At 60.8% G+C, this 56611-nt stretch carries 55 protein-coding genes, 1 pseudogene and 1 riboswitch (2 of these 57 running past the window's edge); of the genes and pseudogenes, 23 read left to right on the forward strand and 33 right to left on the reverse strand.

Translation table 11 applies throughout. The features are described from left to right. Nucleotides 1–290, reverse strand: partial view of a nicotinate-nucleotide--dimethylbenzimidazole phosphoribosyltransferase gene (cobT, locus tag CCGE531_RS11245; protein WP_120664231.1) — the beginning only. Its footprint begins 727 nt before the window's first position; the window shows 290 of its 1017 coding nt (coding positions 1–290); it begins with the start codon at nucleotides 288–290; the stop codon falls past the left edge of the window. A 127-nt stretch (nucleotides 291–417) separates the two neighbouring features. On the opposite strand from cobT, the gene CCGE531_RS11250 reads away from it, so the two are divergent. From CCGE531_RS11250 to CCGE531_RS11265, 4 genes are all read left to right on the forward strand, one after another. After that, nucleotides 418–1194 (forward strand): adenosylcobinamide-GDP ribazoletransferase, encoded by a 777-nt coding sequence (locus CCGE531_RS11250; protein ID WP_120664232.1) that lies wholly within the window; start codon nucleotides 418–420, stop codon nucleotides 1192–1194. A 19-nt stretch (nucleotides 1195–1213) separates the two neighbouring features. Further along, on the forward strand, nucleotides 1214–1435 hold the full coding sequence (locus tag CCGE531_RS11255) for a DUF1289 domain-containing protein (protein WP_120664233.1): 222 nt from the start codon (nucleotides 1214–1216) through the stop codon (nucleotides 1433–1435). After that, nucleotides 1432–2133, forward strand: a complete 702-nt coding sequence (locus CCGE531_RS11260) for a TIGR02281 family clan AA aspartic protease (protein ID WP_120664234.1) — start codon at nucleotides 1432–1434, stop codon at nucleotides 2131–2133. The genes CCGE531_RS11255 and CCGE531_RS11260 overlap by 4 nt, the downstream gene beginning before the upstream one ends. Nucleotides 2134–2240: 107 nt before the next feature. Continuing rightward, a complete protein-coding gene (locus CCGE531_RS11265) occupies nucleotides 2241–3146 on the forward strand; it encodes an EamA family transporter (RefSeq protein ID WP_120664235.1) in 906 nt (301 codons plus the stop codon). Between the two features lie 30 nt (nucleotides 3147–3176). Here CCGE531_RS11265 and CCGE531_RS11270 read toward each other — a convergent pair whose 3' ends face one another. From CCGE531_RS11270 to CCGE531_RS11295, 6 genes are all read right to left on the reverse strand, one after another. Then, nucleotides 3177–3707: a GNAT family N-acetyltransferase gene (locus CCGE531_RS11270; protein ID WP_245458835.1), complete on the reverse strand. Its 531-nt coding sequence runs from the start codon at nucleotides 3705–3707 to the stop codon at nucleotides 3177–3179. Beyond that, the gene (locus tag CCGE531_RS11275; RefSeq protein WP_120664236.1) at nucleotides 3704–5035 is read right to left on the reverse strand and encodes a Mur ligase family protein; all 1332 of its coding nucleotides are present in this window, start codon (nucleotides 5033–5035) and stop codon (nucleotides 3704–3706) included. Before CCGE531_RS11275 ends, CCGE531_RS11270 begins: the two co-directional genes overlap by 4 nt. Nucleotides 5036–5160: 125 nt before the next feature. Continuing rightward, nucleotides 5161–5922, reverse strand: coding sequence for an ABC transporter permease (locus CCGE531_RS11280; RefSeq protein ID WP_120664237.1), 762 nt, complete (start codon nucleotides 5920–5922; stop codon nucleotides 5161–5163). After that, nucleotides 5919–6845, reverse strand: coding sequence for an ABC transporter ATP-binding protein (locus CCGE531_RS11285; RefSeq protein ID WP_120664238.1), 927 nt, complete (start codon nucleotides 6843–6845; stop codon nucleotides 5919–5921). The genes CCGE531_RS11280 and CCGE531_RS11285 overlap by 4 nt, the downstream gene beginning before the upstream one ends. Before the next feature lie 382 nt (nucleotides 6846–7227). Further along, nucleotides 7228–7482: a hypothetical protein gene (locus CCGE531_RS11290; protein WP_120664239.1), complete on the reverse strand. Its 255-nt coding sequence runs from the start codon at nucleotides 7480–7482 to the stop codon at nucleotides 7228–7230. 106 nt (nucleotides 7483–7588) lie between these two features. After that, the gene (locus CCGE531_RS11295) at nucleotides 7589–8782 is read right to left on the reverse strand and encodes an extensin family protein (RefSeq protein WP_120664240.1); all 1194 of its coding nucleotides are present in this window, start codon (nucleotides 8780–8782) and stop codon (nucleotides 7589–7591) included. A 245-nt stretch (nucleotides 8783–9027) separates the two neighbouring features. Here CCGE531_RS11295 and CCGE531_RS11300 point away from each other — a divergent pair, with 245 nt between their 5' ends. The 6 genes from CCGE531_RS11300 to CCGE531_RS11325 all read left to right on the forward strand — a co-directional run bounded on the left by CCGE531_RS11300 (nucleotide 9028) and on the right by CCGE531_RS11325 (nucleotide 14434). Next, nucleotides 9028–9417 (forward strand): acyl-CoA thioesterase, encoded by a 390-nt coding sequence (locus CCGE531_RS11300; protein ID WP_120664241.1) that lies wholly within the window; start codon nucleotides 9028–9030, stop codon nucleotides 9415–9417. A 4-nt stretch (nucleotides 9418–9421) separates the two neighbouring features. After that, on the forward strand, nucleotides 9422–10012 hold the full coding sequence (locus tag CCGE531_RS11305; protein WP_120664242.1) for a hypothetical protein: 591 nt from the start codon (nucleotides 9422–9424) through the stop codon (nucleotides 10010–10012). A gap of 120 nt (nucleotides 10013–10132) precedes the next feature. After that, nucleotides 10133–11725: a tetratricopeptide repeat protein gene (locus CCGE531_RS11310; protein WP_120664243.1), complete on the forward strand. Its 1593-nt coding sequence runs from the start codon at nucleotides 10133–10135 to the stop codon at nucleotides 11723–11725. A gap of 55 nt (nucleotides 11726–11780) precedes the next feature. Next, entirely contained in the window at nucleotides 11781–12845 is a 1065-nt protein-coding gene (locus CCGE531_RS11315; protein ID WP_120664244.1) for an SEL1-like repeat protein, read from the forward strand. Nucleotides 12846–12982: 137 nt separating this feature from the next. Further along, a complete protein-coding gene (locus tag CCGE531_RS11320) occupies nucleotides 12983–13819 on the forward strand; it encodes an RDD family protein (RefSeq protein ID WP_120664245.1) in 837 nt (278 codons plus the stop codon). Between the two features lie 99 nt (nucleotides 13820–13918). Next, nucleotides 13919–14434: a hypothetical protein gene (locus tag CCGE531_RS11325; protein ID WP_120664246.1), complete on the forward strand. Its 516-nt coding sequence runs from the start codon at nucleotides 13919–13921 to the stop codon at nucleotides 14432–14434. Nucleotides 14435–14487: 53 nt separating this feature from the next. Here the strand turns inward: CCGE531_RS11325 and CCGE531_RS11330 are convergent. Further along, nucleotides 14488–15737: pseudogene (locus CCGE531_RS11330) on the reverse strand (MFS transporter). Between the two features lie 285 nt (nucleotides 15738–16022). Here CCGE531_RS11330 and uvrB point away from each other — a divergent pair. The 3 genes from uvrB (at nucleotide 16023) to CCGE531_RS11345 (ending at nucleotide 20816) form a co-directional block, all read left to right on the forward strand. Further along, on the forward strand, nucleotides 16023–18938 hold the full coding sequence (gene uvrB / locus CCGE531_RS11335; protein WP_120664247.1) for an excinuclease ABC subunit UvrB: 2916 nt from the start codon (nucleotides 16023–16025) through the stop codon (nucleotides 18936–18938). A 199-nt stretch (nucleotides 18939–19137) separates the two neighbouring features. Beyond that, nucleotides 19138–19596: an SRPBCC family protein gene (locus CCGE531_RS11340; protein WP_120664248.1), complete on the forward strand. Its 459-nt coding sequence runs from the start codon at nucleotides 19138–19140 to the stop codon at nucleotides 19594–19596. Between the two features lie 161 nt (nucleotides 19597–19757). After that, nucleotides 19758–20816 (forward strand): adenylate/guanylate cyclase domain-containing protein, encoded by a 1059-nt coding sequence (locus tag CCGE531_RS11345; protein ID WP_120666734.1) that lies wholly within the window; start codon nucleotides 19758–19760, stop codon nucleotides 20814–20816. Nucleotides 20817–20849: 33 nt separating this feature from the next. Here the strand turns inward: CCGE531_RS11345 and CCGE531_RS11350 are convergent, their stop codons facing one another. Next, nucleotides 20850–21383: a nucleoside deaminase gene (locus CCGE531_RS11350; protein ID WP_120664249.1), complete on the reverse strand. Its 534-nt coding sequence runs from the start codon at nucleotides 21381–21383 to the stop codon at nucleotides 20850–20852. Nucleotides 21384–21826: 443 nt separating this feature from the next. On the opposite strand from CCGE531_RS11350, the gene CCGE531_RS11355 reads away from it, so the two are divergent. Then, a complete protein-coding gene (locus CCGE531_RS11355) occupies nucleotides 21827–22039 on the forward strand; it encodes a cold-shock protein (protein ID WP_004109325.1) in 213 nt (70 codons plus the stop codon). Nucleotides 22040–22478: 439 nt separating this feature from the next. On the opposite strand, the gene dusA is transcribed toward CCGE531_RS11355, so the two are convergent. Then, nucleotides 22479–23492 (reverse strand): tRNA dihydrouridine(20/20a) synthase DusA, encoded by a 1014-nt coding sequence (gene dusA, locus CCGE531_RS11360; RefSeq protein ID WP_120664250.1) that lies wholly within the window; start codon nucleotides 23490–23492, stop codon nucleotides 22479–22481. 138 nt (nucleotides 23493–23630) lie between these two features. On the opposite strand from dusA, the gene CCGE531_RS11365 reads away from it, so the two are divergent. Then, entirely contained in the window at nucleotides 23631–24326 is a 696-nt protein-coding gene (locus CCGE531_RS11365) for a fumarylacetoacetate hydrolase family protein (RefSeq protein WP_120664251.1), read from the forward strand. A gap of 16 nt (nucleotides 24327–24342) precedes the next feature. Continuing rightward, nucleotides 24343–24873, forward strand: a complete 531-nt coding sequence (locus CCGE531_RS11370) for a gamma carbonic anhydrase family protein (protein ID WP_120664252.1) — start codon at nucleotides 24343–24345, stop codon at nucleotides 24871–24873. A gap of 50 nt (nucleotides 24874–24923) precedes the next feature. On the opposite strand, the gene CCGE531_RS11375 is transcribed toward CCGE531_RS11370, so the two are convergent. From CCGE531_RS11375 to CCGE531_RS11385, 3 genes are read right to left on the reverse strand one after another with little or no spacing between them, the layout of a single operon-like run. Next, nucleotides 24924–25322 (reverse strand): Fur family transcriptional regulator, encoded by a 399-nt coding sequence (locus CCGE531_RS11375; protein WP_120664253.1) that lies wholly within the window; start codon nucleotides 25320–25322, stop codon nucleotides 24924–24926. Continuing rightward, the gene (gene znuB, locus CCGE531_RS11380; RefSeq protein WP_120664254.1) at nucleotides 25319–26146 is read right to left on the reverse strand and encodes a zinc ABC transporter permease subunit ZnuB; all 828 of its coding nucleotides are present in this window, start codon (nucleotides 26144–26146) and stop codon (nucleotides 25319–25321) included. The genes CCGE531_RS11375 and znuB overlap by 4 nt, the downstream gene beginning before the upstream one ends. Next, nucleotides 26139–27023, reverse strand: a complete 885-nt coding sequence (locus tag CCGE531_RS11385; RefSeq protein ID WP_162943890.1) for a metal ABC transporter ATP-binding protein — start codon at nucleotides 27021–27023, stop codon at nucleotides 26139–26141. The genes znuB and CCGE531_RS11385 overlap by 8 nt, the downstream gene beginning before the upstream one ends. Before the next feature lie 100 nt (nucleotides 27024–27123). Here CCGE531_RS11385 and znuA point away from each other — a divergent pair, with 100 nt between their 5' ends. The 3 genes from znuA (at nucleotide 27124) to CCGE531_RS11400 (ending at nucleotide 29569) form a co-directional block, all read left to right on the forward strand. Next, nucleotides 27124–28092: a zinc ABC transporter substrate-binding protein ZnuA gene (gene znuA / locus CCGE531_RS11390; RefSeq protein WP_120664256.1), complete on the forward strand. Its 969-nt coding sequence runs from the start codon at nucleotides 27124–27126 to the stop codon at nucleotides 28090–28092. A 92-nt stretch (nucleotides 28093–28184) separates the two neighbouring features. Then, nucleotides 28185–29390, forward strand: a complete 1206-nt coding sequence (locus CCGE531_RS11395; protein ID WP_120664257.1) for a GTP-binding protein — start codon at nucleotides 28185–28187, stop codon at nucleotides 29388–29390. Further along, the gene (locus CCGE531_RS11400) at nucleotides 29387–29569 is read left to right on the forward strand and encodes a hypothetical protein (RefSeq protein ID WP_120664258.1); all 183 of its coding nucleotides are present in this window, start codon (nucleotides 29387–29389) and stop codon (nucleotides 29567–29569) included. The genes CCGE531_RS11395 and CCGE531_RS11400 overlap by 4 nt, the downstream gene beginning before the upstream one ends. Before the next feature lie 8 nt (nucleotides 29570–29577). On the opposite strand, the gene CCGE531_RS11405 is transcribed toward CCGE531_RS11400, so the two are convergent. The 14 genes from CCGE531_RS11405 to CCGE531_RS11470 form a co-directional block, all read right to left on the reverse strand. Then, on the reverse strand, nucleotides 29578–30300 hold the full coding sequence (locus CCGE531_RS11405) for a PAS domain-containing protein (RefSeq protein WP_120664259.1): 723 nt from the start codon (nucleotides 30298–30300) through the stop codon (nucleotides 29578–29580). Nucleotides 30301–30572: 272 nt separating this feature from the next. Then, entirely contained in the window at nucleotides 30573–31505 is a 933-nt protein-coding gene (locus CCGE531_RS11410; protein WP_120664260.1) for a lipid A biosynthesis lauroyl acyltransferase, read from the reverse strand. A gap of 5 nt (nucleotides 31506–31510) precedes the next feature. Beyond that, nucleotides 31511–32539, reverse strand: a complete 1029-nt coding sequence (locus CCGE531_RS11415; protein WP_120664261.1) for a zinc-binding dehydrogenase — start codon at nucleotides 32537–32539, stop codon at nucleotides 31511–31513. Nucleotides 32540–32593: 54 nt separating this feature from the next. Then, the gene (locus tag CCGE531_RS11420; RefSeq protein ID WP_120664262.1) at nucleotides 32594–33874 is read right to left on the reverse strand and encodes a beta-ketoacyl-ACP synthase; all 1281 of its coding nucleotides are present in this window, start codon (nucleotides 33872–33874) and stop codon (nucleotides 32594–32596) included. Nucleotides 33875–33884: 10 nt separating this feature from the next. Further along, nucleotides 33885–35087, reverse strand: a complete 1203-nt coding sequence (locus CCGE531_RS11425; protein ID WP_120664263.1) for a beta-ketoacyl-ACP synthase — start codon at nucleotides 35085–35087, stop codon at nucleotides 33885–33887. 46 nt (nucleotides 35088–35133) lie between these two features. Beyond that, nucleotides 35134–35607: a 3-hydroxyacyl-ACP dehydratase FabZ family protein gene (locus tag CCGE531_RS11430; protein WP_120664264.1), complete on the reverse strand. Its 474-nt coding sequence runs from the start codon at nucleotides 35605–35607 to the stop codon at nucleotides 35134–35136. A gap of 123 nt (nucleotides 35608–35730) precedes the next feature. Then, on the reverse strand, nucleotides 35731–36009 hold the full coding sequence (locus CCGE531_RS11435) for an acyl carrier protein (RefSeq protein WP_120664265.1): 279 nt from the start codon (nucleotides 36007–36009) through the stop codon (nucleotides 35731–35733). A 215-nt stretch (nucleotides 36010–36224) separates the two neighbouring features. Next, nucleotides 36225–36653: a L,D-transpeptidase gene (locus CCGE531_RS11440; RefSeq protein ID WP_120664266.1), complete on the reverse strand. Its 429-nt coding sequence runs from the start codon at nucleotides 36651–36653 to the stop codon at nucleotides 36225–36227. Between the two features lie 119 nt (nucleotides 36654–36772). Further along, nucleotides 36773–37753, reverse strand: coding sequence for an adenosylcobinamide-phosphate synthase CbiB (gene cbiB / locus CCGE531_RS11445; protein WP_120664267.1), 981 nt, complete (start codon nucleotides 37751–37753; stop codon nucleotides 36773–36775). Beyond that, a complete protein-coding gene (cobD, locus tag CCGE531_RS11450) occupies nucleotides 37750–38748 on the reverse strand; it encodes a threonine-phosphate decarboxylase CobD (protein WP_120664268.1) in 999 nt (332 codons plus the stop codon). Before cobD ends, cbiB begins: the two co-directional genes overlap by 4 nt. After that, the gene (locus tag CCGE531_RS11455; protein WP_120664269.1) at nucleotides 38745–40052 is read right to left on the reverse strand and encodes a cobyrinate a,c-diamide synthase; all 1308 of its coding nucleotides are present in this window, start codon (nucleotides 40050–40052) and stop codon (nucleotides 38745–38747) included. Before CCGE531_RS11455 ends, cobD begins: the two co-directional genes overlap by 4 nt. Next, entirely contained in the window at nucleotides 40049–40897 is an 849-nt protein-coding gene (cobA, locus tag CCGE531_RS11460; protein WP_120664270.1) for a uroporphyrinogen-III C-methyltransferase, read from the reverse strand. The genes CCGE531_RS11455 and cobA overlap by 4 nt, the downstream gene beginning before the upstream one ends. Nucleotides 40898–41192: 295 nt before the next feature. After that, nucleotides 41193–42152: a nucleoside hydrolase gene (locus tag CCGE531_RS11465; protein ID WP_120664271.1), complete on the reverse strand. Its 960-nt coding sequence runs from the start codon at nucleotides 42150–42152 to the stop codon at nucleotides 41193–41195. Between the two features lie 161 nt (nucleotides 42153–42313). Further along, nucleotides 42314–42718, reverse strand: coding sequence for a cobalamin biosynthesis protein (locus tag CCGE531_RS11470; RefSeq protein ID WP_120664272.1), 405 nt, complete (start codon nucleotides 42716–42718; stop codon nucleotides 42314–42316). Between the two features lie 160 nt (nucleotides 42719–42878). On the opposite strand from CCGE531_RS11470, the gene CCGE531_RS11475 reads away from it, so the two are divergent. Further along, the gene (locus tag CCGE531_RS11475) at nucleotides 42879–43664 is read left to right on the forward strand and encodes a TSUP family transporter (protein ID WP_120664273.1); all 786 of its coding nucleotides are present in this window, start codon (nucleotides 42879–42881) and stop codon (nucleotides 43662–43664) included. A gap of 119 nt (nucleotides 43665–43783) precedes the next feature. Here the strand turns inward: CCGE531_RS11475 and cobO are convergent, their stop codons facing one another. The 5 genes from cobO to cobU are packed head-to-tail and all read right to left on the reverse strand — an operon-like array spanning nucleotide 43784 to nucleotide 50608. Further along, nucleotides 43784–44428 carry a cob(I)yrinic acid a,c-diamide adenosyltransferase gene (gene cobO, locus CCGE531_RS11485; protein WP_120664274.1) on the reverse strand — a complete coding sequence of 215 codons (645 nt, stop codon included), beginning with the start codon at nucleotides 44426–44428 and terminating at the stop codon, nucleotides 43784–43786. Then, nucleotides 44425–45024 (reverse strand): dimethylsulfonioproprionate lyase family protein, encoded by a 600-nt coding sequence (locus tag CCGE531_RS11490; protein WP_120664275.1) that lies wholly within the window; start codon nucleotides 45022–45024, stop codon nucleotides 44425–44427. The genes cobO and CCGE531_RS11490 overlap by 4 nt, the downstream gene beginning before the upstream one ends. Continuing rightward, on the reverse strand, nucleotides 45021–49019 hold the full coding sequence (gene cobN / locus CCGE531_RS11495; protein ID WP_120664276.1) for a cobaltochelatase subunit CobN: 3999 nt from the start codon (nucleotides 49017–49019) through the stop codon (nucleotides 45021–45023). Before cobN ends, CCGE531_RS11490 begins: the two co-directional genes overlap by 4 nt. A gap of 9 nt (nucleotides 49020–49028) precedes the next feature. Further along, nucleotides 49029–50078 (reverse strand): cobalamin biosynthesis protein CobW, encoded by a 1050-nt coding sequence (cobW, locus tag CCGE531_RS11500; protein ID WP_120664277.1) that lies wholly within the window; start codon nucleotides 50076–50078, stop codon nucleotides 49029–49031. A gap of 5 nt (nucleotides 50079–50083) precedes the next feature. Then, a complete protein-coding gene (gene cobU, locus CCGE531_RS11505) occupies nucleotides 50084–50608 on the reverse strand; it encodes a bifunctional adenosylcobinamide kinase/adenosylcobinamide-phosphate guanylyltransferase (RefSeq protein WP_120664278.1) in 525 nt (174 codons plus the stop codon). A gap of 140 nt (nucleotides 50609–50748) precedes the next feature. After that, nucleotides 50749–51148: riboswitch (cobalamin riboswitch) on the reverse strand. Between the two features lie 180 nt (nucleotides 51149–51328). Between cobU and CCGE531_RS11510 the strand changes: the two genes are divergently transcribed. After that, nucleotides 51329–53125, forward strand: a complete 1797-nt coding sequence (locus tag CCGE531_RS11510; protein ID WP_120664279.1) for a chloride channel protein — start codon at nucleotides 51329–51331, stop codon at nucleotides 53123–53125. Here the strand turns inward: CCGE531_RS11510 and CCGE531_RS11515 are convergent. Beyond that, nucleotides 53122–54576: a cobyric acid synthase gene (locus CCGE531_RS11515; protein WP_120666736.1), complete on the reverse strand. Its 1455-nt coding sequence runs from the start codon at nucleotides 54574–54576 to the stop codon at nucleotides 53122–53124. The genes CCGE531_RS11510 and CCGE531_RS11515 overlap by 4 nt on opposite strands. A 235-nt stretch (nucleotides 54577–54811) precedes the next feature. Here CCGE531_RS11515 and CCGE531_RS34230 point away from each other — a divergent pair, with 235 nt between their 5' ends. Next, on the forward strand, nucleotides 54812–54955 hold the full coding sequence (locus CCGE531_RS34230; protein ID WP_162943891.1) for a hypothetical protein: 144 nt from the start codon (nucleotides 54812–54814) through the stop codon (nucleotides 54953–54955). Between the two features lie 912 nt (nucleotides 54956–55867). After that, on the forward strand, nucleotides 55868–56611 hold the 5' portion of the coding sequence (locus tag CCGE531_RS11520; protein ID WP_120664280.1) for an ABC transporter substrate-binding protein. Its footprint extends 255 nt past the window's final position; 744 of the gene's 999 nt are visible here — the first part of the coding sequence; it begins with the start codon at nucleotides 55868–55870; the stop codon falls past the right edge of the window.

The following is a 56611-nucleotide window of genomic DNA, read 5'->3' on the forward strand; positions in this document are numbered from 1 at the left end:
AAATTTTCCACCATCTGCTGGGTCACCGAAGACGGGAACGGCGTAATTCCCTGTTTGGTGACACCATGATTGCCGGCAAAGATCGCAACCAGGGGCCGGCTCACGGCCGGGGGACGGCCGGTCCAGGCAGCCAGCCAGAAGGCGATTTCCTCAAGCCGACCAAGCGCGCCCGGCGGCTTGGTGAGTTGCGCATCACGCTCGCGCGCTGCCACGAGTGCCCGGGCATCCGGCCCCGGAAGGTCGCGCAGCAATGCGCGGAAATCGTCGAATGGGAGGCCGCTGACGCTCATGAATGCGTTCCTTGTCTTTTCGTCTCAAATCGGGTTCTTTGCGTGCGACTCTATTAGTCTTCGGAATCGGCGTGAACAACTCCAAAAGCGCCCGATGCCGTCGCGCGTATGGCGGGGAGAGAAAGAAATGCGGGAATATTTGCGCGACATCGCGCGCGCCGTCGCTTTCTTGAGCCGCGTTCCCATGCCGACATCCTTCTTCGAGGGCTACGACGGCAAGCTTGCACGCGTTTCCCGTACCTTTCCCCTCGCCGGCCTATTGGTCGTCCTGCCTGCCGCTCTGATCTTCGCTACGCTGCTTGCCGTTAATGCCGATCCGTTGATGGCGGCGCTGCTGGCGCTCACCGTGCAGACGATCACAACAGGCGCTCTCCATGAGGATGGGCTCAGCGACACCGCGGACGGAGTTGGAGGCGGCAAGGACCGCGAACGCGCGCTCGAAATCATGAAGGATAGCCGCATCGGCACCTATGGCGCGGCGGCGCTGATCCTGTCTTTCGGACTTCGCGCTGCAGCTCTTGCCGCTCTCGCCCGCCATCTGCCGCCTTCGGAATCCGCCATCGCCATTCTCGCAAGCGCCACCTTGAGCCGCGGCGCGATGGTTTGGCACTGGTATGCCCTGCCGCCGGCCAAACCGGATGGAATAGCAGCTTCGGCAGGCAAGCCGGATGGCGATGCCATGCAACTGGCATTGATTGCTGCACTCGGCCTCGCCGCGCTCCTCATCGGCCCGGCGCTTGGTGTTCCCGCACTCGTTGCCTGCCTTCTCGCGACGAGCGCCGCGACATTTTTTGTCACCGGATACATGCGGCAAAAATTGTCCGGCCACACCGGCGACACGATCGGCGCAACGCAGCAAATTTGCGAGATCGCCTCCCTCTGTACTCTTGCTATGTGCGTTTGAAGCATCGATATATGATCTCATGCTGACACCTTGCATCCTTGTCTGCTCCATCGACCAAATGACCGGCTATTGCTTCGGTTGCGGCCGCACATCGGCGGAAATCGGCGCATGGATGAATTATAGCGAGGACGAACGTCGCCAGATCATGGAGGCGCTTCCCGAGCGCCTGACGCAGGTCGAGCGCAAGCCGCGCAGGGAAACCCGCCGCCAAAGGATGGCACGGGAGCGCAGTGCCGTATGAACCGCCTGAACATCGTTCTCGCCATTCTCGGCATCGGCCTCGCCCTGCTCATCTTCAACAGCAATACCGGCACGACCTTCGGCATGCGCAATGACGACTTCGCCCGCGTCGTCTATCTCCTGCCGATTGCCCTGATGATGAGTGCCGCCGTCTGGGCGAGCCGCCATACCGTCAGCCAATCCGTCCGCAATCTCCTGATCTGGCTCGTCATCATCATGGCGCTCGCGACCGCCTACATCTATCGCCGCGATGCCGAACAGGTCGGAAATCGCGTCTTCGCCGGTCTGATGCCCGGCCATGCCGTCGTCGTCACGACAAGCGAAGGGGGCCAAGAGGTGATCCTCCACAAGCGCGCGAACGGGCATTTCGAAGCCCAGGTCATGATCAACGGCCAGCCGATCGACATGCTGATCGACACGGGCGCCAGCACCATCGCGCTATCGCAGGAAGACGCCGAGCGCGTCGGCATCATTCCGGAAAATCTCACCTATTCCATGACTGTATTGACGGCCAACGGTCGCGCCATGGCCGCACCCGTGGAGCTCGGCTCCGTGGCCATCGGCCCGATCAAGCGCAGTGATGTCGAAGCGAGCGTCGCCGAAGCGGGCAAGCTGGACCAGAGCCTGCTCGGCATGAGCTTTCTCGAGACTTTGGGATCGATGCAGATGCAGACCGACGAACTTCGGCTTCGCGACTGAACCAAACGAACGATCGAATACGATAGTTCGGCGGGGGCCGAAGCATTCATTGGTCTCTTCACTCTAAAAGACGGCAGATCGAACCCCGCATGAAGAGTGAAACACCCATGACATCCGCAAGGTCAAACATAACGACGGAACTGCTGCTTCTGCTTGCTCTCGCGACCTGCTGGGGTGCCTCCTACACTTTCATTCGTGTCGGCGTGGCAACCATTCCGCCAATCACGCTGATCGCCGCCCGCACCTTGATAGCCGGTCTCGTTCTGCTTGCGATCATTCGCTGGCGCGGCCTGAGCCTGCCGAAAGACGCAGCCACCTGGAAGCGCTTTCTCATTCAATCCTGCCTCAACAGCGCCATCCCCTTCACGCTGATCGCCTGGGCGGAACAGACCGTCGATGCCGGCCTCGCGACCATACTGAATTCCACGACGCCCATTTTCGCCTTCCTGATCGCAGCTTTCCTGCTGCGCAGCGAGCCACCGACCGGACGCAAGCTTTTCGGTGTGATTGCCGGCATGGCGGGCATTTGCCTGATCATCGGCCTCGATGCGCTGCATGGCATGGGCCGCCAGTTGCCGGCACAGCTCGCCGTCGTCGCGGCATCGGTCTTCTATGGCTGCGCGGCCCTGTTCGGCCGCAATTTCAAGGGGCTGGATCCGATGATGCCGGCCGCCGGCTCATTGCTCTGCGGCGCCGCTCTTCTCATTCCCGCCAGCCTGATTGTCGAGCACCCCTGGCAGATCGCGCCATCGACGGCTTCGATCCTGGCACTGCTCGGCCTTTCGGTCGTCTCGACCGCGCTGGCCTTCAGCATCTATTTCCGGCTCATCCAGACCCTCGGCTCGGTCGGCACGACGGCACAGGCCTATCTGCGCGTCCCGATCGGCGTCGGCATCGGCGTGGCCTTCCTCGGCGAGCCTCTGTCGCCGACGGCAGCCATCGGTCTCGTCTGTGTCGTCGCAGGCGTCATGGCCATGACCATCGCGCCGCGCAAGCGGGTCGCAGCCGGATGAAATCCATCCCAATCGGCTCGCATGGGACAATCACATCAGAACGGACAAGTCGTCCCACGCGAAAATGAAATTGTTGGAACGCCAGACAGGTCCCGGATCGGTGTACTGACCGATCAATCGCCCTTCGAGCGCGCGATAGAAGGCGATCGCCGGTTCGTTGCCGACCACGACGCCAAGCGCCGCGCCCGAATAGCCCATGGAAAGAAGTTCTCGCGCCAGTTCCCGCATCAGCCGCCGGCCGAGCCCCTGGCACTTGATGGAGGCATCGATATAGAGCGACTTTATCTCGCCTCGCCCCTCGAATACGGCATCGGACGGCGCATTGATCGCGCCGATGCCGACAAGCCGCTCGCCCTGTTCAGCCAGAAGCACGCGCTGATCCCTCCGGGGATTTGCGAGCATATCAGCCCATCGCACACGGCGGAAATCCTCATCGAGCACCCGATACGCATCGGCAGGCGCCAGATCGCGATAGGTGTCGCACCAGATCGCGCGATGCAGCCTCGCCATGTCGGCGACATCATCGGCAAGTGCAGGCCTGATCGCAATGTCCATCATCATCCGACATTCCCCAGGACGGTGCCGCGCAACGCGCCGACAAGGTAGAGCGAGCCGGTCACGAGTATCCAGCCGCGGCGTTCCGCAGCTTTCGCGACGGCGCGATTGAGCGCCTTTAGCGGGTCCGGCTCGGCTTCGCAAGCCATGCCCATGGATGTCCCGAGTGCTTCCAGTTCGTTTGCCGCATGAGCACGGCCGGATCCGGAGGCTTCCGTAAAGATTACATAGGCGGCATAACGGGAAACTACCTCCACGAAGCCGAGTGCATCCTTGTCGGACGCCAGCGCGACAATGGCAATGCACTCGCCGCCAACGCTGGACGAACGCGCGATATCGCGCAGCACGGCCTCGACATTGAACGGCACATGCGCGCCATCCATGATTATGGGCAGGGTTTGCCGTCCCTTTGCCAATACAGGCGGCAGCGCAAAGTCGAAGCGCTCCATCCGGCCCGGCAGACGTGCCTTTTCGACAACCGCAGGTTCGAGCAGCCATGCACCGATGGGCTGGCCCTTTGCGCTTCCCTCCCGCACGCTCTCGCCTTGCCGCCCCAAGTGATCGAATACCAGGCCGACCAGCGCGAGATTGGTTTCCGCGATCGTCGCATCGTCGGGAATTTCGGTCCGAAGCACTTCGCAGCCAAGTTCATCGGCGCGCTGCTGCAAGACCTGCCCTGCGGCATCATCGGCGGCAAGCGTGGTGACGAGTATCGCACCAGGCTTCAATATGCCGATCTTCTCCCGCGCGATCGCCTCGCGCGTGACCCCAAGAATTTCCGTATGCTCGAGCCCGATATTGGTGACGACGGCAACTTCGCCGAAGACCACATTCGTCGAATCCAGCCTGCCGCCGAGCCCGACCTCGACAACGACCCAGTTCAAGCCGGCATCTCTGAACACGACGAAGGCGGCAGCCGTTATCACATCGAACCAAGTGGCATCTTCGCCAGCCGTCGCTGCCTGCTTCGCGCGCTCATAGCCATCGAGAACCTGCATGATCGCCCTTGCCAGCGCATCATCCTCGACCTCCTGGCCCAGAACGCTGATGCGCTCGTTCACACGGTCGACATGCGGTGAGGCATAGCGGCCGACCTGCCACCCGGCCCGCAACAATCCGGCCTCGATAAGCGCTGAGACCGACCCCTTGCCCTTGGTGCCCGCGACATGGATGGCACGAAAGCTATGATGAGGATTACCCAGTCGCTGCATCAGATCGAGCATGGGCTCAAGACCGACGCGCATCTCCCCACGCGGTTTGCGCTCCCAATTGGTCAGTTGGTCGAGCCGGGAGAGTGCTTGGGATAGCGAGTGGCTCGGATGGGGTTGCGGCATGGTATACCTTCGGCAGGATCTCAGACTAATGTCAGACTATGGACACCTGACCGCCTCGCTACGTCAAGTCAGGACCAATGGACTCCATGAGGCCACGCGCGCGGTAAAGCTGAAAGGCTCCGCCGTCAGTTCCGCAACCGGTAGCCCGTCCGGAAAATCCATCCGAGGATCACCAGACAGATGACAAGGAAAAGCGTGATCATCGCGAGGCTCAGCACCGGATTGACGTCGGCAATGCCATAGAAGCTCCAGCGGAAGCCGCTGACGAGATAGAGAACCGGATTGAGATGGCTGGCCGCCTGCCAGAAGGGCGGCAGCATGTTGATCGAATAGAAGCTGCCGCCGAGGAAGGTGAGCGGCGGCACGACCAGCATCGGGATGAGGTTCAACTGCTCGAAATTCCCGGCCCAAATACCGATCATGAACCCGAACAGGCTGAAGGTCACGGCCGTCAACACGAAGAACAGGATCATCATGAAGGGATGCTCGATCCTGATATCGACGAAGAAACTTGCCGTGGCAAGGATAATCAGACCGATCAGCATGCCCTTGGTCGCCGCCGCGCCGACATATCCGAGAACGATCTCTGTCATGGCGACGGGCGCCGACAGCACCTCATAGATCGTGCCCGTGAACTTCGGGAAATAGATGCCGAAGGAGCCGTTGCTGATGCATTGGCCGAGCAAGGTCAGCATGATCAGGCCGGGTGTGATGAACGCCCCATAGGAAACGCCCTCGACGAGATTGATGCGCGATCCGATCGCGGCGCCGAAGACGATGAAATAGAGTGACGTGGAAATGACCGGTGAGACGACGCTCTGCAACAGCGTGCGGCGCGTGCGGGCCATTTCGAAAGAGTAGATGGACTTGACCGCTTCGAAGTTCATTTGCCTGCTCCCACCAGCGATACGAAAATATCCTCGAGCGAGCTCTGGCGCGTCGAGAGGTCCTTGAAATGAATTCCCTCAGTGGCCAGCTTGGATAGAAGAGCCGCGATGCTGGATTGTTCGTGCTGCGCATCGAAGTCATAGACCAGCGTCAGGCCATTCGGCCCAAGCGAAAGCCCGTTGCCGTCGAGACGGTCAGGGACGGCATCCAGCGGCTCGTTGAGATCAAGGATGAGCTGCTTGCGGCCGAGCTTGGCCATGAGCGCCTTCTTCTCCTCCACCAGCAGCAATTCGCCGCCATTGATGACGCCGACACGATCCGCCGCCTCTTCGGCTTCCTCGATGTAATGCGTCGTCAGAATGATCGTGACGCCCGAAGTACGCAGGCGCTCGACCACATGCCACATGTCCTTTCGCAGCGTCACGTCGACGCCGGCCGTCGGCTCGTCGAGGAAAAGGATCTCCGGTTCATGCGAAAGCGCCTTGGCGATCAGCACGCGCCGCTTCATGCCGCCGGAAAGCTGGCGAAGCGTGTTGTCCTTCTTCTCCCAGAGTGAAAGATCCCGCAATATCTTCTCGATATATTCAGGATTCGGCTTCTTGCCGTGCAGCCCGCGCGAAAAGCTCACGGTATTCCAGACCGTTTCGAACTGATCGGTCGTCAGCTCCTGCGGCACGAGGCCGATCATGCTGCGCGTGGCGCGGAAATCGCGCACGACGTCCTGACCGCCGACCGTTACCGTACCGCCGCTCGGATTGGCGATCCCGCAGACGATGGAAATCAGCGTCGTCTTGCCCGCGCCGTTCGGCCCGAGCAAGGCCAGGATTTCACCTCGTTCGATATCGAGGTTGACGCCTTTCAGCGCCTGGAACCCGTTGGAGTATGTTTTGGTAAGATTGCGGATGGAAATGATCGGAGCCATAGCGAGGCAAAGTCCGGCTTTTGTGATGAATTTCGCAGCGTTTGCCCGCTATATAGCCGGTTCTGAGCTTTTACCACCCCACGGTAGTGAACACAGCGTTCGTCTAAGCCAAATAAGCTGTCATTAAATCGTGACCTTCGTCGGGCATATAGCTCCTTAGGTGAGCAACGTTTGTCGCAACTCCGCCCAATGCCTCTTGGCGACACGTCAGCGCCTGATGTACTGGCCTATTCATTGCTCTAGTAGTCATATTGCATGCATCATTGCAACATGAAGTTCTTTTCTGGAGCAGGCAAGGATCCCCGTCGTTGCCATGCACCGCTCAAGCCGGCACCAGCCGGCTTTTTTCTTTTTTGCCGGCTTATGATCGGGAAACCCGATATCACCAGCTGCCGTTGACGCCGCAGCCGGCCGGCGGCAGCGTCTTGTGCTCGAAGCGAGCTTTCAGCATCTCGCAGCCCTTGTCGCGGATGGGTCCGGGCATCATTAAATTAAGGCCGATGCCGACTTCGTCGAATGGATCGTCGGCATAAGCGACGTAAGCGTACCAGCGGCCGCCGATAACGAGAACGATGGCAATCAGTGCGGCAACGAGCGCCCATCCCAGGCTTCTCTTTCGTCTTGGTGCTTCTTCCATGAAACCCTCTCCTACCCTCGGCTCTCGCAACTAAGCGCGATTCCCCCGATAGGTAAATCAGCTTCCCTGTTCGGCAAGTGCAGATGCTGCCCCGGCGAAACGCCTATCAGAGGCTGCAATAGCGCCGGCCGCCGTTTCGGTCTCGGAGATCGAAGTGGAAATGGTTCCAGTGCTCCGGATTGCTGCCGGGGCCGAGCACCGTATCGAAGTAGCGGCAGCTATCGGTACGCACGGCTTTCAGCAGCCGCCCTTCCCGGAAGGAGAACAGCCCCTTCTTGCGAACGTCGATCACATGGCCGTTCTTCAGGACGAAGGTGCCGACATCGATCGCGTTGCCATGGGCATGTTCCGACATCGGATTGTAGCGTTGCCGGCTATTGTTCATCCGCCGGCAGGAATAGCCGCCGAGCGGCACGATCGTGCCGATACCGGTCCAATAACGCGTGCGCGCCGCCGGCGCGAGTTCGTTCTTCACCCATTTGGCGAAAGCGAGCGTCACCTGGCAATTCAATGTAACGGCCGGCCTGACTGCGATGTTGCCTGAGAGACCACTGAGCGAGACCGGATAGGGAACCTGGCATGACGGACCGTTCGAAATTGCCGGCTTGTCCGTATAGACGACGCCCATGCGGCGGAGTTCCTGGCGGCAGGCAATTTCGGAGGGCGGCATCATGCCGGGTGTCGATTGCGGCGCTTCGAATTCCTGATCGAGACGCGGCACCGGATTTTCGATACGCGGCAGCATGGCGACCTGCGTTCCCCGCTGCTGCCTCGGCATCCGCGATTGGTTGAGTTCGGCCTGCGCGGCCGGCCGCTGAAGGACGGAGCGGTTGGTCTGCACCGGCGCGTCGGTGCCGATGCCGTCGACGACAGGCTGATCGGACTCGCCTTCGGCGATATTTTGCTGCTCTTCCTGCGCCAGCCCGACCACCGACGGAGACTGCGCCTCCTCGCTTGGTCCAACGCCGAGCTCGGCATCCATATTGACGCCCTGCGGCGGAACATTCGATTGCTGCGCCAGACCGACTTCGACATCGGACGTGCTCACAGCCTCACCGGTTCCGGTGGAACGAACGGGACCACCATTCTTATAGTTGTTCGAGGTGGAAACGACAGGATCCTGCATACCTTGATAAGCGAACTGCCGCTGCGGCACGCTCTTATGCGGCTTGATGGAGCCAACGCGCGAGGAGCTGTCGATGCCGGAAGGCGGCACGAGGCTGTCTGCCGTGCAGGCGACAAGCGCCGACGACAATAGCAATGGCAGCGCGACCCGCCGTAGAATGGGTAAAATGGTCATACTCCTGATCCGCTGCCCCAGCCACGGTCGGTAACGATTACAAATCCTAAATGGGAAGGGTGAACGAAAGCTTACCGCCGCCGATCGGCATGTTTCAGCCTGGCGCGACAAGGTAGCGAAACAGCACGGAACGCACCTTTCGCCTCACAGAAGTTCGAAGCGGAAACGTCAACATTGTCTTTTCCATCGCTCCTGGATTGCATAGGTTGAAAAGTGGAATCGAGCCGAGAAACAGGAGCAGATGAATGAACGACAGCGTCAAACCGAGAGGCGAGCTGACATTGCGCACGCTTGCCATGCCCGCCGACGCCAATCCTGCCGGCGATATCTTTGGCGGCTGGGTCATGGCGCAGATGGACTTGGCGAGCGGCATCCGAGCGGCCGAACGCGCGCGTGGCCGCGTGGTCACGGCAGCCGTGAAGGAGATGGCTTTCGAGCTGCCGGTCAAGATCGGCGATACGCTGAGCGTCTTCACCGACATCGACCGCGTCGGCCGCACCTCGATCACGCTGAATGTCGAAGCCTGGGCGCACCGGGCGCGCTTCAACACCTTGGAAAAAGTCACTGCCGCAACATTTATCATGGTCGCGCTTGACGAGAATGGAGCGCCGAAGGCCGTACCAGAGGAGAGCTGACGTAATGGGCTCAGCACATACGCCAGAAGTCTACGTCTATATCCGGACGGTCATGAGCATGGTGATCGGCCTCTCGCTCGCTCAGCTTCTGACGAGGCTTGCCGGCTTCGTGCAGGCGCCAGGCAAGAACAAGATCTACCTCGTCCATATCGGCTGGGTATTGTCGATGTTCCTGTTCATCATCCATTTCTGGTGGTGGGAATATCGGCTGCAATCCGTTGCGCAGATCAATTTCGGCGTCTACCTCTTCCTCATCTGCTTCTGCTGCCTCTTCTATTTCCTCTGCGTCTTGCTGAATCCGCCAACCGTCGAGGATTACGGTGGCTTCGAGGAATATTTCATCTCCCGCCGCCGCTGGTTTTTCGGCCTGCTTGCCGTAACCTATGCGGTCGATCTCATCGACACATTGCTGAAGGGCGAAACCTATTTCCACTCACTCGGCTGGGAATATCCGATACGCAATGTCGTCTACGTCGTCCTGTGCATCGTCGCCGCGATAACCGCGAACCGGCGTTTCCAGGCAGCGTTCGTAATCGTCGGGCTGATCTATCAGATCACGTGGATCTTTCGTCTCTACGACGTGCTGCCGGGATAGGGTTTGCATTCCGCTCGGCAGAAAAACGACTACCGTGTCGATGCTCCACAATCCTTGACCAAGACATCGCCATATTGTTCAGATCGATTGCCGTCTGAGACGCAGGTGGGGACTCAAGCCTTGAAGACAAAGAGCTATGCATTGGGATTGGCGCTTGCTCTTTCGTTGCCTTGGCTTGCTTATGCCGAAGACCCCGCTCCTGGGCCGGCCAATACCACCATCGACCTGAAATACTGGGTGGAATTCGCAAACCAGGGCAATCCAGCCGCGCAATACGGTCTCGGCTATCGCTATGCCAACGGCCAGGGCGTGGAAAGGGACGATGCCCAAGCGGTCGATTGGTATCGGAAATCGGCCGACCAGGGCAATGTGCAGGCGCAGTACGCGCTAGCCTATATGTATGCAACCGGTCGCGGCGTCGATGTCGATCTGAAACAGGCGAACGACTGGTATCTGATGGCGGCGCAGCGGGGCAATGCCGACGCTCAATATGTCATCGGCTACTCCCACGCCAATGGCCAGGGCATGGATGTCGATAACGAAGGCGCCGTCACCTGGTACCAGAAATCCGCTGCCCAAAGCCAGGCGCAGGCCCAATATGCACTCGGTTACATGTATGCCAACGGCCTCGGTGTCCATGAAGACAAAGCCATCGCGCTGGGCTGGTATCGCAAGGCGGCCGATCAGGGCCGTTCCGACGCTCAATACGCTGTCGGCTACATGTACGACAATGGCCAAGGAACGGAAGAAGATCAGAAACAGGCCGTTGCCTGGTATAAAAGAGCGGGCGATCAGGGGAGCGTGGAGGGCCAGTATGCCGTCGGCTATTGCTATGCCAATGGCAGGGGTGTCGAGCAGGACGATGCCGAAGCCTATTCCTGGTACATGAAAGCAGCCGAAGGGGGCCGCGCCGATGCGCAATATGCCGTCGGCTATAGCCTTGCGAACGGAACGGGTGTCGCCCGGGACTATAGAGAGGCGCTTCAATGGTATCGCAAGGCTGCCGATCAGGGGCGCCCCGACGCCCAATATGCCATCGGCTATCTCTACGCCAACGGCCAGGGCGTAAAGGTCGACGACGGAACTGCGGTGAAGTGGTACCGCAGGGCCGCCGCACAGGGCGGCGCGCAGGGCGAATACGCTCTTGCCTACATGTACGCGGGCGGTCGCGGCGTCGCGAAGGACAACGGCAAGGCGTTCGAATGGTACGGGAAGGCTGCCGGTCAAGGGCATGCGGACGCGCAATACGCCCTGGGCTACCTGTATGACAACGGCCAGGGGACAAAGCCGGACAAGGCGGCGGCGGCAAGCTGGTATCGCAAGGCGGCTGACCAGAACAATGCACAGGGTCAGTACGCCCTCGCCTATCTTTATTATCAGGGCGCCGGCGTAACCAAGGACTACGGACAGGCCGCCAACCTGTTTCGCAAGGCCGCCGGTCAGGGCGACGCCCGTGCGCAATATGGTCTTGGATATATGTACTATAACGGCTATGGCGTACCGAAGGACTCCAAAATTGCCGCCGATTGGTTCAACAAGGCGGCGGCGAAAGGATTGCCGGAAGCGCAGCACGGCCTCGGCTACATGGAAGCCAATGGCGAGGGCCCGATCAAGGACCTCGGGCCATTGGGACAGGGAGCCGCCGGAAAGAAGGGCGCCGGCGACATGACGGGCTGGATCATATTTCACTTGCTGATGGCGCTCTTGCCCTGACGGTCGCGGGAGCTTGCCATCTTGACGGAACGGATTTTCGACTGAGGGGTAGATCGTGAATTGGAAGCAGGGGGCCGCGGGTTTGCTCTTCGCGCTGGCGTCGATGGGGACGGCGCATGCCGATGTCGGGCGGAACAGCTATGATCGTGGAGACTTCAAGACCGGCGCGGACTACTGGCGCCCCTTGGCAAACAAGGGCAACGTCGCGGCCCAGCTGAAACTCGGGCAAATGTACGAGCAAGGCAGCGGCGTCGAGAAAAACTACACATTGGCGCTCAGCTGGTACAAGAAGGCCGCCGATCAGGGCAATGCCGAAGCGCAGTTCAACGTCGGCACCATGTACGATCAGGGCGAAGGCGTCGCCGCTGACAAGGGCCAGGCCGTTCTCTGGTACAAGAAGGCGGCTGCGCAGGGCTACCTCAATGCGCAATATAATCTCGGCGTCGTCTACGACACGGGCGAAGGCCTTCTCAAGGATAAGCCGCAGGCTTTTGCCTGGTACGGCAAGGCCGCCGAACAGGGCGACAAGGATGCGCAATTCAATGTCGGCACCATGTACGACCAGGGCGACGGCACCGACAAGGACAAGCGCAAGGCCGCAATGTGGTATCTCAAGGCCGCCGAACAGGGTAAGGTCGAGGCGCAGTACAATCTCGGCATCATGTATCGCGACGGCGAGGGTGTCGCAAAGGACGGCGCGACGGCCCTCTCCTGGTTCAAAAAGGCGGCCGATCAGGGAGATCCCAGCGCCCAGTTCAACGTCGGCGCGATGTACGCCGATGGCGACGGGGTGAAACAGGACGACGGCCAGGCCATCGCATGGTTCCTCAAGGCCGCGGCGCAGAACGATGTCGAAGCCGAATACAATCTCGGCGTCATGTTCCGCGACGGCGAAGGCGCCGCCAAGAACGGCCCTCAGGCGATCTATTGGTTCGAGCGGGCGGCGGCGCATCGCTATGCCGATGCCGCCCACAATCTCGGCATGATGTACCGCGACGGCGACGGCGTAGCGTCGGATTCCGCCAAGGCGCTGGAATGGTTCCGCAAGGCAAAGCGGCTGGGCTATGAGGGCAACCCCGACGAGAATGAACGCTCGAGCGAGCAAAGCATCCCAATATGAGCTGACCGGACAGGTCGAGCGCTACTCACAGCTTGCCGCTCTCCAGCGAATCGCCGCAAAGCGTGCTAATTCCTGCAACTTGAAGTGCGTAAGGCCTATGCCTGATTGCCGCAAAGCGCATTGAACTGGGGGAATTTATGAGTTTTGCCGCTTCCGACCGCCAGATGGCCTCCCTTCCGCCTCGCCATTTCTGGAGGAGGCTCGGTGCCTATGCGATCGATATCATCATCTTCCAGATCGCTTTCGCGCTCCTGTTTCTCGTAATATCGGCGGTGACCCCATGGGACCTGACCTTGCCGTTTCTTTTGAAGCAACAATGCGAGGAGACCACGGCGGGACCACTCATTCCGAAAGTCGAGGCCGAATGGCCCCTGCAGCCCGGCGAGACGAGAAGTAATCAACAGTGCCGCATATCCTGGCTGGGCAGCAAGGGATACACCGTCTTCGTTTCAGCCGTTGTCTCGCAGCATGGATCGACCACGGTGAAGCGTGCCTTTTCCGTGCCGGTCGACGGCAACGGCAATCCGATCGATCCGAATATAACCGTGAGGCCGAGTTCCAGCATCGTGCTGCTGCTCCTTCCGTTCGCCTTCGCCTATTGCTCAACCCGCGGCAGGCGGACGCCAGGCAAGCGGGTGACATCGCTGCGGGTAACGACGGTTGAAAACGGCGCCCTGCCCTTCGGGCTCGCCGCCAAGCGCGAAATGCTCAAGTTTCTGCCATTGATCCTGCTGGCAGTCTTCAATCTGGCCAGCCTGTTCCTGTCGCGCCTGTATTTGCCTCCGATCGAAGAGATGATCCAGCAGGCGCGAGACATCAACCTCCTCAGCGCCAGCGGCTTCCTGGCCGTGACCGCGGCTTTGGCGCCGCTTCTGTTGGTGTTCGCGTTCATCTGGTGGCTCTTTCCGTTGATCATATGGCGCGGCCAGACTTTCTATGACCGCTTCTGCGACACAATGGTCGTCAAGGATTGAACGTCACAAAGTGGGGATTGCCTTGGCGCAGGAAGAGATGGAAGAGTAACGCCACGCCGGGCCTCAATTGCCGCTTCTTCTCTTCGAGGATAGATCGCCGTGAACCTGAAATATCCCATGTCCCCCTTACCGCTCCTGCTGCCGCTTCGCATGGCTTTGCTTGCCGCGGCCGTCGTCCTGCCGCTTTCGCCACTACCCATGACCGCAACGCCGGCCGAAGCCGCGCCCGGCTCGTGCTGGTCGCTGCTGCAGAGCAAGTTCGGCCCGCAGATCGAGAAATCGGTGAACGAGGCCGATCCGTGCAAGAAGCTGCCGGGTGTCGATCACAAGGACAAGTTCGAGGTGAAGTCGCTCGACGTCTGCGACGCTCCGAACGGCGGCGTCCAGATCAACGCCACCGCCGAAATGGCCTGCAAGTCGCATGGGGTCATCAAGACGACGATCAAAGGTGAGCTGGACGCCTCCATGACGGTCGATGTCGGCGCCTGCCACATCACCGACCTGCGCGTCGGCGTCAACGGACCCATCGGCGAGTTGATATCCTCCGTCGGCGGCCTGCAGGATCTGGCGCGCGGCTTTGCCCAGGCCAAGATTTCGGAAATCTGCGGAAAGTAACAGAAGGGCCGACCGCTTTCGTCGGCCCTTGCCAGCAAGAATAGCGAGTCTGTTCAGGTTTGCATCACGCTATCGGCCTGCCCGGCGTCCTTGCCGCCAAACCGAATTCCCTTTTTCTCGAAGCCGAAGCCGGCAAACAGCGCCACGACGATGGCCACGATGCAAGCGACGATCAGCAGCGCCAGGGCATAGTCGCCGTTCCACTGCTTCGCCAATCCCGCCTGGATCGAGGCATTGCCCGACGCCAGCAGATTGCCGAGCTGATAGGCAAATCCCGGGAACGTGCCGCGTACCTCGTCGGGCGACAATTCGTTGAGATGCACGGGGACGATGCCCCAGGCGCCCTGCACGAAAAGCTGCATCAGGAAAGCACCGATCGCGAGCATGACCGGTCCGTGCCCATAGACCCAGAGCGGTGCAACGGGGATCGCCAGAAGCGCGGCGATGACGATGGCGCGCCGACGGCCGATACGCTGCGACAACACGCCAAACGACAAACCGCCGACGATGGCGCCGATATTGTAGACGATGGCGATGGCGCCGACCGTATAGGAATCATATTGCCGCTGGCTTTCGAGGAAGGTTGGATAGAGATCCTGTGTGCCGTGGCTGAAGAAGTTGAATGCGGTCATCAGAAGCACCGCCCAGATGAAGAGTGGAATATTCTCGCGCAACACGGTGAGGAATGGCCGCCGGGGTTTGGATTGTCGCTGCAGGAAGGCGGGTGATTCCTGCACGTTGCGCCTGATGTAGAGTACCAGCAGCGCTGGCACTGCTCCCACCATGAACATGCCGCGCCAGCCGATGATCGGAAACAGCAGGAAGAAAACAATCGAGGCGAGCAGATAGCCGGAAGGATAACCGGCCTGCAGGATGCCGGACACGAGGCCGCGTGAATCCTCCGGTATGGTCTCCATGACCAGCGATGCGCCGACGCCCCATTCACCGCCCATGGCGATGCCGAAAAGGGCGCGCAGGACCAGGAACATCGTCAATCCGGTCGAAAAGCCGGTCAGGAACTCGAACACCGAATAAAGCAGCACGTCCACCATAAGGGTGGTACGCCGGCCGTAACGATCCGCCGCAAGGCCGAAGATCAACGCGCCGAGCGGCCGCATGGCAAGCGTGAGAAAGATGGCGACGGCAACCGCCGGAACGTCCGTGTGAAATTCTTCGGCTATGTGCTTGAGAACGAAAACCAATATGAAGAAATCGAAAGCATCCAGCGTCCAGCCAAGATAGGCTGCGATGACGGTGTTTCGTTGCTGGGGGACAAGGAACGTAAGCTATCCAATGCGGTCATCATGATCCTCCGACCGGATGGCGGCGGCGAGGCGGGTAATACCGGATGCCGTCGAAGCTAGGGGAACCCGGCGCTGGCCGGGCATGTCGACGTTTGCTGTGGTTCCTCCTTTGGCGCCAGTGAGGATTGCGCTGCGCGGACTTCAGGATCGGCGATAACGCACCGGCCGCCCTTGGGTTGTAACATATTTGACATCTCCGGCGAATGGAAAAATCCGTCATTCTGTTTCCCTTTTGTACTCTTTGCCCCTTCACAACAGTGCGATCTCTCGCCATATTCGCCCCCATGGCCAAATCACCGAAAAAATCCCCCGCCCCGACCGGTTTCGAAGAGGCGCCGCAGGCACCGTTCGAAGGTGCGCCGCTCAGCGGCAGCGTCGCGGACTGGGTGAAGCAGCTCGAAGCGGATGCGGAATCCTCGGCCGTCGAGACCCAACGCGAGATTGCTTCGAAGGCCGGCAAGCACCGCAAGAAGGTGGAAATCGCCGCTTCGAAATCGGCGCGCGGCACCTCGATGGGTGGCTCGACCGACCCGAAGACTCGCGCCGCCGCCGGTCTCAACCCGGTGTCGGGCATGGATACGACGCTGGAGGAGGCCGCCAACGCCGGCACGGCCGTTACCGCGACGGTCGAGGCGCTGTCGAAACTCATCGAAAGCGGCAATCCGCTATTCAAGGACGGCAAGCTATGGACGCCGCACCGCCCTGCCCGGCCGGCCAAATCCGAAGGCGGCATCAAGATCCGCATGGACTCGGAATACCAGCCCGCCGGCGACCAGCCAACCGCCATCCGCGACCTCGTCGAAGGCCTGGACAATGGCGACCGTAGCCAGGTGCTACTCGGCGTTACCGGGTCCGGCAAGACCTTCACCATGGCAAAGGTCATCGAGGCGACGCAGCGCCCCGCCGTCATCCTTGCGCCGAACAAGACGCTAGCAGCCCAGCTTTATTCCGAGTTCAAGAACTTCTTCCCGGACAATGCGGTCGAGTATTTCGTCTCCTACTACGACTATTACCAGCCGGAAGCCTATGTGCCGCGCTCGGACACCTTCATCGAGAAGGAAAGCTCGATCAACGAACAGATCGACCGCATGCGCCACTCCGCGACACGTTCGCTGCTGGAGCGGGACGACTGCATCATCGTCGCCTCGGTCTCCTGCATCTACGGTATCGGTTCGGTCGAAACCTATACGGCCATGACCTTCCAGATGAATGTCGGCGACCGGCTGGATCAGCGCCAGCTCCTCGCCGACCTCGTGGCGCAGCAATACAAGCGCCGCGACATGGATTTCATCCGCGGCTCCTTCCGCGTTCGCGGCGACACGATCGAGATTTTCCCCGCCCACTTGGAGGATGCCGCCTGGCGCATCTCCATGTTCGGCGACGAGATCGACTCCATCACCGAATTCGACCCCCTGACAGGACAGAAGACCGGCGATCTGAAATCGGTGAAGATCTACGCCAATTCGCACTATGTCACGCCGCGCCCGACGCTGAACGGCGCCATCAAGGCGATTAAGGAAGAACTGAAAATCCGGCTTACCGAGCTGGAAAAGGCCGGACGCCTGCTCGAGGCACAGCGCCTGGAGCAGCGCACCCGCTACGACGTCGAAATGCTGGAGGCCACCGGCTCCTGCGCTGGCATCGAGAACTATTCGCGCTACCTGACCGGCCGCAATCCCGGCGAGCCGCCGCCGACGCTGTTCGAATATATTCCCGACAACGCATTGCTGTTCATCGACGAAAGCCACGTCTCGGTGAGCCAGATCGGCGGCATGTATCGCGGCGACTTCCGGCGCAAGGCGACGCTGGCCGAATACGGCTTCCGCCTGCCCTCCTGCATGGACAACCGTCCCTTGCGCTTCGAGGAATGGGATGCGATGCGCCCCGACACGATCGCGGTTTCGGCAACGCCGGGCGGTTGGGAAATGGAACAATCCGGCGGCGTCTTCGCCGAACAGGTCATCCGCCCCACAGGCCTGATCGACCCGCCCGTGGAAGTCCGCTCGGCCCGCACCCAGGTGGACGACGTCGTCGGCGAAATCCGCGAGACCGCCGCCAAGGGCTACCGCACTCTCTGCACCGTGCTGACCAAGCGCATGGCCGAGGATCTGACGGAATATCTGCATGAACAGGGTGTGCGTGTGCGCTACATGCACTCCGACATCGACACGCTGGAGCGCATCGAGATCATCCGCGACCTGCGCCTCGGCGCTTTCGATGTGCTCGTCGGCATCAACCTGCTGCGCGAAGGTCTCGACATTCCGGAATGTGGCTTTGTCGCCATCCTCGATGCCGACAAGGAAGGCTTCCTGCGCTCGGAAACATCGCTCGTCCAGACCATCGGCCGCGCCGCGCGTAACGTCGACGGCAAGGTCATCCTCTACGCCGACACCATCACCGGCTCGATGCAGCGGGCGATGGACGAGACCAGCCGCCGCCGCGAAAAGCAGATGGCCTACAATCTCGAGCATGGCATCACGCCGGAATCGGTCAAGGCAAAGATTTCCGATATTCTCGACAGCGTCTACGAGAAGGACCACGTTCGCGCCGATATCGGCGGCGCCTCCGGCAAGGGCTTTGCCGATGGCGGCCACCTCGTCGGCAACAACCTGCAGACCCATCTCAACGCTCTGGAAAAATCCATGCGCGATGCGGCGGCCGACCTGGACTTCGAAAAGGCGGCCCGGCTCCGCGACGAGATCAAGCGCCTCAAGGCAGTCGAGCTTGCCGCCATGGACGACCCGCTGGCCCGCGAGGAGGCCAAGAGCCTCGAGGGCGGCAAAAGTGGCCGCCCCAATCCTTCGAGGCTCCGGTCCCCTTCGACAAGCTCAGGGTCCTCCGCACCTCAGGATGAGGGCGGAGCGAGCATCGCACCAAGCAGTAGCCCTCATGGTGAGGCGGGAGCGCAGCACCCGTCGAACCCTCATTCTGAGGAGGGAGCGCAGCGACCCTCGAAGAGCTATTTCGCCAAGCCGGGCCTCGACGAAATGAAACCGGGCAGCGAGGCAGGCACACCGCTTTTCCGCAAGAACACGTTGGACGAGATGACCGTCGGCCGTACCGAGAAGCCGGTGACGGGGAAAGTACCGGACAAACCGATCACCCGCGCGAGGCCCGGCGTCGGTTCCTATGAGGATCCGGTGGACGAGAAGCAGCGCAAGGGGCGGACGAAAGGCAAGACGGGACGGCCCGGGCAATAAGGCGACGGCAGTCGTCAAAAGTCCGCCACCCGGATCTGCCGGTTTATGAGGAGCGACACCCGGCAAGCATCGAATGATGTCTTGTTGCCAAGACGATGGCTCCTACATGTCATCGCATGAGGAGAACCCACGGGATGCAGGGCGGCCGATCGCGCGTCGTTCCGGTGGGAGAGCGACAGCAACCACGGGAGAGAGACCGATGCCAGAACCTTTAGTCGTCCGTCGCGAGACCCATGTCTCGGCACCGCCCGCAGCCGTCTTCGCGCTGTTGACCGATCCCGAAAAAATCCTGCGCTGGATGGGCACGGAAGCCCGGACAGAGCCGCAGCCGGGCGGCATCTATCTCGTCAATGTCACTGGCGCCCGTGCCGCGCGCGGCACTTTCCGCGAAGTCGTGCCGGTGCACCGCCTCGCCTACAGCTTCGGCTGGGAAGGCAGCGAGGAAGTGCCGCCTGGGTCGAGCCTGGTGGAGATCGACCTGATCGAGCAACCCGACGGGACGCTGGTGCGCCTCACCCATTCGGGCCTGCCGACACAAGAGCAATGTGACGCCCACGCAAAAGGCTGGGCGCATTATCTCGACCGCATGGCCGAAGTGGCCGCGGGACGCGATCCAGGTCCGGATGCCATGCGTGGGCACGACGGCAAAAGCCAATGACGCCACGAGTGCGGCGCCATCGGACTTGATGGCCTGAAGAGCAAAGATATCACCGGCTGGCGACAGCAATTCCGCTCGCTGGAACTCGATGATCCATGCGCTCTGACGATGGTTGCGCCGGCGAGGATGACAGCCTGCAAGCGGCGTGGCATGATCGCGGTATGGATTTGCCCGCCCCCCTTGCCTGGCTGGTTGACGAAGCCGGCGCCGCGCTCAGCCCCGAACGCTTCCTGGCCGATCTGGGCGGACGTCTGCTGGCCGCCGGATTGCCTCTTACCGGCGCCGCCCTGACGCTCGCGGCGCCGCATCCGATCATCACGCAACGTACCTGGCTTTGGCGAGCCGAGACGGGTGCGGTGATCGAAGCCCTCGGCTTCGCCGGCACATCGCTCGGACAGGCCGGCCGCGACTGGCTCGGCGAACTCGGCCCGGTATGCGAAGAAACGATCGGGACCGCGCCCGGCAATTCCGTGCTCGCTTGGGCCGCAAGCAGGCCCTTCACCTCCTCCGAAACGGACAGGCTGCGTCAGGTCGCGCGCTTTGCCGCGGCACCCTTGGCAGGTCTGGCCGCTCGCGCAACCCTATCGACCCTGCTCGAAGCCTATCTCGGCCGCAGAAGTGCGGCGCGCGTGCAGGCCGGTGCGCTCAGCCGCAACAGCGGCGAAACCATCCGCGCAGCGCTGCTCTGCGCCGACCTCCGGGATTTCACGGCTCTCTCCGAAGCGGCGGAGCCGACCATCGTGATATCAGCCCTCGACGCCTGGTTCGATCGCGTCGCCGGCGCCGTGCACGCCTTCGGCGGCGAAGTGCTGAAATTCATCGGCGACGGTGTACTGGCGATCTTCCCGGTCACCGAGACGCCGGCGGAAGCCTGTGAAGCCGCGCTGCGCGCCGTCACCGCCATCCGCGCCGGCATGGCGCATCTCGACGCGACCCGGACAAACCAGGGCCTGCCGCCGCTTCCCTTCGGTGCCGCCCTGCATTTCGGCGACATGCTCTGGGGCAATATCGGCGCCGCCGACCGCCTGGACTTCACCGCCATCGGCCCCGCCGTCAATCTCGTCAGCCGATTGGAAGGCCTTTGCAGGCCGCTCGGCCGCACTGTGCTCATTTCCGGATCGGTCGCGGCGGAAACGACCACGCCGCTGCTGTCTTTGGGGGACCATGAATTGCGCGGGATTGCGGAGCCTTGCGCGGTGTTTACGGTCGCTGAGAGCTAGCACCAAGGATGGCTTAAACCAGCGTCAGCACCATCAACGCTGCAGGACATCTTCATCAAGCTCGGCTCTCACAGCGGCCTGAAAATGCGAAGCTCCGCCCGTCAACCAGAATTCTTCCGTGGTCGTGTCAAGAAACTCTGCAAAGAGTTTGGAAGCCTCCTGGCGACGAACGCCTCCAACGATCTCTACCGCTCTCGAAAGATGCCTGGGAGGAGAATTTTCCAGTCTGACGTGGGCACATCCGCCATACGCATCGGTCATAGCGAAAACAAGCCGCGTTATCGGCAAATGCATCATCGTGCCGAAACACATGATGCAAGGCTCAAGCGTCGTATAGAGCGTCAGGTCGTCGTTTCGTGAGAACGTATAATCTCCCTTGAATACCTTATGAAAGAGATTCATTTCCGCATGGTTCAAATGATTCGAGACCATGGTTTTATGAGAGCGTCCCAGAACCTGATTTCCCATGCACAGAACTGCGCCAACTGGAAACACGCCTTCACTGAGCGCGATCCTGGCTTCATCAAGTGCGAGACCCATCATGTATTCATCACTCAATTGAACCATGCAGCTCCCTCGAATCCCGTATTAAAAGTTGTGACGCCGTAAGATAGCGGCATTTGTTACAGCCGCATGACGGATTCCCGCACTTGTTTGGCGGCAAGCTCATTATATACGTCGCAATGATAACTTCGTCGGCCTGCCAGGCACCAGCTTTCCCAACCCCTTGAAATTCCCACCCTATCCTACCCGTTTCCCACCCTCGCCCAATATTACCCCTTGCCTTTTTTCACAAACCCTGTCAGGCATACAGATGCTCGGGCATTTTCATGCCGGTGACTGGACTGATTTGGTGATCCGCTTGCGGCAGGCAGCGGTTGGGTCTTCTGACCCGCGCAGACGTTCTTTCCCCGTACGTGACTTCTCGACTGGCTTTCGCATGTCGCGGAAGCAAAGCCGTCCGGGTTTATCCGGATAAACTAAGACTGATGGGTAAAGGACTATCCCCCATGGCCACCAAGGGCACCGTAAAATTCTTCAACCAGGACAAGGGTTTTGGTTTCATCACTCCTGACGGCGGCGCAAAGGACGTTTTCGTCCATATCTCCGCTCTTCAGGCTTCCGGCATCCAGTCGCTGCGCGAAGGCCAGCAGGTCACCTTCGACACCGAGCCGGATCGCATGGGCAAGGGCCCGAAGGCTGTTAACATCCAGGCTAACTAAGCCTCCGGTGACTGCCTGATCAAGGTTTCAAACGGCGCGGCGCAAACCGCGCCGTTTTTCGTTTGTGAGGATGGGCACCCTCGTCCTGAAGCAAGCTTGGCTATGCCCCTTACCGCAAGTCCCTTGTCTGCCCCGGAATATGTCTGCCCCGGAACATCCCAATATTCCGTCATCCTCGGGCTTGACCCGAGGATCCAGGCACGAGCCTCACAGCCTCCTCTGGCGAAGAGGGATCGCTCCCAAAGCGAAACCAGCACGCTCGTCGATTTAGGCGCACCAATGTGCTTGGGCGTGGATCCTCGGGTCAAGCCCGAGGATGACGGGTGTGAGGTGATTTTTTAACACCAAACCGCTCCCATAATCCCCAGCCGATCAGTCCTCATGGTGAGGAGGCCCAAAGGGCCGTCTCGAACCACGAGGACGGGTTGGAACCATCAATTCAAGCGCTGACGCGTTCGCCCTCGCCGGCAAAATCCACTGCGGCAAAAGCGGCCGCAATCACCTCCGGCCCTGCGCCCGGCTTGTTGGCATCGGTGGAGAGGATCTGGCGATAGCGGCGCGAGCCCGGCAGGCCGCTGAAGAGACCGACCATGTGGCGCGCGACATGCTGCAGGCGGCCGCCGCTGGCGATATGACGCTCCACATAGGCCATCATCCGGTCGCGCAGCCCGTTCCAGTCGGCCTCGACGGCGGGTTCGCCATAGAAGCGGTGATCGACATCGGCGAGGACTGCGGCATTCTGATAGGCGGCGCGGCCGAGCATGACGCCGTCGACATGGGCGAGATGCGCCTCGGCCTGATCCAGCGTCTGTATACCGCCGTTGATGCCGATGAAGACCTCGGGCCAACGCTGTTTCATGCGGTAGACGATGTCATAATCCAGCGGCGGGATCTCCCGGTTCTCCTTCGGCGATAGACCCTTCAGCCAGGCCTTGCGCGCATGGATCCAGATCGCGTCCGCGCCGGCATCGAGCACGCGCGTCATCAGCTCGGGCAACGCCTCTTCCGGCTCCTGCTCGTCGACACCGATACGGCATTTCACGGTGACGGGCGCCTTCGAAACAGCCTTCATCGCAGCGACGCAGGACGCCACCGTCTCCGGCGTCAGCATCAGGCAAGCGCCGAAGGTGCCCGACTGCACGCGATCGGACGGGCAGCCGACATTCAGGTTGATCTCGTCATAGTTATAGGCGTCCGCGATCCGCAGCGCCACGGCAAGCTTGGCCGGATCGGAGCCGCCGAGCTGCAGGGCAACGGGATGCTCGGTGGCATCGCGCCCCAGCAGACGGTCGCGCGGCCCATGAATGATCGCATCGGCCACCACCATCTCGGTATAGAGCAGCGCATGCCGGCTGATCTGCCGGTGCAGATACCTGCAATGGCGATCCGTCCAGTCGATCATCGGTGCAACCGCGAAAATTTTGCGGCCGTTTTTCAGTGCGTCGCTATACATGGGAAACCTTTCTGATCCGCGCTCTACACCAAATCCCTCAAAAAGGCCAGTTTTCGTGGCTGTAACAATGATGCTAGTTTGCCTGATGGAGTCGGATGGCAGCAGTCCTCCGAAAAAATGAAAGTTTCGAAAGCCCATATGAACGCCCCATTGACGACAGTCATTCCCCTACCCGCCCCCGTTCTTCTGCCGATCGAGGGCGAGACCGAGCTTTTCCCCGTGCGCCGCGTCTATTGCGTCGGCCGCAACTATGCCGACCACGCCATCGAGATGGGGCATGACCCGAGCCGCGAGCCGCCCTTCTTCTTCCAGAAGAATCCGGACAATCTGCTTGTCTCGAGCGATTTCCCCTATCCCGCGCTGTCGTCGGACGTGCATCACGAGGTGGAGCTTGTGGTGGCGCTGCGCAACGGCGGCACAAACATCCCGGTCGAACAGGCACTGGATTGCGTCTATGGCTATGGCGTCGGCATCGATTTCACCCGCCGCGACCTGCAGGGCGAAGCCAAGAAGCTCGACCGTCCCTGGGAAATCGGCAAGGCTTTCGATCATTCCGCACCCGTTTCCGCGCTCGTGCCAGCCACCCGCGTCGGCCATCCCGACAAGGGCGGCATCTGGCTGATGCGCAACGGCGAGGCCGCCCAGAGAGGCGACCTCTCGCAGATGATCTGGAAGGTGCCGGAGATCATTGCCGAACTCTCCAAGCTTTTCACGCTCGCGCCGGGCGATATCATCATGACCGGCACGCCCGCCGGCGTCGGTCCCGTTGCGCGCGGCGACCGGATCAGCTGCGCCGTCGATGGCGTCGCAAACCTGGTATTGAACGTCGTCTGATCGAGGAGGATCGACCATGCCGCTTTACGCCCTTGCCGGCCTGAGGCCGAAAACGCCCGGTCCCGGCCGATACTGGATCGCGCCGGATGCCAGCGTGATCGGCAAGGTCGAGATCGGCGAGGATGTCGGCATCTGGTTCGGCGCGGTGCTGCGTGGCGACAACGAGCCGATCGTCGTCGGCAAGGGCACGAACATCCAGGAAGGCACGATGGTGCATACCGATCCGGCCTATCCGACCACGATCGGCGAAGGCTGCACCATCGGGCATCACGCCATCATCCATGGCTGCACGATCGGCAACAATTCGCTGATCGGCATGGGCGCCACCGTGCTGAACGGCGCAAAGATCGGCAATAATTGCCTCGTCGGCGCCAATGCGCTCATCACGGAAGGCAAGGAATTCCCCGATGGCTCCCTGATCGTCGGCGCGCCGGCAAGAGCGATCCGCACGCTTAACGAGGCCGCGATCGAAGGTCTGCGCCGCTCCGCCAGCAACTATGTCAAGAACTGGCAGCGCTTTGCCCGCGATCTTGAGAGACTAGATTAGAAAACAATCATAAGTGCCTATGGACAGGGAAATAAACCTCTGTCCTAAGCTTACGCTGCGCAGTTGGCGCAATGGCCGCGGATTTCGATGGTCGACTTTTCCGCCTTGAACTTCTGCGATTTCAGCCAGTCCATCAGCCGGTGATCCACCTCGTGATCGTGGAATTCGATTACCTGGCCGCAGCTTTCGCAGATAGCGAAGGCGACGAGGCCGTGGCTGTGGCAATCCTCGTTCGGATGGGCGCAGGCGACGAAGGAATTGATGCTCTCGAGCCGGTGCACCACGCCATATTCGAGCAGCTTGTCCAGAGCGCGATAGACCTGCAGCGGCGCGCGAAAACCCTGATCGCGCAGCTTGTCGAGAATGGTATAAGCGCTTAGCGGCGCTTCCGCCCTAGTCAGGACGTCGAAAACAAGCGTCTGGTTCTTGGTGAGCATCGGAGTCGTCATGATGACTGTCCTCTCTGTTGCGTCGCTGGCGTGCCGGCCCTGCGAACGAGGGGCAGCAGACTGATGATAAACAGGACGAGCGCCGCAACGACGATGGACGGCCCGGACGGCGTATCGTAGCGCAGCGATCCGAAAAGCCCGCCGACAACGGCGATGGCGCCGAGCAGCGAGGCGAAAATCGCCATCGTCTCCGGCGTTGCGGCAAAGCGGCGCGCAGTGGCCGCGGGAATGATCAGCAGCGCGGTGATGAGGAGTATGCCGACGATCTTCATGGCGATCGCGATCACCACGGCCATCAGCAGCATGAAAAGCAGCCTCGCGCGCTCCGGCCGCAGCCCTTCGGCCTCGGCAAGCTCGGGATTGACCGTCGAGGCCAGTAGCGGCCGCCAGAGCCAGACGATCGCCGCCAGCACGAGGATGCCGCCGCCCCAGATCACCGCGATATCGGATTGGCTGACAGCCAGAATGTCGCCGAAGAGGAAGGCGATGAGATCGATCCGCACCCAGCTCATGAAGGCGACGATGACGAGACCGATCGCCAGCGTCGCATGCGAGAGGATGCCGAGCAGCGCATCCGCCGACAATGCCTGCCGCCGCTGCAGGAAGAGCAGCAATATCGAGACGAGGGCCGCGACCGCAAAGACCGAGAGCGTGAGGTTGAGCTGGAACAGCAGCGATAGCGCCACGCCGAGCAAAGCCGAATGCGAGATCGTATCGCCGAAATAGGCCATGCGGCGCCAGATGATGAAACAGCCGAGCGGCCCGGTCGTCAGCGCCAGTCCGACGCCGGCCACGACGGCGCGCAGGAAGAAATCGTCAAACATGGCGCTCTCCCTCGGCATGGTCATGGCCATGATGATCATCGTGATCGTGGTGATGATCGCCGTGCTCGTGATGGTGGTGACCATCGTCGGCCTGACAATTGTCGGTTATCGAACCATCCGCGTGCTGCACGCGGCCATCGGGCAGATGCGTATGGTCGTGATGATGGCTGTAGATCGCCAGGGATTGCGCCGCGCGCGTGCCGAAAAGCCGGACATATTCGGGGCTCTGGCTGACGCTCTGCGGCGTGCCACGGCAGCAGACATGGCCGTTCAGGCAAACCACCGTATCCGTGGCCGCCATGACGACATGCAGATCGTGCGAGATCAGCAGGATGCCGCAGCCTTGCGAATTACGGATCGACTTGATCAAGTCGTAAAGCGCGATCTCGCCGCTGAAATCCACACCCTGTACAGGCTCGTCGAGGACAAGCAGATCGGGCTTGCGGGCAATGGCGCGCGCAAGCAGCGCCCGCTGGAATTCGCCGCCCGAAAGATGCTGCACCTCGGCCTTGGCGAGATGAGCAATGCCGACCGCTTCAAGCGCTGCAAGCAGCTCGCGTTCCGGCAGAGGCCCCGTCAGCGTCATCAATCGCTGCACGCTGAGCGGCAAGGTCCAATCGATGGCAAGCTTCTGCGGGACATAGCCGACCTTCAGATTGGCAATGCGGTCGACATGCCCCTCGTCCGGCTTCAGAACGCCGATCGCCGTCTTGGCGCTGGTCGACTTGCCGGAGCCGTTCGGGCCGATCAGGGTGACGATCTCGCCGCGGTTCACCGAAAAATCGACGCCGCGCACCAGCCAGCGGCCACTGCGGCGGACGCCGACATCATGGAGCGACACCAGGGCTCGGCTCTTGCTGTCGATGGAAGAAAGCATGAAATTTCCAATTGCACTATTGCGCCTTGCTATCGCACACGTTATAGCATAACGCAATTGATGTAATAACATAACATACCCATTCAAGGGCATTTATCGCATGAACGCAGCAAAAGCTTTTCTTCCCCTCGCCGCCACCCTCCTGCTTTCCGGCCTGCTTGCCGGCACCACCGCGACCGCAGCCGATGCACCAAGGGTCGTCGTCTCCATCAAGCCGATCCATTCGCTTGTCGCCGCGATCATGCAAGGGGTCGGCACACCGGATCTGATCGTTGACGGTGCCGCCTCGCCGCATACCTATGCGCTGAAGCCGTCGAATGCCCGCAGCCTCCAGCAGGCACAGGTGGTTTTCTGGGTTGGGCCAGGCATGGAAGCCTTCCTGCAGAAGCCGCTCGCATCCCTCGGCGCCAATGCCACGGTCGTCGAACTCGACGATGCGCCCGGCATCACCAAGCTCAAATTCCGCGAAGGCGGCGCCTTCGAGCCGCATGACGACGGCGACGAAGCGGCCGCCGGAGAAAGCCACACGCACGATCATCATGACCACGATCACGGCGAGTTCGACACCCATCTCTGGCTCGATCCGCATAATGCCAAGGCGATGGTCGCCGAAATCACCACGTCGCTGGTCGCGGCCGACCCCGCTAATGCGCTGACCTATGAAGCAAACCAGAAGGCTCTGAACGACAAGCTCGATGCCCTGGACAGCGAAATCGCCTCGGCCGTCGCGCCGGTGAAGGACAAGCCTTTTATCGTCTTCCACGACGCCTACCAATATTTCGAGCATCGCTACGGCGTGCGCGTTTCCGGCTCCATCACGGTCAGCCCCGAAACCATTCCGGGCGCACAGCGCGTCGCCGAAATTCACAGCAAGGTCGCCGATCTCGGCGCGACCTGCGTCTTCGCCGAACCGCAATTCGAGCCGAAGCTGGTCAATGTGGTGCTGGAAGGCACGCAGGCGAAATCGGGCGTCCTCGATCCCGAAGCCGCAACGCTGCCGCAGGGGCCGGATCTCTATTTCGACCTGATGCGCGGTATCGCAAGCTCCCTGAAAGAGTGCCTCTCCTGAATGAGGCTGTGTAACGCCGAAGGAAGCGAGCCCGATGCTCGCTTTTTTCATCCAAACAAATGTAATGATATTACATTACAGATGAGGTTATCATGAACAAGAAGCTCCCGGTCACCGTCCTCTCCGGTTTCCTCGGCGCCGGCAAGACGACGCTGCTCAACCATATCCTCAACAATCGCCAGGGCCTGCGCGTCGCCGTCATCGTCAACGACATGAGCGAGGTGAATATCGATGCGGCGCTGGTGCGCGATGGCGGCGCCAATCTCTCGCGCACGGAGGAACAGCTGGTCGAAATGACCAATGGCTGCATCTGTTGCACATTGCGCGACGACCTGCTGAAGGAGGTCCGCCAGCTCGCCGGGCAGGACCGTTTCGATTACCTCCTGATCGAATCCACAGGCATCGCCGAACCCCTGCCCGTCGCCACCACTTTCGAGTTTCGCGACGAGGATGGCAGCAGCCTCTCCGACGTCTCCCGACTCGACACTATGGTCACGGTCGTCGATGCCGCCAACCTTCTCGCTGATTATGGATCGACGGACTTCCTTGCCGATCGCGGCGAAACAGCCGGCGACAACGACAACAGGACCATCGTCGACCTGCTGGTCGAGCAGATCGAGTTTGCCGATGTCGTCATTCTCAACAAGGTCGGCTCCGCAACCGCCGGGCAGCGCGACGCGGCCCGCAAGATCATCGTCAGCCTTAATCCGGATGCCCGGTTGATCGAAACTGATTTCGGTGTGGTCGAGCCATCCGAGGTTCTCGGCACGGGCCGCTTCGGCATCGATCGCTCCGAAACCCATCCGCTCTGGTACAAGGAGCTGCACGGCTTCAAGGATCATGTTCCGGAAACAGAGGAATATGGCATCCGCTCCTTCGTCTATCGCGCGAAGAAACCGTTCGACCCCGCTAAATTCCAAGCTTTTCTCAATCGTTCCTGGCCGGGCGTCGTCCGGGCCAAGGGCTTTTTCTGGCTTGCAACCCGGCCCTACTATGTCGGCGAAATGAGCCAGGCCGGCGCGCTGGTCCGCACGAGCAAGATGGGCCTCTGGTGGGCTGCCGTGCCGCAGGATCAATGGCCGCGGGACCCCTCTTTCAAACGCGCCCTCACACCTTATCTCGATCCGATTTGGGGCGATCGCCGCCAGGAACTGGTGTTCATCGGCGCCGATCCGATGAACGAGAAGCAGATTACGGCCGACCTGGATGCCTGCCTCGTCAAGGCCGATCGGTTTACGCCAGAGCGCTGGCGTGACCTGCCCGATCCCTTTGCAAGCTGGAACAGGTTGACGGCATGAAGAAGCCGAAAGTGATCAGGTTTCGCTGTCAATGCTTCGAGTGCGGGAGCGATGATATCCTGGCGCACGACGGATTGCGATCCGCCGCAGCCGAGTCGGGCCGGAGCGACGAAAAATCACGCGAAACGGATCCTCGCCTGAAGGCGGATGTGGTCGGAAAACTGCTGTTTGGGGCCTGAACGCGAGTTCAGGCCACCATCATGCCGGTGGGAACGGCAGTGACCTCATGCATGACGACCAATGCACCGATCACCTCCGACTTGGCGCGGAGCGGAGTGATAGTGCAATGGAGCGCCTTACCCGGCTCGACCTGATGATCCGCCGGGTAAAGGCATTCCACCTTTTCGCCGGCAAAGCAGGCATCGAGCTTCGCCTTCACGCTGCTTTCGAAATAGTCGGAACCGACGAATTCCGAGATATGGCGCCCGACGAGCTCCATCGGTTTCGATTTCAGGAATTCCGAATTGGCCGCGTTGCTGTAGAGATAACGATAGTCCCGCGTGACGACGGCGACGCGATCCGGCAAGCTGTCCAGAATGACATCGTTCAAAACGCCGCCTTCCTCGAATCCCGGCTCATTGTCGAGATCGGTTTTCTCACTCGAAAACGCCCGCAGGGCCTCGCCGGCCGCCTGGTTTGCGCCGCCGAAATAACGGTCGATCAGCACCGAAAGCGAAGCGGAATTGTGCATCACTCGCGACCGATCATCCGCTTCTTCTCGGATGAGATTGTTCATGAACTGGAGCTGCATGTAGATCTCAAGCAGACTCGCGGCCTTGTACGCCAAAATCGCCGCGATAAGTGGCTCCAATTCACGATCAAGTGACGCTACAAGCTCATCGTCGCCAAGTTTTATCGCACGCTGAATCTGATTACATTTCATGGAGAAGGCATGAAAGAGTGCCAGCAAAATTGCCCTCCTGTCCCTGAACACAACAGGACGCAGGGGCCTCGTTTCCCGGCGTTGCCATGCCCAAGGATATTCAGTTTGGTGTCCGCATTCTCACCAAACTTTCTACATTGTGAATTAACATGACTTACCCCCACTTTCAATCCGGATGAACGGAAGTTCTCGGAAAAGGAGAACTTTCTGAAATGCAAGGCTTACCGGAGCAATGACGGCATGAAAGACTGGATGCAAATGTGCGGCATGAATCCGTCGCGCAAGCGCCGGATACGGGCCTAGAAAACGGTTTTCTTGATATTCCAGCGATCATGATACCAGAGCCATTGCTCGGGATTTTCCCTCACCCAGCTCTCGACCTTGTCGTTCAGCATCTGCGCCGTTGCCGTCAGATCGAGGCCACCCGCCTCGTTGCGCGGCATCTCCAGCTTCGGCTCGATTTCCAGCCGGTAGCGATTGCCGGGCAGCCGGATGCAGCGGGTCGGATAGACCTCGCAATTGAACTGGCGCACGAGTTTCGGCAGAAGCGGATTTGTCTTCACGTCCCGGCCAAAGAACCGGGTCTTCAGGCCCTTGCGAAATTTCTGATCGACCAGCACGCCGACACCGCGACCCGCCTCCAATTCCCTCGCAAGGCTGAAGGAGGACCCGGCATGCGACGGCACTAGATTGCCCATGCGTTTTGCACGGAAGTCGAAAACTTTCTTCGCGACATAGGGGTTGTTCGGCGGACGGAACAATACGGTCACCGTCAGACCAAAGGCGGCGCCGGCGACCGGCAGCAGCTCGAAATTGCCGGTATGCCCGGTAAAGACGATGAACGGCCGCGGATTGTCCCTGAGATCGAGGAAGATCGGAATGCCCGAAACCTCGATGCGGCCGGGCTTGTCGCTATGGGGATCGAAATCGAACAGCCGGTCGAGAAAGACGTATTCCGCCGCGAGCCGGCCCATATTGCCCCAGCTTGCGCGCGCGATCTCCTCGATTTCCGCCTCGCTCTTCTCGGGAAAGGCATTGCGCAGATTGGTCAGCATCAGCTGATGCCGGCGCATGCGCGGGCCGATCTTGCGGGTCAGCCGATCGGCAAAATTGATGCCCGCATCCGCCGGAAACAGCTTCAGGAAATTGAGGAATCCGAAAATGACCTGAGCCACCAGCCACTGCCGGAAATTTCTGAGCGCAAGGACGATCCGGGTGATGAAGAGCTTCACGCGGCTCAGTCCATCTTCAGGATGATCTTGCCGAAGATCTGGCGCGATTCCATTCGCTCCAGCGCCCGGTCGATATCACTGAAGCTTACCTCGGTATCAATGACCGGATGGACAAGCCCGCGCGCCATCTTCTGCATGGCATTGGCCATGTTCTCCATGCGGCAGCCGAAGGAGCCAAGCAGCTTCAATTGCTGCTGGAAAAGCATCATGAGATTGATATCGGCCGAAACGCCCGACGTCGAACCGCAAGTGACGAGACGGCCGCCGCGCTTCATGCAGAGCATGGAGCCGGCCCAGGTATCCTTGCCGACATGCTCGAAGACCACGTCGACGCCCTTCTTCTTCGTCAGCTTGCGCACGACACCCTCGAACCGGTCGGTGCGGTAGTTGATGACATGATCGGCGCCCAGCGCCTTGGCCTTCTCGATCTTGTCGTCGGAACCGACCGTGGTGATGACCGTGCAGCCGATCTTCTTGGCAAGCTGGATGGCAGCCGTGCCGATGCCCGAGCCGCCCGCATGAACGAGGATCGTCTCGCCCGGCTCCAGCTTGGCATTGTCGAAGAGCATATGCTCGACCGTGCCGAAGGTTACGGGAGCAAGGGCTGCGCCGATCGCATCGACGCCGGGAGGCGCCGGAACAAGCAGGCGAGCCGGGAGATTGACTTTCTCTTGAGCGAAACCGTCGAGATGGAAGCCGTGCACGCCGCTGACATGTTCGCAGAGATTGTCGCGGCCTTCGCGGCAATGACGGCAAAGACCGCAGGTCCGCGCACCGTAAATGGACACGAGTTGCCCCGGCAGCACGTTGGCGACGCCCGGCCCGATCGCTTCGACGACGCCAGCAGCCTCGGCGCCGATGACCAGCGGCATCTTGCGCTTGGCGAACGCCATGCCGCGCCAACCCCAGACGTCGATATGATTGAGCGCGACGGCCTTGACGCGCAAGGTCACCTCACCCGCGGCCGGAGCATTCGGTTCCGGCAGATCGGTGATCTCAAGTTTGCGGTCGTCGATCAGTTGCAAAGCACGCATGGCAAAGTCCCTCGCCCCTCGGGCGCAGTTATATTCTGTTTTTCAGACGTCCGCTTAAGCCGGTTCAAGCGCCATGACAAGGCTGGCATTCTGACCGCCGAATCCGAAAGAGTTCGAAAGGACGGCATTCACCTGCTTTTCACGCTTCTTGTTCGGCACCACGTCGAGGATGATCGACGGATCCGGATTGTTGTAGTTGATCGTCGGCGGCAGTGTTCCGGTCAGCATGGTCTGCAGCGAGAACACCGCCTCGACTGCACCCGCCGCCGTCAGCGTATGACCGATCATCGATTTGTTCGACGAGACCGGAATGGTCGGAAGCCGCTCACCGAAGACAGCGGACATTGCGCCATATTCCATCTTGTCGTTCTCCGGCGTCGAGGTGCCGTGAGCGTTGATATAGCCGATATCGCTCTCATCCATGCCGGCATCGGCAAGTGCCGCGCGGATCGTCGCGATCGCCGGGCCGCCATCGGGCGAAGACCGGGTGCGATGGAATGAATCGGCCTTGTCGCCGGCGCCCTTCATGATGCCGAGAATCTTCGCGCCGCGCGCAATCGCTGCTTCCAGCGATTCCAGCACCAGGGTCGCCGCCCCTTCGGCGATGACGAAGCCGTCGCGGTCCTTGCTGAAGGGCTTGGAAGCCTTGGTCGGCGGATCGTTCTGGGTCGACAAGGCCGACAGCAGCGAGAAACGGATCAATGCCTCGGCGCTCAGCGAACCATCGGTCGCGACCGTGAGCGCCCGCGAGGTCCGGCCCTGGCGAATTGCCTCGATGCCGAGCTGGATTGCCGTCACGCCCGATGCACAGGCCGTCGATAGCGTCACCGGCAGGCCGCGCGTGCCAAAGCGGTCGGCAAGCCGTTCGGAAATGGCGCCGAAAAGTGCTGCTTCATGGAAAGCCGGATCCGGACGCTGGCGCATGGCGGCGAGGAAGCGCTCATAGGCGTCACCCTGATGATCGGCCGGCGGCGAGCGGTCGGCGAGCGCGAAACGCGCGCTCCATTCCGGCTCGATCGGCGGCGCGGCCAGGAAGAGCGGCGCGTCGAAATCGCCCGAAAAGCCGGCCTGAGCCAGAGCTTCGATAGTCGTTTCGCGGGCAAAGGCGTAGGAGCGCTCGACGGCGTTCGGCACCGGAATATCGATGAAATCCACCGTGCCGGCGATACGCGTCGAAAGCCCGTCCGTTGGGAAGCGTGTAATGTCGTGAATGCCTGATGTGCCGGACGAAAGCGCGTTCCAGTTATCCTGCAGGCCCTGCCCCAGCGACGTGATGATCCCCATGCCTGTGACGGCAACGATCGGACGTCCGAGATGATCCTTGTAAGCGGTCATATCCTGCTCCTCACGCTTCAGCGGAAAGTACGGCGATGCCTTCACCGCGCGAATGGCCGACGGTCGTTACCACCGCTTTGCGCGCACCCGTCGCCATCGGCTTTTCGTGGCCGGCATCGAACGGCGGAACCTTGGCCTGGTTGGCGAGGGCAAGTGCTGCGAAGGCGAGCCCGAGCGGAAACTGGCTTTCCAGTCCGTGGCCGGAAACGCCGGAATAGGCGCGGATGGCCGAGCCCGGAAGCTGCGCCTCGAGCACGGTTTTTTCGCGCTGGGCCAAATCGGGGATTGCCGTCGTGCCGGAAAAGACGACCGTCGCGTCGCCGGACACCTGCCTGGCAGGCGCCAGCAGGCGCTCCAGCCGCGCTTCGAACTTGCCCTCGTCGCGACGACCGCGATCGCCCTCGACTGCATCGATGGTTGCATAGATATGCGCGCCGCGGCCCTCGGCATGGGCACGCGATTCAAGAACGAGGAACGCGCTCAGCGATCCCATGATCATGCCGCGGTCTTCCGGCTTGCGCGACCAGACGGGATGCCAATCACCCTGAGCGTGGGCATTGATCGCCTCGATCAGCAGGATCATGTCCAGGCGTTCAGCAGAAAAGGCGCCACCCACGAGAGCATGGCTCGATTCGCCCGACTTGATGCGATGAAAAGCAGTCTCGACGGCGGAAATGCCGGCGGCTTCCTCACCCATGAAGGTGCGCGACGAGCCCGTCACCTTGTGGACGATCGAAATGTTGCCGGCAAGCAGGTTGGAAAGCTGCGCCAGGAACAAGGTCGGCCGCAGTTCGGTCGTCAGCTTCTCGTTTAGAAGCAATTCGCGGTCGTTGCGCTTCAGGCCTTCGTTGACGATCAGCGTATCGACATTGGTGTCGCGCTCGCCACCACCGGCGGCAACGATCATGTCCATGGTGCCGCAGGCTTCCAGATCATCCTTGAAGCCTGCATCGTCGAGAGCAAGGCCCGCGGTGAAGACGCCGATGCGCTGCCAGTTTTCCATCTGGCGCTGATCGCCCCGCTTTGGAATCTGCTGCGACCAATCGATCTCAGGCAGCGGATGCACGGGATAGGGCTTGAACTTCTCGGTTTCGACGATGGTCGGCGGCGCCTTGTCCGCCTTCAAAAGGGCGACATGCGCATCCTTGCCGACGCCCTGACAGGTAACGACACCGATACCCGTGATCACCACATCATTCTGAGCCTTGCTCATTCATCAATCCTCTTCGAATGCGGCGGCGCCGAACAAGCCGGCAGCATCAACCGTTGGCGGCGATAGCGTCGAGAAGCCCGACTTCGCTCGCCCGCTTGCGCACGATATCGCCGAGCGGCAACTCATTAAACGGCATGGTCCGCAGCTTCAACTGCGCATCGCAGACCTTCTTTCCGGCGATCGTGATGCGCGCCTTGGTGACGGCGAAGCCCGAACCGTCGTGCTCAAGTTCGGCCTCGATATCAAGTTTCGCTTCCGGCTCGACGAAGGTCCGCATCTTGGCGCCATCCACCGACATCAGGAATGGCATATAGGCAAATTTCGTCGCGGCAAGCACGAGCATGCCCGAGGCCTGCGCCATTGTTTCGATCAGCAGAACACCCGGGACGAGCGGCATGCCTGGGAAATGGCCTTCGAAAACCGGGCTTTTCGCCGGAACGACGGAATGCGCCTTCAACAGGCCCTTGGACAGATCGACGGATTCGACCCTGTCGATCATCTGGAAATATTCCAGCAGCATCAACGCCTCCGCTCCAACCCGATAACGCAGGATGCGCCGGGCGGGATACGCTATTTAAGAATGAAACCGCCCGGCCGCCATATTCAGGGGCGGCTGGGCGTCAAAAAAAAGCAAGGATGTTGCTCAGCCCTTGGCGGCGCGCAATTCATCGATCTTGGCACAGAGATTCTTCAGCACGAAATACTCTTCGGTCGAGACCTTGCCTTCGTTGACTTCCTGCGTCCACTTCTCGAGCGGGATCTTGATGCCGAACTCCTTGTCGATAGCGAAAACGATATCCAGGAAGTCCAGGCTGTCGATGCCGAGGTCGTCGATCGTGTGGCTTTCCGGGGTGATCGTGTCACGATCGATTTCGCTGGTTTCAGCGATGATGTCGGCAACTTTGTCAAATGTAGCAGTCACTGCCCATACCTCTTGAAATAATAATTCACCCCCTCATAGGCAAATCCATATCAAAAGCCAATGGTTTCCGCCAGAAACTCCGGCAATTTGGCGAAGCACTGTTGCGCAAACAGCAAAGTGACAATCGCGTCACAATTGCGGGATCAAGGGCGACATGCGCGAGATGCGGCAGCGTTGCGGCCACAGCGAAGCGAAAGGCTTGCCGCGTTACGGCGCTAGTCGCTGATCACGATACGGGTATTGTGAAGCCCCACATCCGATGCCATCGCGAAGAACGTGGCGGCGTTGCGCGTATCGAGCCGCACGCAACCATGCGATGCCGGCCGGCCAAGTCGCCTCACCTCGTAAGTACCGTGAACGGCATAGCCGCCGTTGAAGAACACGGCATAGGGCATCGGTGCATCGTCATATTTCTTCGAGCGGTGATCCCTGGACAGCCATTTGGCGGTGTAGGAGCCGAGAGGCGTCACATAGCCCCTGCGAGCTGTCGATACCCGCCAGCGATATTTGAAAGCCCCATCCTCGGAAACGGTCATTGTTTGCGATCGAAGATCGATCACCGCAAGAACGGTTCCGGCATGAGCCGAAACGGCATGAAATTGCATGAACAGACATGCCGTTGCTATGAGTGCGACACGCTTCATCTTGTCCCCTCCGACTGTTTGCTTCCTTCTGAAGCAATTCAGACGATGGGAGAGTCTATCGCTATACTGATTATACCAAATTAATACATATAGTGAGCGATTGCTTAATTTAGGGGCGCTCACAGCAGCAGCAGAAATCCCAAAAAGGCGAGAAGCGTCAGCATCGAGCATGCGGAATAGAAGATGGAAATGCCGGCTTCGATATCGCTGACGGTGGCGGTGTCGCGGCCTGAGCCGTTGATCATCGGTTCGCGCACGAGTTCCCCGCCATAGATTCGCGGACCGGCAAGCTGAATATCAAGCGCGCCTGCCATGGCCGCCTCCGGCCTGCCAGAATTGGGCGAACGGTGCAGCCCACCATCCCGGATAGCGATGCGGATCGCGTTTCCAAGCGCGGCGATTCCTCGCTTGACCAGCGCTCCGGCGGCAATCAGCAGGATTGAGAGCCGTGCAGCCGGCCAGTTGGCAATATCGTCCAGGCGCGCGGCGGCACGACCGAAATCTATATAAGTCTCGGACTTATGGCCGATCATCGAATCGGCGGTATTGAGCATCTTGTAGAAGAACAAGCCCGGCAGGCCGAAAACGCCATACCAAAGAGCCGGAGCGACGACCCCGTCGGAAAAGTTCTCGGCGAGGCTTTCGATGGCCGCGCGGCAAATCCCAGGCTCGTCCAGCGTCTCTGGATCGCGGCCGACGATGCGCGAGACGGCAAGCCGTCCGCCTTCCAGGCCGTCGGTGCGCAGCGCCCGCGAAACCTCTTCGACATGATCGCCAAGGCTTTTCTGTGCCAGGAAAACCGCCACGAGTATCGCTTCGACCAATATGCCGAGCCAGCCGAAGAAGGCGAGAAATCCGTGAATGGCCCAGCCGGCGATGGCAGCTCCCGCAAGCAGCGCGATGATCGACATGACCCCGTTGCGGCGGCGAAGCGCTCCGGGCAGGTGCTTTGCATTGAACCGGCCATCGAAATATGAAATCGCCTTGCCGAACAGCACGACCGGGTGCGGAAAGCGCTCCCACAACCAATGGGGATCGCCGACGATGCGGTCGAGCAGCAAGGCAAGGACCAGAATGAGCAGATGTTCGTCGGCGGTCATGTCGAATATTCCTCTAGTGCCCCGGCGAGTCTGCGATCCGCCTCTTCATGCGGAGCAAGACCGAAGCGCAGCCAATTGCGCGCATAATCGAACTTGCGAACCAGAATATGGTGGCGGCAGAGATGGGTATATATGCCCTCGGCGCGGTCGTCTGCAACAAGCGCAAACAACATCGCGCCTCCCGCAACATTGAGATGCGACCGACGCAGAACTGCTTCGAGAGCGGCGTGGCGCTCAAGAATGCGATTGCGGATGTAACTTGTGTCGCTTTCCATGAGGGACGCCGCGATCGAAAGCGCCGGCCCGGACACCGCCCAGGGGCCGAGCCAATCCTCGAAACGGCTCATGATCGCGGCCTCGGCAATCACGAAGCCTAGTCGCAGACCGGCCAGGCCGAAAAATTTTCCGAAGGAGCGGAAGATGATGAGATTCGGCATCGAGGCGGCAAAAGGCGCCATGCTTGCCGCCGGCTCGATATCGCCGAAAGCCTCGTCGACCAAAAGGATGCCGTCGTGCTGGCGCTGCCTTTGATGCAGATCCCGCAGCTGCTCGATAGGCAGCGTCCGTCCGTCAGGATTGTTGGGATTGACGGCAACGACCAGCCTGTCATCGGCGGTGAGCTCGGCGATCGTCGATACCTGCCGAACCCGCAGGCCCGCGAGCGTGAAGGCGCGCGCATATTCGCCATAGGTCGGGGAGAGGATCGCGACGCTGCCCCCGGGCACGAGCCTCGGAAGCAATTGAATGACCGACTGCGTGCCGGGAACCGGCAGGGGCAGAATATCGCCACTGCGATAATAGCCCTTCGCCGCCGCTCGCGCCCGCTCCTGCAAGTGCTGATCCGGCAGCCGATGCCATGCCGCGACGGGAATTTCGGGTAACGGCACGGGATTGGGGTTGATACCCGTCGACAGATCCAGCCATTCCTCCGGACGTCCGCCATATTGCCGTGCCGCCGCGGTAATGCCGCCGCCATGGATGATCCTGCTCGTCATGCTGCGTCACCGGCAAGATCGATCAGGTGCATATAGGAACCCGCGACATTGGCGCGCTGCAGACCGGCAGCGCCCAGATCGGCATCGAGCGCATCCCTGACCGCAAACAGGCGATCCGCCTTTCCTTCCGATACAATGGTCGAATAATGAAACTCATGCGCCGTCATCGGCTTGTCGAAGAAGGAGCCGGCAAGCGGCACGACGCGCCGATAGCCGAGATGACGCTGCCGCTTTTCGTAGCTGGTGACGACAGGCAATAAGCCGAGCATCCCGTGACGGGTGCCCGCCGCATCCACTAGCCCCTCGCCGAGCACCATGTACCCGCCGCACTCACCATAGATTCGTACTCCGTGCCCGGCCGCAGCCTTCATGCCATCCTGGAAATGCCGAGCAGCAGCAAGCTTTTCGGCGTGCAATTCCGGATAGCCGCCCGGCAGATAGATGGCATCGGCATCGCCCGAAGGCGCCTCATCCGCAAGCGGTGAAAAGAAGGAAATCTCCGCCCCTCGGCGCCTCCAGCCGAGCAGCATATGCTCGTAGCAGAAAGCAAAGGCTATATCCCGCGCCACGGCAATGCGCTGACCAAACGGCATCAGCCGCGCAATATTCGCCACCGACGGACGGACGACATGCTGCTGCGCCGCCCGCAGGAGCAGTTCGAAATCGCAGACCTTCGACACGACCTCAGCGGCCGCTTCGATGAAAGGCTCCAGCGCGCCATGCTCTCCCGCCTGCACCAGCCCGAGATGCCGCTCCGGCAATGCGAGGCTGCTGTCGTTGCGGATAACGGCGACGACGGGCATGCGCACCGCATCCAGCGCCTGACGCAGCATCCGCTCGTGCCTGTCGCTGGCGACGCGATTGAGGACCACACCGGCAATGCGGATATCGGCGCGGAAATTGGCAAAGCCGCTGACGACCGCCGCGACCGATTGCGACATGCGCGAGACATCGACAACGAGCACGACGGAAAGGCCGAGCAAGGCAGCGAGATCGGCCGGCGTTCCCGTGCCGTCGGCCGCGCCGTCGAAGAGGCCCATCATTCCTTCGATGACGAGCATCCGCCCGCCGGCCCGATGAAGCGCCGAATTGGCGGAAATGAGCTCGGCGCGCATGGCCCAGGGGTCGAAATTGAGGCAAGGCGATCCGACCGCCGCCGCGTGGAAGGCGGGATCGATGTAATCCGGTCCGGCCTTGCCGGATGCGACCGCAACACCCCTGTTTCGCAATGCTCGCAGCAGACCAAGCGTGAATGTGGTCTTGCCGGAGCCTGATGAGGGTGCCGCGATCAGAAGGCCGCTCATGCCGACACCTTGCGTCCGCTCTCGCCGGGCCTTTCGGTAGCCGGCAGCAGCTCTCGGCCGGAAAGCGCGCCAAGCCAATCGAGCGACGGCCGCAATTTCACCACCTCGCCGACGACGACGATGGCCGGCGGCTCTAGGCCGGATGCTTCGACATCGCCAGGCGCTCGCCCGAGTGTCGTCTCCAGCACCCGTTGGGAAGGTGTGGCGGCATTGCAGACGAAGGCAACAGCTTCATCCGCCGAACGGCCAGCCGCGATGAGATTGGCGCTGATCTGGGCGATATGCTTCATAGCCATATACATGACGATGACGGGTGATCCCCTGCCGATCGCCTCCCAATTGATGGCGTCCGGCACAACGCCGGACGAATCATGGCCGGTGAGGAAGGTGACGGCATGGTTGACGTCGCGATGGGTGACGGGAATGCCGGCATAGGCCAAGCCGCCGATCCCAGCCGTAATGCCAGGCACGATGCGGAAGGGAATGCCGTGCTCGACCAGCGTCAAAGCCTCCTCGCCGCCACGCCCGAAAACGAAGGGGTCGCCCCCCTTCAAGCGCAGCACGCGCTTGCCCGAACGCGCCAACTCCACCAGCCGCAAAGAAATGTCGCGCTGCTTGGCCGACGGCTTGCCGCCGCGCTTGCCGGCATATTCCAACACTGCGCCCGGGCGGGCGAGCTTGAGGCAATCCTCATTCACGAGTGCGTCGTGCACGATGATGTCAGCCTCCGCCAGCCCTTTGGCGGCCAGCAGCGTCAAAAGCCCCGGATCGCCCGGCCCGGCGCCTACGAGCCAAACGGAGCCCGGCTCCAAGACCGGCAGCGTGGAAAAAGCGGTATCGTTCATCCCATGTGTCCTATGCCCGGATGGCTGAAATTGCAACGTTGAGAACGGGATAAGACAGTCGCAGCCTGACGTCGTTCCATGGCGGATAGTATGCGACGGAAGGTCTGAAATGCGGCGATGGCGCGCTATGGGCTTTGCCAGCGGCGACAGATCGCTAGAAAACGAGCGGCGGAGCGCTCCAGCGTCCGGATTCAACATCTCAGGACATTCGAGTATCTATATGAAAAAATGATAAAATACAGCTCCACCGGAGCGGGAACGCGAAGGGAGCGACACCACTCCCTTCGCATGGGTCTCAGTGCTTGACCTTGCCCACGATCACGTCGCGGATCAGATCGATAACCTGCTGCGAGCGAATGCCGGTGCAGACGATCTGGCTCGGCAGATTGTCCCAATCGCCCGGCGGGAAGTGACGACCGTCCGGCTTGACGATCGTCTGGCCGTCGGCAATGCCGCCGCAGACGACGCGGACCGAGCCCTCGATCGTGTCGAACAGCTCAGGCGCGACGACATAAACGCAGGCGCAGCTGTCGTGCACCATCATGCCGTCCTCGACGGCATGCTTGTAGAAATCGATATAGGACTGCGACAGATCCGACAACAACTGCACCGAAGGCCCGCCGTCCCTCGCCATATCGGCCAGATAACCGCGGCTCATGGTCGTCACCGCCGTCACGTCGAGACCGACCACAACGACCTTCCAGGCTGCCGTCATGACGAAATCGGCCGCTTCCGGATCGCCATGAATATTGGCCTCGGCCACCGGCGAAACATTGCCCGGCACATAGAAATTGCCGCCCATGATCACGACGCCCTTCACGAGCGGAGCGATCTCGGGATCATGCTTCAGCGCCAAGGCCAGATTGGTCATACGGCCGACGGCGACAAGCGTCACCTCGCCCGGATTGGCGCGAACCGTGTCGATGATGAACTGATAGGCGGGCCGCGGATCGGCCGTCAGGTCGATCGTCTCGGGCACCTCGATGTCGCCGAGGCCGTTATGACCGTGAACCATCGTCGGCCACGGACGCTCATGCCGAGAAGGGTCGAAAGTAACGCTGGCGCCACGCGCCACCGGGCAGTCAATATTCCATTCGCGCTTGAGGAACAGCGCATTGCGGGTCGTCGTATCCACCGAGGCGTTGCCGAAAACCGTGGTTATGCCGAGAAGGTCGATATCCGGGTGACGATGCAGAAAGAGAAGCGCCATGGCGTCGTCAACGCCCGGATCGGTATCGTAAATGACCTTATGCATGATTTATCCTTACCAACATACTGAATAAGCTTGATCTTTCGGAAACGTTCATCATCACGGATCGCGCTTGAACTACCGGCATACACGAGAACCGCCGATGGGGAAATGCCGCCGCGATCTCCTATGAGCCATTTGTGAGATTTGCGTGGCGAATTCGACGTTCAGGCGATCCTGGCGATCGCCGCCGTCGCAAAACTGGATTTGATCTTCGGGAGCACAAGCTCGGAATCAGGTCCGGCCGCCGCAAGCGCCGCCGCCTCCGCAACGCCGTGACAACCGACATGGGCGAAGACGAGTTCGGATGGGTTCTTCAGCCTGGGTGTCTCCCGCTCCAATGCAGCCGCCTTGAAAAAGCGGACCGGCAGACGAAAATGCGTGGCGGTCTCAAGGATGGCGGGCTCATCCATGCGCGTATCGATCGAGACGACGGCCAGAACCTCTTCGCTCCCGATTCCAGCCTCCTGAAAGGCTCTTTCCGCAAGCATGCGCACATCGTTCCAATCGGTGCCGCGCTCGCAACCGAGCCCAAGAAGATAGCGGCGGGTGGAATTGGCATAAGTCGTCATATTCGCTCCCAACAGCGTCAACCGATATCACAGCTGTAGCGAGCGCCTTTCGGCGCGTCAATTTCGCTTGGTGTGTCCCGATAGCAATTGCCTTGTGGCGAGCGAAGTGCCAGAAGGCCGCTGATTTCCCGCCCCAGAATTCCGTTCCAGAGTGCCCCCCTTGTACGAGATCACATTTCAGGTCCTGCTCCTGCTGTTTGCCGCCGCATTCTTTGCCGGCTTTGTTGATTCGATCGCAGGCGGCGGAGGGCTGATTACCGTGCCCGCGATGCTACTCGCAGGCATTCCGCCGCTGCAGACACTCGGTACGAACAAGGTGCAGTCCATCTGCGGCGCGGCCTCAGCCACGATCGCCTATGCCAGGCAGGGACATGTGGAGCTTCGCGAGCAACTTCCGATGGCCGCAATGGCTGTCATCGGAGGCATGCTCGGCGCATTGCTGGCAACAGTCATGCCGAGCCAAGTCCTGCGCGTCACCCTGCCCTTCCTGCTGATCGCCATCGCGCTCTATTTCGCCATCAAGCCCAATCTCGGCGATGTCGAAAAGCATCGGCGCATGACCGCGGGCCTCTTCGGCGTGACGCTCGTGCCCCTCATCGGCTTTTATGATGGCGCATTCGGCCCAGGCACGGGCTCGTTCCTGATGCTCGCCTTCGTGACGCTTGCCGGCTTCGGCCTTCTAAAGGCGACAGCCCATACGAAGCTGCTCAATTTCGGCTCGAATCTCGGCAGCCTGATCGTCTTCATCTTCTCCGGCGCCATCCTTTGGAAAATCGGCCTGACGATGGGGCTCGGCCAGTTTCTCGGCGCACAGATCGGCTCGCGGCTTGCCATGCGGATCGGCGCCAAGCTGATCAAGCCGCTGCTGGTCGCCGTCTGCATCGCCTTCGCGGTCAAGCTGCTGGCGGATCCCACTCATCCTGTCAGAATCTGGCTCGGACTGTAAGATACAGGCATTCCGGTCGATGTCATTCAGTTGGAACTCGCAATCGAATCCTTCTTTCCCGCAAACCGACAGACCGCAGAAGGCGATGCTGCCGGCTAGCTGAAAACCCCGGCTGTCGATCAGAACTCGACGCCCGGCTGCCCCTTGATGCCGGAGCGGAAGGGATGCTTGATCAATTCCATTTCGGTAACGAGATCGGCGATCTCGATCAGCTCTTCCTTCGCGTTGCGGCCCGTCAAGACCACATGCGTCATGTAGGGCTTCTCGTTCCTGAGGAATTCCAGCACGTCGTTGATGTCAAGGTAATCGTAGCGCAGCGCGATATTGATCTCATCCAGCAGCACCATGGAATTCCGCTCGTCGCGGATCAGCTCCTTGGCCTTTTCCCACGCGGCAGAAGCCGCCGCCACGTCGCGAGCGCGATCCTGCGTCTCCCAAGTAAAGCCTTCGCCCATCGTGTGGAACTGGCAGAGGTCGGAGAAATGCTTTTCGATCAGGTCGCGCTCGCCAGTCCACATGGCGCCCTTGATGAACTGCACGACGGCGCTGGGCTTCCCATGGGCGATGTGGCGGAAGATCATGCCGAAAGCAGAAGAGGATTTTCCCTTGCCCTTGCCGGTATGGACGATGATCAGGCCCTTCTCATCGTTCTTGGTCGCCATGATCTTGTCACGCGCGGCCTTCTTCTTGGCCATCTTGTCGGCGTGCCGGGCATCGTCGTTCTTCGGGGCATCCGCGCCGGTTTCGGCCAATTCGTCGCTCATTGCATTCTCCCTGATATGATCGATTTCTGTGCCAGCGGCCCGCCGCGCCAGAGGTAGAGAGCGACAAGCGGCTGATCCTCTGTCCGCATGGCATGGCGGATGTTCGAGGGGTGATGGATGATCTCACCCGACCAGCGCGGCAGGAACGGCTGGGCATCCTTGCTCCACAGCGAGCCATCGGTCAGAGGGATATAGATCTCCTCGGCCTCATGGTGATGATCCGGATAATGCACGCCGGGGCCGAGCAGCAGGAAGCCGCCGGCCATCTCGTCGCTTGCGAAATGCCCTCGTGTGCCGAAAAGCTCGACCCAGCCATATCGCTGCAGGAAATCCGCGCCGAAGTCTGTGATGCTGTAGGTCTGCGCCCAATGCAGCATATCCACCGCATTCGAGAGCTCGTTAAAAAGAGCGCCTTCCGCCCCGTTGACCGGCCGCTCAAGTTCCCGAAGATAAGCGACGACAGGCAGATCGTGCGCCGCAAGCAACCGCTCTTCAGCCGGCCAGCGAAAGCCCTCGATGAAATGCCGCAGCAGCAGATCGCTGCGCGACAGGAGATAGTCACGAAACGCAGTAAGAAGTTCGTCGACCGCGCTCATGCCGCCGTCTCCTTGCCCTTATCCAGGCTTTCCAGATCGAAGCGCGCCGAATTGCTTCTCGGCGTCCAGAGCTTACGATCGATCGCCTCCAGTAAGCGCTCCCGCATGTCCCGAAGTGCTGCCGGGTTCTTCTCCGCCATGAAATCGCGCACGCTCTGATCGACGACGAAGGCTTGGTAGACGGCCTCGAAATGATGATTGCCGACAGCGCCCGTCGTCGCCGCAAAGGCAAAGAGATAGTCCACTGTTGCGGCGATCTCGAAGGCGCCCTTGTAGCCATGGCGCATAATGCCCTCGATCCATTTGGGATTGACGACGCGCCCGCGCACCACCCGGCCGATCTCCTCTTCGAGGGAACGGATCACTGGCTTTTCCGGCCTCGAATGATCATTGTGATAGATCGAGGGACGTGTGCCACCGAGCTGCTCAGCCGCCGCCGCCATGCCGCCCTCGAACTGATAGTAATCGTCGCTGTCGAGCAGGTCGTGCTCGCGATTGTCCTGGTTCTGCACGACCGCCTGGATCGAGCGCAATCGCTCCTCGAAGACGCCGCGCTCGGCTCTGCCTTCCTCACCCGCGCCATAGGCATAGCTGCCCCAGACGAGATAGGCCTCGGCCAGATCGGCGCGCCGCTCCCATCCCTTCTCATCGATGAGCGCCTGCAGACCGGCGCCATAGGCCCCGGGCTTAGACCCGAAGACGCGATAGCCGGCTCTGCGGCTGGCGGAGGCCTTGTCGAGGCCGGCTGCTTCAAGCCGCGCGATCTCGCCGCGCATGCGCGCCGCAATCGGATTGTCGGCCGCATCCTCATCGAGCATGCCGACGGCACGGATTGCCTTGTCGAACAAGGCGATCTGCTCGGGAAAGGCGTCGCGGAAGAAGCCGGATATGCGCAGCGTGACGTCCACACGCGGCCGCCGCAGCATGGCCGGCGGTATGATCTCGTAGCCGGTGACGCGGCGCGAGGTCATGTCCCAGACGGGCTTGACGCCGATCAGCGCCAGCGCCTGCGCGATATCGTCGCCGCCCGTGCGCATGTTCGACGTGCCCCAGGCCGTCAGGCCGAAGGAAACGGGCCATTCGCCATGGTCCTGAACGTAGCGGCGGATCAGCAATTCTGCCGATTTGCTGCCAAGTTCATAGGCCGCCGGCGTCGGCACGGCGCGGCTGTCGACCGAATAGAAATTCCGCCCCGTCGGCAGAACATCCGGCCGGCCCCGCGTCGGCGCGCCGGAGGGGCCGGGAGGTACGAAACGGCCGTCGAGGCCTTTGAGCAAGGCCGCGATCTCGGCATCGCCGCAGGCGAGGATGGAAGGCTGGAGCTTTGAGGCAATCTCGCCAAGGACCATGCGAGTGTTGGGCCAACTCTCGGGGCAGGCTATTTCACCATCCACGAGTTTTGCGGCCAGGAGTTCGATGCGCTCGACGGTATCGCCCTGGGTACGCCACGGAAAGTCCGAGACATCTTGGAGGATTGAGGGACGTTGGTCGGTCCATTCGGCGGCCATATCGCAATCCAAAGGATCGAATGGTTTGTGTGGAGAGATACCCCCCTCTGTCAGCTTCGCTGACATCTCCCCCACAAGGGGGGAGATTGGAGGGAGGGTGCCGCTCTGCTTTCCCGAATTTTTACTGACGACATCAGCAGATTCGATAATCATTTGAGGCGATGTCGTGCCGCGCGCCACCAATCTCCCCCCTTGTGGGGGAGATGTCGCGAAGGCGACAGAGGGGGGTGTCACACTCTCCACACCCGATAAGCTTTCCACACTCCCCCACGCATCCCGCGCAATCGCCCGCTGCAAACTCTGATCACCGCCCTCGCCCAATCCACGCGGCACTCGTGCCAGCGCCACCGTCAAATCCGTCAGCAGCCGCCCGGAAGGCGAAACGCCGAAGATGTGCAGGCCGTCGCGGATCTGCATTTCCTTGAGGTCGCAGAGATAGGCGTCGAGCTTGCGCAATGCCTCGTCTTCGCCCTCGCCCTTGGCGATGCCGGCATCCTCATCGAGGCCGATATCGGCGACGAGATCGAGGATCTGCTTGCGTAAAAGACGGATGCGGCGCGGATCGCCGCCCGAGGCCTCGTAATATTCGTCGACCAGCGCCTCGAGATCCTTCAGCGGACCGTAGCTTTCGGCGCGCGTCAGCGGCGGCGTCAGGTGATCGATGATGACGGCGCTTGTCCGGCGCTTGGCTTGCGTGCCCTCGCCGGGATCGTTGACGATGAAGGGATAGAGGTTCGGCAACGGCCCGATGATCGCTTCAGGGTAACAATTTTCCGACAGCGCCAACGCCTTGCCCGGCAGCCATTCGAGATTGCCGTGCTTGCCCATGTGGATCACCGCATGCGCATCGAAGGAGCGGCGCAGGAAGGCATAGAAGGCGAGATAGCCGTGCGGCGGGACGAGATCGGGAGAGTGGTAGCTTTCCTTCGGATCGATGTTGTAGCCCCGCGCCGGCTGGATGCCGACAAGCACATCGCCGAAGCGGGCGAACGGCAGGGCAAAGCCGCCCTCCAGAGCGTAGGGGTCCACTTCCGGCTCGCCCCAGCGCGCCGTGATCTCATCCTGAATCTGTTTGGGAAGCGACGAGAAGAAATCCTTGTAGTCGCTGAAGGAAAGCCTCTCGCGAACCACGCGGCCGTCATGACCAGAATTTGTAGGCCCCTCCGCCAGGTGCCGCATCAGCGCATCGCCGTCGGCAGGCAGATCGGCAACACGATATCCCGCCTCCGGCATTGCCTTCAGCACCTCGATCGTACCGGCGGGCGTATCGAGCCCAACGCCATTGCCAAGACGACCATCGCGATTGGGATAATTCGCCATGACGAGCGCGACGCGGCGATCGCCGGGCGGCGTATTGCGCAGCAGCGCCCAATTAGCAGCCAGCCGCGCCGTATAGCGCATGCGATCCTCGAGCGGTTCGCTGGCAACGATGTTGGCCTCGACCCGTTCGTCATAGCGGGCCGCAGCCTTGAAGGACACCGCGCGGGCAAGAACACGCCCATCGACTTCGGGCAGAGCCACGTTCATGCCAAGATCGCGAGCCGAGAGCCCCTGCGAGGATGCCTCCCAGGCTTCCTTGGACGAAGCCGAGAAAATGGCCTGAAGGACGACGGCTTCACCGGTTTCAAGAACCGTCGGCTGACGATCGGCACCCGGTGCCGAAACGGCAAAGCCCGTGGAGTTGATGACGACACCCGGCTTCAACTCGGTAAAGACACTTTCGAGAATGCCGACCGACACGGCATCCTTGAGACTATAGGCAAAGACCGGCAGGGGCCGCATACCCTCGGCGATGAGAGCCTCTATCATCGCTTCGACGGGTTTGGTTTCGCCGCTCTGTACGAGAGCGCGGTAGAAAGAAATAGCGACCGTCGGGGGTTCAAATCCCTCCTCCGCTACCATCGAAGCTTTGGAAACCCTCCACCATTCCTCGACGCCGATCACACCCCGGCCCGGCCACCAGATACCCGCTTTCATCAAGGGCACGGCTGGCATTGGCTTATCGGCGCCCGACAGCATCGCCTCGGCATAGGCGAGAAATGCCCTGGAATTCGTCTCGCCGCCCTCGATCAGATAGGACCAGAGCGCGTTGAGATCATCGAGAGCGACGTTGGAGAATGGCGTCAGGCCGGGATCGGGTTTCGAGTCTCCCGGCAGCACCGCAATCAACGCCCCCTGACGCGCCGCACAGGCATGCAGTGCTTCCAGCGCATAATGGAAGTAGCTCGCTCCACCCAGCGCCCGCACGATGATGAGCTTCGCATGATGGGCCGTCCTGTCGATATAGGTATCGACGGACATCGGATGCTTGAGGCTCATCAGGCTTGCAAGCCTCAAGGAACAGCCGCCCTCGCCGTGGGCTGCGGCAATCGCCGCAAGCTCGGTGTCGGCCGCCGACAGAAAGAGGATATCGCCTGGCGACTGGCCGAGATCGATCGCCTCTTCGCCGTCGCTGATCGTTCCCTTTTGGGCTAGGAGGAGATGCATGAACTTGCCTTAGACCAAAGCTTCGATCGCCTTGCGCACGATCGTCTCGTCCATCTCGTGCAGGCCGATCACCACGAGCCGAGTCGCGCGTGCTTCGCCCGGTGTCCAGGCGCGATCGAAATAGGTGTCGATGCGGCTGCCGACGGCCTGAAGCTGCAGGCGCATGGGCTTGCCGGGGACATCGACGAAGCCCTTGAGGCGCAGCACGTCATGTTCCGCGATCACGCCTTTCAGCGCATCGATGAAGGCCGCCGGATCAGCAATCGGGCCGAGTTCGACAACGAAGCTGTCGAACTCGTCGTGATCGTGCGGCGTGCCGTCCTCATGCTCCAGCTCGTGATGGGATTTGCGGTTGACGATATCGTCTTCGGTGCCGATGCCGAGGCCGAGCAGGATGGCGGCTGGCACATCGCCGTTCTTCGCTTCGATGATCGTCGGCTTGCGGGCGGTGCGCGAGGCAACCTCGGCGCGGACGCGGCCGAGACCGGCAACATCGATCAGATCGGTCTTGTTGAGCACGATCAGATCGGCACAGGTCAACTGGTCCTCGAAAAGCTCCTCGATGGGGCTTTCATGATCGAGCGAATCATCCTCGACACGGGCAGCCTCGATAGCGTCGTGATCGTCGGCAAAGCGCCCGGCGGCGACGGCGGCGCTATCGACGACGGTGATGACGCCGTCGACGGTGACGTGGGTACGAATATCGGGCCAGTTGAAGGCGGCGACCAGCGGCTGCGGCAGCGCGAGGCCCGAAGTCTCGATGACGATGTGATCCGGACGCGCATCGCGCTCCAGCAGCTTCGTCATGGTTGGGATGAAATCGTCGGCAACCGTGCAGCAGATGCAGCCATTGGTCAGCTCGATAATATCGTCTTCGGTGCAATTCTCCGCGCCGCAGCCCTTGAGCACGTCGCCATCGACGCCGAGATCGCCGAATTCGTTGATGATCAGCGCGATCTTCTTGCCGCCGGCATTCTGCAGCAGGTTGCGGATCATCGTCGTCTTGCCGGCTCCCAGGAAGCCGGTGATGACGGTGGCTGGAATCTTTGCCTGGTTCATGTGGATCAACCCTTCATTTTCAGCGGCAGGCCCGCTGCGATAAAATAAACTTCGGTACTTGCCGCCGCGACCATCTGGTGCAGACGGCCGGCATGGTCGCGAAATTCGCGCGCCATGCGATTTTCCGGCACGATTCCAAGCCCGACCTCGTTGGATACGAGAACGAGCCGCGATCGTGCAGTCGGCAGAAATGCAATCAGGGCGGCAAACTCCGCCATCATGTCCCGCTCCGCCATCATCAGATTGGTCACCCAGAGCGTCAGGCAGTCGACAAGCACCACTCGCCCTTCGGCATCGATCGCGGCGAGCCGCTTGACGAGATCCATCGGCTCCTCATGCGTCTGCCATAGATCGCCACGGTCGGCGCGGTGCCGTGCGATGCGCTCGCGCATCTCATCGTCCCACGCCTGGCCTGTCGCCACATAGTGACGTTCAAGACCGGTGTCCGAAATCAGGCCTTCGGCGAATCTGGATTTGCCGGAGCGCGCTCCACCGAGGACGAAAACAGATCGGGAAACTGAAGACGACATGCGCTATTCTCGCTCCCGCGCAACAGCGAGGGCCGGCAGCATGAAGCCGATACCGGAAGAGAGGCGTCTACACGCCGAAAACTCGTCTTGCGCCATGACAACCTCCGTGCTGGCAGCGGAACTGACGTCCCAGAACAGGCTCTGTGCCCGGCACGCATGGCAGGTCTCCTGGCTCGCGGATAAGGCGCCGCGAGGGAGGCGGACCGAAATCGGTCGCCCCCGATCGTGCGCCAGCGGGTCTTCCTCGCCTTCCCGGCAATGCATCATGAAAAGGCGGACGATTCGTAGAATTGGAGGCGTCCAGCCCGGGTTGATCATGATGCCACGCCAGTGGCTTTTTCGGCTTGAGCCTGCCCCGCCCCGTTCGCCCCATGCGAACCATCGACGGAATAGACTTCAAATCGAGCGAAAGACCCTGACCGCTCTACAGTCGCGGGGTCGGCTGTGATGAGAACGCCCGGCTTGGGTCCGTCCCTTCACATTCCCTTTTCATCCCATGCGACAGATCGCCGCTCGGGAACCATTCGTTATGCCGACAATGATTAGGCGTTCACCGAGTTCAAGTCAATCAAGGGCATGGATGCGACGCCGGGCGTCCCAATTGCGAAATCGACCGAATATTCCCGCAAAATCAGCGGCTTTTTTGCCGCATTTCTTTGATGTTAGAAGTTTATAGAGGGTAAGCCCTCACATTCGAGTAAAACATATCGTTCGTTTCCAATGTTGCAGAAATTCCAACCGCGACGCCTCGGCGTCTTCTCCGCCCTGTTCGATCTCGGTCGGTTCAGGGCATTGTTGCGCCGTGGCGAATTGGGACTTGTTTTCGCCGGCGCGCTGGCGGGAGTGGCCTCCGGCTGCGCCGTGACGGCGATGAGTTTCATCTCGCGCAAGCTTCACAGCCTCATCTACGGCATAACCGACTATGAGCGCCTGAGTTCGGCGGCGGTGGCGATCCCCGACAAATCGGTATTGTTTATCGCGCCGATCGCCGGCGGCATCATCCTCGGCATCCTGCTCTACATATTGTCGCGCACGCGCAAGAAGCCGATGGTCGACCCGATCGAAGCCAATGCGCTGCACGGCGGCCGCATGTCGCTCACCGACAGTATCCTCGTCGCCGTGCAGAACCTGATCTCGAATGGATTTGGTGCCTCCGTCGGGCTCGAGGCGGGTTACACCCAGCTTGCCGCCGGCATCGCCTCCAAATTCGGCTACAAGATGCAGATGCGCCGCGCGGACCTGCGCATGCTCGTCGGCTGCGGCGCCGCCGGCGCCATCGCCGCCGCGTTCAATGCGCCGCTTACCGGCGCCTTTTACGCCTTCGAGCTGATCATCGGCACCTATTCCATCCTGACGCTGACGCCCGTCGTCGTCTCGGCATTGATATCGACGATGATCGCGAGATTGCTCGCCGGCGATGACTTCGCCATCGATATCGGCCATTTCGGCTCCATCGCCCCCGCCGATTATCTGCCGGCGGTTTTGCTCGGCGCCTGCTGCGCCGGCGTCGGTATCCTGATCATGCAGGGCGTCGCCTGGACCGAAGAACTGGCGCGCAAGAGTTCCATCGCACCGCCCTTCCGCCCAGCGCTCGGGGGCCTTGTCGTCGGTATACTGGCACTGATCTCCCCGCAGGTTCTGTCGGCGGGGCACGGCGCGCTGCATCTCAACCTGTCGACGGACGTGACGCTCGGGGCCTTGGTCGGCCTGTTCCTCCTCAAATCGCTAGCCTCTGCGGTCTCGATCGGCTCCGGCTTCAGAGGCGGTCTCTTCTTCGCGTCTCTGTTCATGGGTGCGCTTCTCGGCAAGATCTTCGCCTATTGCGCGCCCTATTTCGATCACAACGCGCTGACGCCGGCCGTGTACGCCGTGGTCGGCATGAGTTCGCTGGCCGTCGCGATCATCGGCGGCCCGCTGACGATGACGTTCCTGGCGCTGGAGATCACCGGTGACTTCCCGATCACTGCCCTGGTGCTGGCTGCCGTCATCACGTCGTCGCTCGTGGTCCGCACCAGCTTCGGCTACTCCTTCGCCACCTGGCGCTTCCATCTGCGCGGCGAGAGCATCCGCAGCGCCCACGACGTCGGCTGGATCCGCAATCTCACTGTCGCCCGCATGATGCGCCCCGACGTGCATACGGGAAGCATCGACATGAGCATCGAGGAGTTCCGCAAGAATTTTCCGATCGGTTCGGCCCAGCGCGTCATCCTGCTCGACAAGAACGAGAAGTATTCGGGAATGGTTCTGGTCCCCGACGTCTATGCGAGCCCTGTTGAAAAGGACGACGAGGAACACGGACTTTCCGATTTCATCCAGCTGCGCAACGAGTTCCTGCAGCCGCAGATGAACGCCAAGCAAGCGGCCGCCATATTCGACCAGACCAAGAGTGAAGCGCTTGTCGTCGTCAACGATCTGATCGAGCGCAGGGTGATCGGCCTGCTGACGGAGAGCTATACGCTGCGGCGCTACAGCGAGGAACTCGACCGCCGCAGGCGCGAGGTCTCCGGCGAACTCTAACCAACAAGGCTATCGAGCCAGGCAGGGTCAAGCACGCTTTCAAGCTCGGCCGCGATCTCGTCCAGCGCCGTATCGACGCTGGCGCGATAGTCCATGCGCTCGCCGGCGAGACCAAAGCTTGCGAGCAACTTTGCCCTGTAGGCGTCGCTGCCGAAGAGGCCATGCAGATATGTGCCCATGACGCGACCATCAGGCGATATCGCCCCATCGGGCCGGCCGTCGATGACAGCAGAAGGCCGCTCGCAGTCGGCGCCGCGCGTCACACCGAGATGGATTTCATAGCCCGATAGAGGCACGTCATACTCCTTCGAGACGGCCATGCTGTTGCGCACCGTCTTTTCCGGCGCCATTTCCGTCTCGATTTCAAGCAGGCCCAGTCCCGGCGTCTCGGTGACCGATCCCTCGATGCCGAGCGGGTCGTAAACCGTATGGCCGAGCATCTGATAGCCGCCGCAAATGCCGATGACACGGCCGCCACGGCGCACATGCGCGGCAATGTCGCGATCCCATCCCTGCTCGCGCAGATCGAGGAGGTCACCGATCGTGGACTTGGAGCCCGGCAGCACCACAAGCCCCGCATCGGCTGGCAAATGCTCGCCCGCCCGGACAAAGACGAGATCGACGTCGGGTTCGGCCCGCAGCGGATCGAGATCGTCGAAATTGGCGATGCGCGACAGCACGGGCACGACGACCTTCAGCGCGCCGGAGGAGCCGCGCGCAAGCCGCTCCAACACGACGGAATCCTCGGCCGGCAGGCGCGCTGCCGCTTTGAGCCATGGCACCACGCCATGGCATTGCCATCTAGTGAAGCCGCCAATGGCCTCGATGCCTTCCCCGAACAAGGAGACATCGCCGCGAAACTTATTGATGATGTAGCCGCGGATCATCCGCCGGTCTTCTTCCGGCAAAATATGGTATGTGCCGACCAGCGATGCGATCACGCCGCCGCGGTCTATGTCGCCGACGAGCACGACGGGAACGTTGGCGCGCGTCGCAAAACCCATATTGGCGATATCGCCCCGTCGCAGGTTGATCTCGGCAGGAGAACCGGCCCCCTCGACGATAACGAGATCGGTTCCCGCACGCATCGCAGCGAAGCTTTCAAGCACCGCGCCAAGCAATTGCGGCTTCAGCGCCTGATAACCCCTCCCCTTGGCATGGCCCCAAACCTTGCCCTGCACGATGATCTGACTGCCCGTCTCCGACTGCGGCTTCAGCAGGATTGGATTCATATGCACGGATGACGGCACGCGCGCCGCCAGCGACTGGAGCCATTGAGCGCGGCCGATCTCGCCGCCATCCTCGGCAACGGCGGCATTGTTGGACATGTTCTGCGGCTTGAACGGACGGACCCTCACGCCCCTGTTGGCGAACAGCCGGCACAGCCCCGCGACCAATACCGTTTTTCCGACATCGGAACCGGTTCCCTGCAGCATGATCGCCTTTGTCATTCCCCACCACCTCGATATGCTGCAGCCGCTGAAAACGCGGAGTTTCGCCTTGATTTCGCCGCTATCTTCAACCGCCGGAAACAACAGTCCAGATACAAAAATGCATCACTTCAAAATATGCTCCGTTTGCGACATTGGATGACGATTTCATCCATTGTTAGTTACGCTGGAGAAGATTATCTCCAGTGCGAAAACAAACAACGAAATGGGCCGGTCCGGCCTGGAGGATACCCCAATGCTCTTCATCTTCAACAGACGGAATTCCATCCAGATCGCTTGGAATGGCAAGCTTCCGGCCCACCGCCCCGAAAGCCGCCTGCAGCAGCTCGATACCCGGTTCGGCACCGTCGGCTTCATTCGCACCTATAGCGTCGGCTGATATCTGGTCAAGCCGCAAGCCTACGCGCCTCAAGCCGCCATGCGACCGCATCGGCGGCTTTCATTTTGACTTTTGTGAAATTAAAGCATGTCGTGCAAAAGTGTACGGCGGCTATGCGACAACGACATGCGCAAAATCAAAGACGTGAAGCGCGAGAAGCGAATCTGAAAGATCGCGACGCGCTTTGGCATGGATGACACGCTGGCGCAGACATGTCTCAAAACGGCATGCCTGAAACGCGAAAACCGCGCGATCCGGAGATCAACGCGGCTTGCCAAAAAACGCCGGCTTCCCTGCAAATACACCGCAAGGTTCGCTTTCTCCGGGACGCAATACCTAATCCGGAGAAGCAGCGGTGTGTCCCCCGCCACGTCTCGATTGATAAACCGACATCGTTACCGGAGGGTTATTAAGTACTTAAATTAGAGTGAATCTGAAATTTTTTTGAAAATTTTCCCCTTTGCATTGAGAAATCGCAAAGGACGCAGATTGAACACAAAACGTCTTTCAGGGACGCGATATTTGAACCGCATTTAACTCTGCGCCCATGGAAGCGCATCATCGAAGCCTTGCACTGCCTGTTTTGCAGCCATGAATAGCAGAAAACAGGCTAATTCAGACGCTTATATCAGCTTCTCCAACAGGCGCGATAACTGCGAATGGCCGGCAGGCTGTTGATTTATTCCTTCAAATCCTTACGCTGCCTGCTGTCGATGCAAGAAACATCCGGCCGTGACAGAGTTGCGCGGTCGCAAAAAGACAGATGCACGACAGCAGCAAGGGGACCGTGCTCGCGTCGTCAGCGGCGCATGAACGGTTGTGGTTGGACCACGCTGACAGGGGATCGACAGAAATCGAAAGCGTTTGGAGTCGATTTCTACAACGTAACGAAAAATTGGGAGACAATATCAAATGAAGAAGCTTCTCGCTTCCGCCATCTTTGCATTCGGCGCCTATGCTTTGGCTGGCTCGGCGCATGCCGCAGAATGCGGCAACGTATCGATTGCCGAAATGAACTGGGCATCTGCCGGCGTCGCCGCCCAGGTCGACAAGCTCATTCTGCAAAATGGTTACGGCTGCAACGTGACACTTGTGACCGGCGATACGCAGCCGACATTCACCTCGATGAACGAAAAGGGTGAGCCGGACGTCGCTCCGGAACTCTGGGTCAACGCCGTGCGTACCTCGCTCGACAAGGCCGTATCCGAAGGCCGCCTCATCGAAGCCGCGCCGCTTCTGAGCGACGGCGGTGTCGAAGGCTGGTGGATTCCGAAATTCGTCGCCGACGCCCATCCCGATATCAAGACCGTTCAGGATGCATTGAAGCATCCGGAACTCTTCCCTGCTCCCGAAGATGCTTCCAAGGGTGCGGTCTATGACTGCCCGGCGGGCTGGAACTGCCAAATCTCCACGACCAACCTCTACAAGGCCCTCGGCGCCGACAAGCTCGGCTTCACGCTGGTCGACACCGGTTCCGCCGCTGGCCTCGACGGCTCGATCGCCAACGCCTTCGAAAAGAAGACAGGCTGGCTCGGCTACTATTGGGCTCCGACCGCCATCCTCGGAAAGTACGACATGGTTCGCCTGAGCTTCAACGTACCGCACGACAAGAAGGACTGGGATGCCTGCACGTCGCAGCAGGATTGCGCCAACCCG

Source organism: Rhizobium sp. CCGE531, assembly GCF_003627795.1.
In the GTDB taxonomy this organism is placed as follows: domain Bacteria; phylum Pseudomonadota; class Alphaproteobacteria; order Rhizobiales; family Rhizobiaceae; genus Rhizobium.

Coding starts and splice junctions, on each gene's coding strand:
- CCGE531_RS11250 (WP_120664232.1), top strand. CDS start 418: ATGCGGGAATATTTGCGCGACATCGCGCGCGCCGTCGCTTTCTTGAGC.
- CCGE531_RS11255 (WP_120664233.1), top strand. CDS start 1,214: ATGCTGACACCTTGCATCCTTGTCTGCTCCATCGACCAAATGACCGGC.
- CCGE531_RS11260 (WP_120664234.1), top strand. CDS start 1,432: ATGAACCGCCTGAACATCGTTCTCGCCATTCTCGGCATCGGCCTCGCC.
- CCGE531_RS11265 (WP_120664235.1), top strand. CDS start 2,241: ATGACATCCGCAAGGTCAAACATAACGACGGAACTGCTGCTTCTGCTT.
- CCGE531_RS11270 (WP_245458835.1), bottom strand. CDS start 3,707: ATGATGATGGACATTGCGATCAGGCCTGCACTTGCCGATGATGTCGCC.
- CCGE531_RS11275 (WP_120664236.1), bottom strand. CDS start 5,035: ATGCCGCAACCCCATCCGAGCCACTCGCTATCCCAAGCACTCTCCCGG.
- CCGE531_RS11280 (WP_120664237.1), bottom strand. CDS start 5,922: ATGAACTTCGAAGCGGTCAAGTCCATCTACTCTTTCGAAATGGCCCGC.
- CCGE531_RS11285 (WP_120664238.1), bottom strand. CDS start 6,845: ATGGCTCCGATCATTTCCATCCGCAATCTTACCAAAACATACTCCAAC.
- CCGE531_RS11290 (WP_120664239.1), bottom strand. CDS start 7,482: ATGGAAGAAGCACCAAGACGAAAGAGAAGCCTGGGATGGGCGCTCGTT.
- CCGE531_RS11295 (WP_120664240.1), bottom strand. CDS start 8,782: ATGACCATTTTACCCATTCTACGGCGGGTCGCGCTGCCATTGCTATTG.
- CCGE531_RS11300 (WP_120664241.1), top strand. CDS start 9,028: ATGAACGACAGCGTCAAACCGAGAGGCGAGCTGACATTGCGCACGCTT.
- CCGE531_RS11305 (WP_120664242.1), top strand. CDS start 9,422: ATGGGCTCAGCACATACGCCAGAAGTCTACGTCTATATCCGGACGGTC.
- CCGE531_RS11320 (WP_120664245.1), top strand. CDS start 12,983: ATGAGTTTTGCCGCTTCCGACCGCCAGATGGCCTCCCTTCCGCCTCGC.
- uvrB (WP_120664247.1), top strand. CDS start 16,023: ATGGCCAAATCACCGAAAAAATCCCCCGCCCCGACCGGTTTCGAAGAG.
- CCGE531_RS11340 (WP_120664248.1), top strand. CDS start 19,138: ATGCCAGAACCTTTAGTCGTCCGTCGCGAGACCCATGTCTCGGCACCG.
- CCGE531_RS11345 (WP_120666734.1), top strand. CDS start 19,758: ATGGATTTGCCCGCCCCCCTTGCCTGGCTGGTTGACGAAGCCGGCGCC.
- CCGE531_RS11350 (WP_120664249.1), bottom strand. CDS start 21,383: ATGGTTCAATTGAGTGATGAATACATGATGGGTCTCGCACTTGATGAA.
- CCGE531_RS11355 (WP_004109325.1), top strand. CDS start 21,827: ATGGCCACCAAGGGCACCGTAAAATTCTTCAACCAGGACAAGGGTTTT.
- dusA (WP_120664250.1), bottom strand. CDS start 23,492: ATGTATAGCGACGCACTGAAAAACGGCCGCAAAATTTTCGCGGTTGCA.
- CCGE531_RS11365 (WP_120664251.1), top strand. CDS start 23,631: ATGAACGCCCCATTGACGACAGTCATTCCCCTACCCGCCCCCGTTCTT.
- CCGE531_RS11370 (WP_120664252.1), top strand. CDS start 24,343: ATGCCGCTTTACGCCCTTGCCGGCCTGAGGCCGAAAACGCCCGGTCCC.
- CCGE531_RS11375 (WP_120664253.1), bottom strand. CDS start 25,322: ATGACGACTCCGATGCTCACCAAGAACCAGACGCTTGTTTTCGACGTC.
- znuB (WP_120664254.1), bottom strand. CDS start 26,146: ATGTTTGACGATTTCTTCCTGCGCGCCGTCGTGGCCGGCGTCGGACTG.
- CCGE531_RS11385 (WP_162943890.1), bottom strand. CDS start 27,023: ATGCTTTCTTCCATCGACAGCAAGAGCCGAGCCCTGGTGTCGCTCCAT.
- znuA (WP_120664256.1), top strand. CDS start 27,124: ATGAACGCAGCAAAAGCTTTTCTTCCCCTCGCCGCCACCCTCCTGCTT.
- CCGE531_RS11395 (WP_120664257.1), top strand. CDS start 28,185: ATGAACAAGAAGCTCCCGGTCACCGTCCTCTCCGGTTTCCTCGGCGCC.
- CCGE531_RS11400 (WP_120664258.1), top strand. CDS start 29,387: ATGAAGAAGCCGAAAGTGATCAGGTTTCGCTGTCAATGCTTCGAGTGC.
- CCGE531_RS11415 (WP_120664261.1), bottom strand. CDS start 32,539: ATGCGTGCTTTGCAACTGATCGACGACCGCAAACTTGAGATCACCGAT.
- CCGE531_RS11420 (WP_120664262.1), bottom strand. CDS start 33,874: ATGACCGCTTACAAGGATCATCTCGGACGTCCGATCGTTGCCGTCACA.
- CCGE531_RS11425 (WP_120664263.1), bottom strand. CDS start 35,087: ATGAGCAAGGCTCAGAATGATGTGGTGATCACGGGTATCGGTGTCGTT.
- CCGE531_RS11430 (WP_120664264.1), bottom strand. CDS start 35,607: ATGCTGCTGGAATATTTCCAGATGATCGACAGGGTCGAATCCGTCGAT.
- CCGE531_RS11440 (WP_120664266.1), bottom strand. CDS start 36,653: ATGAAGCGTGTCGCACTCATAGCAACGGCATGTCTGTTCATGCAATTT.
- cbiB (WP_120664267.1), bottom strand. CDS start 37,753: ATGACCGCCGACGAACATCTGCTCATTCTGGTCCTTGCCTTGCTGCTC.
- cobD (WP_120664268.1), bottom strand. CDS start 38,748: ATGACGAGCAGGATCATCCATGGCGGCGGCATTACCGCGGCGGCACGG.
- CCGE531_RS11455 (WP_120664269.1), bottom strand. CDS start 40,052: ATGAGCGGCCTTCTGATCGCGGCACCCTCATCAGGCTCCGGCAAGACC.
- cobA (WP_120664270.1), bottom strand. CDS start 40,897: ATGAACGATACCGCTTTTTCCACGCTGCCGGTCTTGGAGCCGGGCTCC.
- CCGE531_RS11465 (WP_120664271.1), bottom strand. CDS start 42,152: ATGCATAAGGTCATTTACGATACCGATCCGGGCGTTGACGACGCCATG.
- CCGE531_RS11470 (WP_120664272.1), bottom strand. CDS start 42,718: ATGACGACTTATGCCAATTCCACCCGCCGCTATCTTCTTGGGCTCGGT.
- cobO (WP_120664274.1), bottom strand. CDS start 44,428: ATGAGCGACGAATTGGCCGAAACCGGCGCGGATGCCCCGAAGAACGAC.
- CCGE531_RS11490 (WP_120664275.1), bottom strand. CDS start 45,024: ATGAGCGCGGTCGACGAACTTCTTACTGCGTTTCGTGACTATCTCCTG.
- cobN (WP_120664276.1), bottom strand. CDS start 49,019: ATGCATCTCCTCCTAGCCCAAAAGGGAACGATCAGCGACGGCGAAGAG.
- cobW (WP_120664277.1), bottom strand. CDS start 50,078: ATGAACCAGGCAAAGATTCCAGCCACCGTCATCACCGGCTTCCTGGGA.
- cobU (WP_120664278.1), bottom strand. CDS start 50,608: ATGTCGTCTTCAGTTTCCCGATCTGTTTTCGTCCTCGGTGGAGCGCGC.
- CCGE531_RS11510 (WP_120664279.1), top strand. CDS start 51,329: ATGTTGCAGAAATTCCAACCGCGACGCCTCGGCGTCTTCTCCGCCCTG.
- CCGE531_RS11515 (WP_120666736.1), bottom strand. CDS start 54,576: ATGACAAAGGCGATCATGCTGCAGGGAACCGGTTCCGATGTCGGAAAA.
- CCGE531_RS34230 (WP_162943891.1), top strand. CDS start 54,812: ATGCTCTTCATCTTCAACAGACGGAATTCCATCCAGATCGCTTGGAAT.